This is a genomic window from Pedobacter sp. GW822-FHT03F06, from assembly GCF_058801365.1.
In genome coordinates, this window is the sequence record NZ_JBXANE010000005.1 from 57,672 (window position 1) to 115,342 (window position 57,671).

Annotated in this window: 51 protein-coding genes and 1 riboswitch (1 of these 52 only partly in view); of the genes, 37 read left to right on the plus strand and 14 right to left on the minus strand. The window is 40.9% G+C overall.

The window, feature by feature from the left end; genetic code table 11:
* Positions 1-332 carry the 3' end of a carbamoyl-phosphate synthase large subunit gene (carB, locus tag AC1RJ8_RS10010; RefSeq protein WP_492953680.1) on the plus strand. The gene continues 2,506 nt to the left of window position 1, outside the view, so only the last 332 of its 2,838 coding nucleotides appear in the window; its start codon lies off the left edge, out of view; it ends in the stop codon at positions 330-332.
* A 204-nt stretch (positions 333-536) separates the two neighbouring features.
* Here the strand turns inward: carB and AC1RJ8_RS10015 are convergent, their stop codons facing one another.
* From AC1RJ8_RS10015 to AC1RJ8_RS10025, 3 genes are all read right to left on the minus strand, one after another.
* Positions 537-1,844, minus strand: a complete 1,308-nt coding sequence (locus AC1RJ8_RS10015; RefSeq protein ID WP_492953681.1) for a M20/M25/M40 family metallo-hydrolase — start codon at positions 1,842-1,844, stop codon at positions 537-539.
* Between the two features lie 18 nt (positions 1,845-1,862).
* Positions 1,863-3,695, minus strand: a complete 1,833-nt coding sequence (locus tag AC1RJ8_RS10020; RefSeq protein WP_492953682.1) for a M61 family metallopeptidase — start codon at positions 3,693-3,695, stop codon at positions 1,863-1,865.
* Positions 3,696-3,885: 190 nt separating this feature from the next.
* The gene (locus AC1RJ8_RS10025) at positions 3,886-5,007 is read right to left on the minus strand and encodes a DUF4407 domain-containing protein (protein WP_492953683.1); all 1,122 of its coding nucleotides are present in this window, start codon (positions 5,005-5,007) and stop codon (positions 3,886-3,888) included.
* Positions 5,008-5,135: 128 nt separating this feature from the next.
* Between AC1RJ8_RS10025 and AC1RJ8_RS10030 the strand changes: the two genes are divergently transcribed.
* Together AC1RJ8_RS10030 and AC1RJ8_RS10035 are read left to right on the plus strand one after the other, a co-directional pair.
* Positions 5,136-5,453: a rhodanese-like domain-containing protein gene (locus AC1RJ8_RS10030; RefSeq protein ID WP_029277953.1), complete on the plus strand. Its 318-nt coding sequence runs from the start codon at positions 5,136-5,138 to the stop codon at positions 5,451-5,453.
* Between the two features lie 104 nt (positions 5,454-5,557).
* Positions 5,558-5,755 carry a DUF6358 family protein gene (locus AC1RJ8_RS10035; protein ID WP_029277955.1) on the plus strand — a complete coding sequence of 66 codons (198 nt, stop codon included), beginning with the start codon at positions 5,558-5,560 and terminating at the stop codon, positions 5,753-5,755.
* On the opposite strand, the gene AC1RJ8_RS10040 is transcribed toward AC1RJ8_RS10035, so the two are convergent.
* A complete protein-coding gene (locus tag AC1RJ8_RS10040; protein ID WP_492953684.1) occupies positions 5,733-6,764 on the minus strand; it encodes a dipeptide epimerase in 1,032 nt (343 codons plus the stop codon). The two genes, AC1RJ8_RS10035 and AC1RJ8_RS10040, sit on opposite strands and share 23 nt — an antisense overlap.
* A gap of 78 nt (positions 6,765-6,842) precedes the next feature.
* Here AC1RJ8_RS10040 and AC1RJ8_RS10045 point away from each other — a divergent pair, with 78 nt between their 5' ends.
* Both AC1RJ8_RS10045 and AC1RJ8_RS10050 read left to right on the plus strand, forming a co-directional pair.
* On the plus strand, positions 6,843-7,979 hold the full coding sequence (locus tag AC1RJ8_RS10045; protein ID WP_492953685.1) for a hypothetical protein: 1,137 nt from the start codon (positions 6,843-6,845) through the stop codon (positions 7,977-7,979).
* Between the two features lie 277 nt (positions 7,980-8,256).
* Positions 8,257-9,240, plus strand: coding sequence for a hypothetical protein (locus AC1RJ8_RS10050; protein WP_492953686.1), 984 nt, complete (start codon positions 8,257-8,259; stop codon positions 9,238-9,240).
* A 143-nt stretch (positions 9,241-9,383) separates the two neighbouring features.
* Here the strand turns inward: AC1RJ8_RS10050 and AC1RJ8_RS10055 are convergent, their stop codons facing one another.
* From AC1RJ8_RS10055 to AC1RJ8_RS10065, 3 genes are read right to left on the minus strand one after another with little or no spacing between them, the layout of a single operon-like run.
* Entirely contained in the window at positions 9,384-9,998 is a 615-nt protein-coding gene (locus tag AC1RJ8_RS10055) for a rhomboid family intramembrane serine protease (RefSeq protein ID WP_029277963.1), read from the minus strand.
* 5 nt (positions 9,999-10,003) lie between these two features.
* Positions 10,004-11,743 (minus strand): M14 family metallopeptidase, encoded by a 1,740-nt coding sequence (locus tag AC1RJ8_RS10060; protein WP_492953687.1) that lies wholly within the window; start codon positions 11,741-11,743, stop codon positions 10,004-10,006.
* 30 nt (positions 11,744-11,773) lie between these two features.
* Positions 11,774-12,505 carry a hypothetical protein gene (locus AC1RJ8_RS10065; RefSeq protein WP_492953688.1) on the minus strand — a complete coding sequence of 244 codons (732 nt, stop codon included), beginning with the start codon at positions 12,503-12,505 and terminating at the stop codon, positions 11,774-11,776.
* A gap of 59 nt (positions 12,506-12,564) precedes the next feature.
* On the opposite strand from AC1RJ8_RS10065, the gene pepT reads away from it, so the two are divergent.
* Positions 12,565-13,818, plus strand: coding sequence for a peptidase T (gene pepT, locus AC1RJ8_RS10070; RefSeq protein WP_492953689.1), 1,254 nt, complete (start codon positions 12,565-12,567; stop codon positions 13,816-13,818).
* Between the two features lie 79 nt (positions 13,819-13,897).
* On the opposite strand, the gene AC1RJ8_RS10075 is transcribed toward pepT, so the two are convergent.
* The gene (locus tag AC1RJ8_RS10075; RefSeq protein WP_493008045.1) at positions 13,898-14,299 is read right to left on the minus strand and encodes a hypothetical protein; all 402 of its coding nucleotides are present in this window, start codon (positions 14,297-14,299) and stop codon (positions 13,898-13,900) included.
* A gap of 80 nt (positions 14,300-14,379) precedes the next feature.
* Between AC1RJ8_RS10075 and AC1RJ8_RS10080 the strand changes: the two genes are divergently transcribed.
* The 3 genes from AC1RJ8_RS10080 (at position 14,380) to AC1RJ8_RS10090 (ending at position 16,576) form a co-directional block, all read left to right on the plus strand.
* The gene (locus AC1RJ8_RS10080) at positions 14,380-15,246 is read left to right on the plus strand and encodes an aldose 1-epimerase family protein (RefSeq protein ID WP_492953690.1); all 867 of its coding nucleotides are present in this window, start codon (positions 14,380-14,382) and stop codon (positions 15,244-15,246) included.
* 30 nt (positions 15,247-15,276) lie between these two features.
* Positions 15,277-15,588 carry a DoxX family membrane protein gene (locus AC1RJ8_RS10085; RefSeq protein WP_492953691.1) on the plus strand — a complete coding sequence of 104 codons (312 nt, stop codon included), beginning with the start codon at positions 15,277-15,279 and terminating at the stop codon, positions 15,586-15,588.
* Between the two features lie 562 nt (positions 15,589-16,150).
* Positions 16,151-16,576 (plus strand): VOC family protein, encoded by a 426-nt coding sequence (locus tag AC1RJ8_RS10090; RefSeq protein WP_492953692.1) that lies wholly within the window; start codon positions 16,151-16,153, stop codon positions 16,574-16,576.
* Positions 16,577-16,610: 34 nt separating this feature from the next.
* Here AC1RJ8_RS10090 and AC1RJ8_RS10095 read toward each other — a convergent pair whose 3' ends face one another.
* Entirely contained in the window at positions 16,611-17,177 is a 567-nt protein-coding gene (locus tag AC1RJ8_RS10095) for a Crp/Fnr family transcriptional regulator (RefSeq protein ID WP_057934914.1), read from the minus strand.
* 182 nt (positions 17,178-17,359) lie between these two features.
* Between AC1RJ8_RS10095 and AC1RJ8_RS10100 the strand changes: the two genes are divergently transcribed.
* Positions 17,360-18,022: a DUF1349 domain-containing protein gene (locus tag AC1RJ8_RS10100; protein WP_492953693.1), complete on the plus strand. Its 663-nt coding sequence runs from the start codon at positions 17,360-17,362 to the stop codon at positions 18,020-18,022.
* Positions 18,023-18,170: 148 nt separating this feature from the next.
* Here the strand turns inward: AC1RJ8_RS10100 and AC1RJ8_RS10105 are convergent, their stop codons facing one another.
* The gene (locus tag AC1RJ8_RS10105) at positions 18,171-19,478 is read right to left on the minus strand and encodes a leucine-rich repeat-containing protein kinase family protein (RefSeq protein ID WP_492953694.1); all 1,308 of its coding nucleotides are present in this window, start codon (positions 19,476-19,478) and stop codon (positions 18,171-18,173) included.
* Between the two features lie 51 nt (positions 19,479-19,529).
* Positions 19,530-21,116 carry a ribosomal protection-like ABC-F family protein gene (gene abc-f, locus AC1RJ8_RS10110; RefSeq protein WP_492953695.1) on the minus strand — a complete coding sequence of 529 codons (1,587 nt, stop codon included), beginning with the start codon at positions 21,114-21,116 and terminating at the stop codon, positions 19,530-19,532.
* Positions 21,117-21,671: 555 nt separating this feature from the next.
* Positions 21,672-21,760: riboswitch (TPP riboswitch) on the plus strand.
* 62 nt (positions 21,761-21,822) lie between these two features.
* On the opposite strand from abc-f, the gene thiS reads away from it, so the two are divergent.
* The 13 genes from thiS to AC1RJ8_RS10175 all read left to right on the plus strand — a co-directional run bounded on the left by thiS (position 21,823) and on the right by AC1RJ8_RS10175 (position 38,233).
* On the plus strand, positions 21,823-22,026 hold the full coding sequence (gene thiS / locus AC1RJ8_RS10115; RefSeq protein ID WP_492953696.1) for a sulfur carrier protein ThiS: 204 nt from the start codon (positions 21,823-21,825) through the stop codon (positions 22,024-22,026).
* 94 nt (positions 22,027-22,120) lie between these two features.
* Positions 22,121-24,004: a phosphomethylpyrimidine synthase ThiC gene (thiC, locus tag AC1RJ8_RS10120; protein ID WP_492953697.1), complete on the plus strand. Its 1,884-nt coding sequence runs from the start codon at positions 22,121-22,123 to the stop codon at positions 24,002-24,004.
* 6 nt (positions 24,005-24,010) lie between these two features.
* A complete protein-coding gene (locus tag AC1RJ8_RS10125; RefSeq protein ID WP_492953698.1) occupies positions 24,011-24,613 on the plus strand; it encodes a thiamine phosphate synthase in 603 nt (200 codons plus the stop codon).
* A 9-nt stretch (positions 24,614-24,622) separates the two neighbouring features.
* The gene (locus AC1RJ8_RS10130) at positions 24,623-25,258 is read left to right on the plus strand and encodes a thiamine phosphate synthase (RefSeq protein WP_492953699.1); all 636 of its coding nucleotides are present in this window, start codon (positions 24,623-24,625) and stop codon (positions 25,256-25,258) included.
* A gap of 11 nt (positions 25,259-25,269) precedes the next feature.
* Complete coding sequence (locus tag AC1RJ8_RS10135; protein ID WP_492953700.1) at positions 25,270-26,040, plus strand: thiazole synthase; 771 nt, start codon at positions 25,270-25,272, stop codon at positions 26,038-26,040.
* Positions 26,027-27,151: a 2-iminoacetate synthase ThiH gene (gene thiH, locus AC1RJ8_RS10140; RefSeq protein WP_492953701.1), complete on the plus strand. Its 1,125-nt coding sequence runs from the start codon at positions 26,027-26,029 to the stop codon at positions 27,149-27,151. Before AC1RJ8_RS10135 ends, thiH begins: the two co-directional genes overlap by 14 nt.
* Positions 27,145-28,185 carry a molybdopterin-synthase adenylyltransferase MoeB gene (moeB, locus tag AC1RJ8_RS10145; RefSeq protein WP_492953702.1) on the plus strand — a complete coding sequence of 347 codons (1,041 nt, stop codon included), beginning with the start codon at positions 27,145-27,147 and terminating at the stop codon, positions 28,183-28,185. Before thiH ends, moeB begins: the two co-directional genes overlap by 7 nt.
* A gap of 442 nt (positions 28,186-28,627) precedes the next feature.
* On the plus strand, positions 28,628-30,175 hold the full coding sequence (locus AC1RJ8_RS10150) for an FKBP-type peptidyl-prolyl cis-trans isomerase (protein WP_492953703.1): 1,548 nt from the start codon (positions 28,628-28,630) through the stop codon (positions 30,173-30,175).
* 478 nt (positions 30,176-30,653) lie between these two features.
* Positions 30,654-31,286, plus strand: coding sequence for a hypothetical protein (locus tag AC1RJ8_RS10155; RefSeq protein WP_492953704.1), 633 nt, complete (start codon positions 30,654-30,656; stop codon positions 31,284-31,286).
* Positions 31,283-32,434, plus strand: a complete 1,152-nt coding sequence (locus AC1RJ8_RS10160) for an AAA family ATPase (RefSeq protein WP_492953705.1) — start codon at positions 31,283-31,285, stop codon at positions 32,432-32,434. Before AC1RJ8_RS10155 ends, AC1RJ8_RS10160 begins: the two co-directional genes overlap by 4 nt.
* Positions 32,435-32,436: 2 nt before the next feature.
* A complete protein-coding gene (locus tag AC1RJ8_RS10165) occupies positions 32,437-33,135 on the plus strand; it encodes a hypothetical protein (RefSeq protein WP_492953706.1) in 699 nt (232 codons plus the stop codon).
* A gap of 3 nt (positions 33,136-33,138) precedes the next feature.
* Positions 33,139-35,511, plus strand: coding sequence for a hypothetical protein (locus tag AC1RJ8_RS10170; protein ID WP_492953707.1), 2,373 nt, complete (start codon positions 33,139-33,141; stop codon positions 35,509-35,511).
* Position 35,512: 1 nt separating this feature from the next.
* A complete protein-coding gene (locus AC1RJ8_RS10175; protein ID WP_492953708.1) occupies positions 35,513-38,233 on the plus strand; it encodes a hypothetical protein in 2,721 nt (906 codons plus the stop codon).
* A gap of 536 nt (positions 38,234-38,769) precedes the next feature.
* Here AC1RJ8_RS10175 and AC1RJ8_RS10180 read toward each other — a convergent pair.
* Positions 38,770-39,792, minus strand: coding sequence for a hypothetical protein (locus AC1RJ8_RS10180; protein WP_492953709.1), 1,023 nt, complete (start codon positions 39,790-39,792; stop codon positions 38,770-38,772).
* The gene (locus tag AC1RJ8_RS10185) at positions 39,789-40,148 is read right to left on the minus strand and encodes a hypothetical protein (protein WP_492953710.1); all 360 of its coding nucleotides are present in this window, start codon (positions 40,146-40,148) and stop codon (positions 39,789-39,791) included. The genes AC1RJ8_RS10180 and AC1RJ8_RS10185 overlap by 4 nt, the downstream gene beginning before the upstream one ends.
* A gap of 633 nt (positions 40,149-40,781) precedes the next feature.
* Here AC1RJ8_RS10185 and AC1RJ8_RS10190 point away from each other — a divergent pair.
* Positions 40,782-41,333, plus strand: coding sequence for a hypothetical protein (locus AC1RJ8_RS10190; protein WP_492953711.1), 552 nt, complete (start codon positions 40,782-40,784; stop codon positions 41,331-41,333).
* Positions 41,334-41,417: 84 nt separating this feature from the next.
* On the opposite strand, the gene AC1RJ8_RS10195 is transcribed toward AC1RJ8_RS10190, so the two are convergent.
* Positions 41,418-42,437, minus strand: coding sequence for a hypothetical protein (locus AC1RJ8_RS10195; RefSeq protein ID WP_492953712.1), 1,020 nt, complete (start codon positions 42,435-42,437; stop codon positions 41,418-41,420).
* A gap of 378 nt (positions 42,438-42,815) precedes the next feature.
* Here AC1RJ8_RS10195 and AC1RJ8_RS10200 point away from each other — a divergent pair, with 378 nt between their 5' ends.
* The 13 genes from AC1RJ8_RS10200 (at position 42,816) to AC1RJ8_RS10260 (ending at position 57,530) form a co-directional block, all read left to right on the plus strand.
* The gene (locus AC1RJ8_RS10200; RefSeq protein ID WP_492953713.1) at positions 42,816-43,016 is read left to right on the plus strand and encodes a hypothetical protein; all 201 of its coding nucleotides are present in this window, start codon (positions 42,816-42,818) and stop codon (positions 43,014-43,016) included.
* Between the two features lie 147 nt (positions 43,017-43,163).
* Entirely contained in the window at positions 43,164-44,837 is a 1,674-nt protein-coding gene (locus tag AC1RJ8_RS10205) for a tetratricopeptide repeat-containing sensor histidine kinase (RefSeq protein ID WP_492953714.1), read from the plus strand.
* Between the two features lie 10 nt (positions 44,838-44,847).
* Entirely contained in the window at positions 44,848-45,513 is a 666-nt protein-coding gene (locus AC1RJ8_RS10210) for a DNA-binding response regulator (RefSeq protein WP_131029384.1), read from the plus strand.
* Positions 45,514-45,939: 426 nt separating this feature from the next.
* On the plus strand, positions 45,940-46,272 hold the full coding sequence (locus tag AC1RJ8_RS10215; RefSeq protein ID WP_492953715.1) for a YegP family protein: 333 nt from the start codon (positions 45,940-45,942) through the stop codon (positions 46,270-46,272).
* 11 nt (positions 46,273-46,283) lie between these two features.
* Positions 46,284-47,348, plus strand: coding sequence for a type I restriction endonuclease (locus AC1RJ8_RS10220; protein WP_492953716.1), 1,065 nt, complete (start codon positions 46,284-46,286; stop codon positions 47,346-47,348).
* A gap of 192 nt (positions 47,349-47,540) precedes the next feature.
* On the plus strand, positions 47,541-47,840 hold the full coding sequence (locus tag AC1RJ8_RS10225) for a hypothetical protein (protein WP_492953717.1): 300 nt from the start codon (positions 47,541-47,543) through the stop codon (positions 47,838-47,840).
* 193 nt (positions 47,841-48,033) lie between these two features.
* Complete coding sequence (locus AC1RJ8_RS10230) at positions 48,034-48,639, plus strand: PH domain-containing protein (RefSeq protein ID WP_492953718.1); 606 nt, start codon at positions 48,034-48,036, stop codon at positions 48,637-48,639.
* A complete protein-coding gene (locus AC1RJ8_RS10235) occupies positions 48,639-49,028 on the plus strand; it encodes a DUF6804 family protein (RefSeq protein WP_492953719.1) in 390 nt (129 codons plus the stop codon). Before AC1RJ8_RS10230 ends, AC1RJ8_RS10235 begins: the two co-directional genes overlap by 1 nt.
* Before the next feature lie 36 nt (positions 49,029-49,064).
* The gene (locus AC1RJ8_RS10240; protein WP_492953720.1) at positions 49,065-50,393 is read left to right on the plus strand and encodes a hypothetical protein; all 1,329 of its coding nucleotides are present in this window, start codon (positions 49,065-49,067) and stop codon (positions 50,391-50,393) included.
* 10 nt (positions 50,394-50,403) lie between these two features.
* Positions 50,404-51,249 (plus strand): hypothetical protein, encoded by an 846-nt coding sequence (locus tag AC1RJ8_RS10245; protein WP_492953721.1) that lies wholly within the window; start codon positions 50,404-50,406, stop codon positions 51,247-51,249.
* Positions 51,250-51,529: 280 nt separating this feature from the next.
* Positions 51,530-52,057 carry a thermonuclease family protein gene (locus AC1RJ8_RS10250; RefSeq protein WP_492953722.1) on the plus strand — a complete coding sequence of 176 codons (528 nt, stop codon included), beginning with the start codon at positions 51,530-51,532 and terminating at the stop codon, positions 52,055-52,057.
* A 737-nt stretch (positions 52,058-52,794) separates the two neighbouring features.
* Positions 52,795-55,764 (plus strand): SusC/RagA family TonB-linked outer membrane protein, encoded by a 2,970-nt coding sequence (locus AC1RJ8_RS10255; RefSeq protein WP_492953723.1) that lies wholly within the window; start codon positions 52,795-52,797, stop codon positions 55,762-55,764.
* Positions 55,765-55,766: 2 nt separating this feature from the next.
* Entirely contained in the window at positions 55,767-57,530 is a 1,764-nt protein-coding gene (locus AC1RJ8_RS10260) for a RagB/SusD family nutrient uptake outer membrane protein (protein WP_492953724.1), read from the plus strand.
* Positions 57,531-57,671: the final 141 nt, after the last annotated feature.

Below are 57,671 nucleotides of genomic sequence, written 5' to 3' on the forward strand. Positions count from 1 at the left end.
TTAAGGATGAGAAAGTTTATGTAATCGAGGCAAACCCAAGGGCATCGCGTACGGTTCCTTTCATCGCAAAAGCTTACGATGTTCCATACATCAATATCGCAGCTAAAATTATGCTGGGTGTAGCGAAGCTGAAAGATTTCACGATCGTTCGTAAACTTAAAGGTTATGCCATTAAAGAACCGGTTTTCTCTTACGAAAAATTCCCTGAGGTAGCGAAAGAATTAGGTCCTGAAATGAAATCTACAGGTGAGGCGATCCGTTTCATCAAAGATTTAGAAGATCCTTACTTCCGCAAGCTTTACAAAGACAAATCGATGTACTTGAGTAAGTAATCTACTTACTAAGACTTATAAAATAACAATGGCCAGTGATGATTTTCACTGGCCATTTTTTTGTTCGATTCGTACAAACATCGCGGTTTTAAATATGATCGTCACCCTGAATTTATTTCAGGGTCTTAATAGCATGATAGATGCTGAAATAAATTCAGCATGACGACATGCTACAAAAAACCTATCAGGTTTTTGAATGTTTTATTATTTCTTCAATTTCGGAATCCTCGTTGGGGTATCCGTTCCGTTTACAATGGTAATTGCGCTCTTTGCAATGGCTTTGATGGTAGAAAGAATATTTTCTACATCTAACGAGCTGTATTCATCTTTCACACTATGGTACAATTTATCAATATCAATTTTATCGGTACTGATGGTGTGCGCCGGAACGCCCAAAGCAGCTAAAGTTGCATTATCACTTCTATAGAATAAGTTTTGATCTGGATATGGATCAGGATGGAAAGTAAATTCGGTCCCAGCTAAATTTTTCTGTAAAATCTTCCCAAAATCAGATCTTTCATAACCTGTAATAAATGCAGTATTCTTGCCAAATTTCGAATCCTTACCAATCATCTCAATATTGAACATGGCTACTACATCATCAGGATTTAGTTTTTCTGAGAAATATTTTGCACCAAAACCGCCTATTTCTTCAGCGGTAAAAGCAACAAAGATTAAAGTACGCTCGTTGTTTTTCTGCGCTTTGTAATACTTGGCAAGGGCAATCATAGCCGTCGTACCTGAAGCGTCATCATCTGCACCATTGGCAATACTATCGCCATCAACACTTTTTAAAAAACCTAAATGATCATAATGACCTGAGAAAATCACGATTTCTTTTGCTTTTGATTTACCTGGAATTACCCCTGCAACATTAAACAAAGGCATTTTATCTACCTTACTTTTAAATGTTGCCGAAAAATCTGTTGCGGCATCTTTGCCCAAAACAAAAACCTGCACAGCGCTTGTAGTTGCTTTAACATCTTTCTCATCAACGGTTGCAGGTTTGCTGAAATGATCTTTATAACGGTTAAAAAGATCAGCAAACTTACTGTCGACTAAAACGATCTGGTTTTTATCAGTGTTCAGCATGGTTCTGAACTGTGCTACAAAAGGCTTTTCAGGGTCTAACTTAACAACAGTGGTGTTCGACTTATCTAGCGTAACACTTTCTGTGGTAACGCCCGTAACCATTATGTTTGCAGGTGCAACTTCCTGACCATCTATTTTAACACTCGTACTTTGGTTGGTAACCTGGTATTTGTTAAAAGTTTGACGGAAAGTTTTCTCGCCAGGTAAAGGCTGTAAACCGATCTTTTTAAATTCAGATTCGATAAAAGTAGCCGCTTTATCAATGCCTGGCGTAAAAGTTGCACGCCCCTGCATATCATCGGCACTTAAGGTCTTAATCAGGTGATCTGTGTATTCGCGGGTGATAATTTTATCGATGTTTTGCGCTTTAAGCTGCAAACTTGCCATCCCGACAAGGGTAAAAAAGAATATTTTCTTCATATAATAAGTATTTTTTTGCTATTTAGATTTTACCTGCGATGTTAACCATTTATCTCTAAAAGTCTGCATGGCCGGTGTTAAATTCCCGCCTGTTTTTTCAATGGCAACGATTTCTAAGGCTGGATCTTCTGTCAAGGTTAATTGAGCTGTTTTCTCTTCTCCACGGTAAAGATAAGTAACCTTCAGTACATCGCCGGGTTTGTGGGCATCAGTAATGGCCGTAACCGCAGCAAGATCTTTTAATACCTCACCATCGATGGATAGCAATACATTATCAACGTCTAAACCTGCCTGGTATGCCGGTGTACCCATCAGCGTTTGACCTAAAATCAATTTTCCATCCAATGTATTAATCTTACCAAAGCCAGCAAAAGCTTTACCAGGATTTGCTTTGCGCAAAACAAGGCCTGCATTTAAAAGCAGCTTGGCATAATCGTTCTTTTTGGTGCCGTAAATATAATTTTTAAAAAAATCGGCAGCGAAAGCAGGATCTTTAGTCAGCGTTGCAAGGCTTTTCTCTAAATCAGGAACGGTGTAGGCAATTTCAGGTTTACCGTAGGCTTTCCAAAGTGCACGCATATAATCATCAAGACTAAGCTTAAATTCGGTTCTTAAGCGCAGATCTAAAGCCAGGGCAGTAGTGGCGCCATAAGTATAATACGAAGTAAAAATATTGCCTTTATTGGTCTGATCGATAGCCACTCCGGCATCGGCAAACACCGCATACCTACTGGCCTCTATCGGCGAAAAGTTTTTTGCTCCGGGAGACAGTAAAACAGCATTTACCAAACCATTAAAAGTTTGTATGGCATTGTCGGTAGTTTTTAAACCCGCCCTGGTTAACAGCAAATTGCCGTAATATTGGGTAAAACCTTCAGCCAGCCAAAGTTCATCACTCATATTGGCATGCTCAAAATTGAAGGGCTCCAAAGTTTTTGGCCTTAAACGTTCTACATTCCAGCTGTGGAAATATTCGTGCGAAAAAGTACCCAGGAGGTTAGACTCATAACCTGCAATTTTTGGTGTGCGCTGCACAATCGAAGTAGAGTTTCTATGCTCCATTCCATCACCCGCATTCTCCGGATACACATCATCCAGAAAATAATAATTACCGTAGTCGTATATGGGGAATTCGCCCCAAACGGCAAAATGTTCATCGACCATTTTTTTAAGCATCTCCGCATAGTTATCGATGGTTTTCTGATCGTCGTTAGCATGCGTAATTAAATGGATGGTCTGCACTTTACCATCGGTATTTTTAACCTGCCAGCTTGCCGTTTTATAATTGGCAATTTCGGTAGGACTATCCATAAAATATTGAAGATTTGGCGCGAAATAAGTCCCATCGGCCATTGGCTTAAGCTGTGTAGCTACTTTCCAGCCTGGTTTTTCGGCATAATTGAATTTCACCAGCCGCGGTCTGTTATCCATGCCTACCGGAAAAGCAAAAGTTGCAGGTATATTCATGTGTGCATGGGTTTCGTCGAAACCAGCATAGGTGCCGTCAATCCAGTTTCCAAAAAGTGTATAATTTACTTTTACACTGGTGCCATGATTGGGAATTTCATAAACATCGCCCGCCGTTTGTTTAATGGCCAGCTGTTTACCTGATGCATCGAAAGCTTTCAGGTGATAGACATTTTTTCCAAATTCATGTGTAGCATAACGGCCCGGAGACGACCTGCTCATTCTAACCTTTAATGTACCCGCAGGCACATTAGGGATTAACATGCTGATTTCAGCTTCATGATGGATAACGTTTGGAAAGGCAACCGTATAACTGATCTCATTTTGGGCAAAAGCCTGAAACGATAGTAGACCAAATACCGCAGCACCTAAAAATTTCTTCATAAGAATCGGGATTATAAGGGCAATTTAATAAAAATGGAAGATGTTTGAGGTAAAATGTACGATGGCTAATCGTTGATGGTCTATGTTCACAGTTGATTTTTTTCGGTTTAATAGTTTAGGAGTTTAAGCCATGACCTATGAACCATCTGACCATGAACCATCCGCTCCAACTTTCTTCTTACATTCCCCCTTAGCTGTCCCAATCGTATTTTTCGAGATCGCGGTAAGCTTTTCCTTTTATAATTTCCTTCTTCTTTGACGATTCGGAATCGACCCTTGTTTCGTGAATATTATCGGCCACTTCAAAATGGAAATCCTTGTCTTTTTTAGAATGATAAATCGATACCTCGTCCCCATCCGCTATAGCATAATCATAAGGCCCGCGTGCACTCATCAGTTTTACAAACACCGGCAAACATTCAAAAAAGATAAACAGCAGTCCGATAAAAGTAACCGCAATTGCCGTATTGTTATCCCGTGTGCCATCTACATTAAATTTAAGCTGCCCTAATGCCCAGTTGCGGTCGGCAAAACCCGCAATATCCGATAAACTGTCTAACTGTTTTTTAGTGTACAGCTTTTCGGTAAACAGGCCATCAAATTCTTTGCGTTTATCTACAAAACCTTCCGATTTATTGATGGCAGCTTTTAACGAATCTAATTCGGCCGTACGTTGTGCAATTTCGGCTTCCTTACGTTTGGCATAAGGTCCGTAGCCCATAACCCCTGATGTTTCGGTAGTTTTGTTTCCAAAAATCTCGAAATTAAGTTTTTGTCTATCCGCTTTAATTCCTTTTTCAAGTGAATCTCTCGTAGCTTTCTGTTGATTTAATCTGCCAAATTCTACCTGATATTTTTTCTCGAAAGCTTTGTTCAAGGTATCAATTTTAGAACGCTGCCCGTTTAGGTAACTCACCTTTAGGCGTTCTTTAATTTCTTTATCGAAAATTTTAAGCTCTATTGGTCTCGAAATAACCATACCAATCATAATGGCCAACAGAATACGCGGTGTAGCCTGCAACAACTGTTTATTGGTACTTGCACTTTTATTAATACTCGATACAATATAACGGTCCATATTAAAGATGGCTGCCCCCCATAAAAAGCCGAAAACAACGGCAAAAATTACCGCCAGATCATCCCCCTTAAACACAAAATACATGGCATAACCTCCCGAAAGGGCAGCAAATAAGCCGGTAAAAAAGATGGTGGCGCCAATGCCTGTATATTTATTTTGTTCTGAAGGATACTTTTCCAGTGTCGGGATATGAGCGCCAGAGCAAAACCAAAAGAAACGGTTCAGTTTGTCCATTTGTAACTATTTATAGTTAAACGCCTAAGGGCGAAAGTTGTTACAGTTTTACACAAAATTTTATGGCATTTTTTTGATGGGGAGGGTAAAGTTGATTTTCCTATATTTGCATAAATACATTTAATAAAATGAAAGAAATATCGGTACAAGAACTAAAAGAGAAAATCGATAACAAAGAAGATTTTCAATTAATTGATGTTCGTGAAACATTCGAATACGAGGTTTCCAATCTTGAAGGCGAGAATATCCCTTTGGGTGGAATTTTAATTGAGGCTGATAAGGTTGCGAAAGATAAGCCGGTAATTATTCAGTGCCGCAGTGGAAAAAGAAGCGCAGCAGCAGTAATGCAGTTAGAGCAACAATACGGATTTGACAATCTTTATAACTTAAAAGGCGGTATTTTAGCTTGGCAAGAGGCTTTTGATCCAAGCATGCCGGTATATTAATGATAGCATGAGTGAATTTTGAATGAGTGAAGTTATTATCGCTTATTCAAAATTCATTCTCTCATTCAATCATTCTCTAATTTCGTCATTCAATCATTTCTACCGTGGGTAAAAAATTTGCTTTAAATATCTTCTATAACCTAGCCATTATCCTTTCTATTTTTGGATTGGTTTGGTGTTATAACAATGCTAAATATCTTCCGGCTGGCTTTTTGGTAGGCACTACTGCCTGTTTGTTCTACTTTAAGTATCAACTTACCAAAGACATCAGAAAAAGTTTTAAAGAAAAAGATCAGAAGTAATACCTGTTAAGCCTAAACCGGGTAGCTCTTTTAAGATATACTTACCTTTTTCGAAAGCCGGATCAGTAAAGGGGTTATTCTTGGTCAGCCAGGGCCCATCCAAATCGGCCCAGTTACATAAAGGTGCCAAAGCAGCTGCAGCCAAAGTGGCGCAACTCGTTTCGCTCATACAACCGATCAGCACTTTCATCCCAAAAGAACGGGCTTTCAAAATCATCTGATGCCCTTCGTACATGCCACAGCTTTTCATGAGTTTTACGTTAATGCCATGATAAGCACCTTTCAGTTTGTCCATGTCGGCTAAACGCTGTACGGCTTCATCAGCTAACAGCGGGATCGGACTGCGCTCGGTTAACCATGCGTTCCCATCGAGGTTATTTTTATCCATAGGCTGCTCGATTAACACCACACCCTGGTTATGCAGCCAATAAATTAAATCGATCGCTTTAATTTTATCTGCCCAGCCCTGGTTCGCATCCACATATAAGGGCACATTGGTCATGCTTCTTATTGTTTCGATAATTTCCTGGTCGTTATCTCTCCCCAGTTTAACTTTGATCACTTTAAAAGCTTCGGCATCTTTCAGTTTTTCGCGGATTACTTCAGGCGTATCAATTCCAATGGTGTAGGAAGTTACCGGCATTTTAGCTGGATCTGCGCCGTAAATTTCATAACAGGGTTTATTTAACAGCTTCCCTTGTATATCGTTAAGGGCAATATCAATAGCCGCTTTAATGGCTGGCTGGCCTGGAGCAAGACTATCCAGATAGACAATAATTTCTTCAAAATCGAATGGATATTGGATTTTATCCCAATCTACAAGGCTTAGAAAAGCTGTCGCACTTTCATAACTCTCACCCATATACGGCACCATCGAGGCCTCGCCATAACCTGTTACGCCTTCATATTCTATCTTTAACAGCATTAAGGGGGTGCTGGTACGGGTAAATTTCGAGATCGAAAAAGGATGTTTTAATTCTAATTCAAATTGCCTGCAACTAATCTTCATTATCAATCGTCTTCTAAATAAATAAGGTAATTATCGCCTTACAAATTATCTTTGTTTATTAACGCAACTACCACCGCCATGAAAAACATTTCAAGATTACGGTATTTTATTTATTTATCCTTAATAATTATTGGGGGATGTACCACCGGGAAAAAAGCCTTACAAAAAGGTGATTATGATGCTTCGGTTGCCAAAGCAGTAAGCAGGTTGCAAAACTCGCCAAAAAACAGTGAGGCTATGGAAGTGCTAAAAACAGCATACGACTTAGCACTGCAGGACCATTTGCGAAAAATTGAAGAAGCTAAAATATCCAACGATCTTTTCAGATGGGAATCGGTGATGTACGATTATCAAAAAATCAATCAATTGGCTGATGATATTAACAGTTGCCCAGCTTGCTTGACCATTGTTCCAAGACCTTCAAAATACATCAATGAACTTGCTGATAGTAAATACAATGCTGCTGCCGCAAGATATAATTCGGGTTTAGGGTATTTAAGAGAAAACAACCGCCAGTCGGCAAAAAAAGCTTATTATGAGTTCGAAAAAACACAAAATCTTCAGCCAAATTATAAAGATGCCAAAGCCAAAATGGAGGATGCTTATTGGGCAGCAGTAATTAGGGTTGTGGTACAACCGATTTTTGTAAACAGCGGCATGTACAAATTAAGCGCTGATTATTTTCAGCAACAGATTGATCAGTTTATTGGCAATTACTCAAGAAATAAGTTTGTGATTTTTTATGGCGAAACACAGGCAACAGATCAAAAAATTATTCCCGATCAGGTATTGAGCTTAAACTTTGACGATTTTGTGGTAGGCCAGACCTATGTAAAAGAAAGGGTAGAAAAGTTGAAACGCGACAGTGTGGTAATTGGCGAAACCCGTGAGAAAAAACCAATTTACGGTACAGTTAAAGCCACCTTAAGTATTTTCGAAAAGAATATCTCCTCATCGGGTTTATTGGATATGAGCATTACCGATTGGAGAACAAAAAAGCTGGTACGCCAGCAAAAATTCCCAGGAACCTATGTTTGGAGAGATAGTTGGGCAACCTATAAAGGCGATGACAGGGCACTGAGTAAACAACAATTGGCCATTACCAGAAGGAGGGAGCAATTGCCCCCACAACCAAGTGCTTTGTTTGTAGAATTTACCAAACCCATTTACAACCAGCTGGTTGATGATATCAGTTATTATTATAACAACCTGTAGACCTCACCCTGTTAATGGAAATGGTATAGCGATGTCTTTCGTTGAGGTAGTATCGTAAGGCGACACCTCAGATACCGTCATGTTGTCCAAAGGACTCCTACGGAGAGCTTGTCGAAGCACCTTAAAGTGTATTTAAGCAGGACCTTCGACAAGCTCAGGATGACAAATCTTTATTTACCCCTGCAAGGGTAATAGGTAAAACAAGTCCGCTAACAGGGTGAGGCGGTTGTAATCCCTGCGTTAAAATAAAATATCGGTGCAAAGCCCTAAAAATATAATGGTTAATATTGCGGTGATGAATACCGGTTTATACAATCCTTTCCAAAACTTCGATTTTTTATACAAAATCTGCTTCTTAAGCGGCAAAACTTTTAATTCGCCTGTTGTTCAGGTGCCGTTAATTCCAAAATGGTTGTTAGCACAGGCGGGCTTAAGTGGCGAAGAGCAGATCCAGTTTTTGGATGAGAGTATCCGTTCCTACAACACCCTGGTTATCCCGGTAAACAACGAGGTAAACGAGCAGTTTTTAAACCCGCTTGAAAACAAGATCGAAACAGCCTTTGCAACAGGGTACAATGCCGTTTCTGCACTGCCCGAACTGGATCTTTTTAACTGGATAGGCAAGTTTTTATACGGCTTTGTATATATCGAAATGCACTCGGCCCTACGCAAGGAAATGACTGCCGATGGTTTAAATATGTCGCAATCATTAATGATGAAATTTGCCAATCTGAATTTCATGATGCAGAACCTGTATACCAGTCTGGAGTTTGAAGATTTTTCACCATGGTCTATCACGGTAGTGAAATTAGAAAACAGAGAAACACCATTCAGTTTCCGTGATGAGATAAATACTTTAACCTTCTCGTTAAAAATGAAAGATTTTGGTATCATCGCCTGTTTACAGGATAATGGTACGAATAAACGCTATCATCAGGACATCATCAACGAAATAAAAGGAAAAGCTTTAACTGCCGAACAGTTTGAAGAGTTGAGCGCCCGTTTTTATTATTCGGCCTATCTGTTTAATCGCTTGCCCGAATATACTTTTATGCCAGTAGAAGGTACCACCTATATCGAAGCGATGCCTTTACGGGGCAACATGACCAAGCCGCTTTTTGATGTTTGGCAAAATAAAGTATATGCTCAGGTATTGGAAAACTTCTGGAAACCCTGGGGCTATGTGGTATTCGAGATTATTAAAAACCCTGATGAACCGATGAGTTTCTTCGAGAAGCCTTGTTTACCTACTGCAGGGTAGTTTTTGCAGCAGATTTGCACAGATTAAATTTTTCGATAACCTAAACGAGATCGTCATTTCGAGCGGAGTGCAACGAAGTCGAGAAATCTGTGTTGATAGATCTCTCCATTTCGCTATGCTTCAGTCGAGATGACGAAGTTAAACTATCTCCCTCCTGTTAACATGGTAATAAAGTTCTGCAAAATGCCCGGAACAAAAATGATCGTAAAAATCAGCCCGGTTAATGCACCAAAAAAGTGTGCATCGTGATTGATATGATCTCTTGAATTGCGGGAAGCGTAAGCACAATAAATTAAATACAAAATCCCAAAAACTACAGCAGGAATGCCGATGGGGATAAACATGATGTAAATTTTAGACATTGGATTAAACAAAATATAGCTAAAAAGCACCGCACTAATCGCTCCAGATGCACCAAGACTATTGTAGTTAAAATGATCTTTATGTTTAATAACGGTGGGTAAATCACTCAGCACCAGTCCTAAAAAATAAAGTAATCCAAACTGCCAGCTCCCCATTAATCTTTCCAGTGTAAAAGCAAAAGCGTAAAAGGTAAACATATTAAAAAACAGGTGCATCCAATCTGCATGTACAAGCCCGCTGGTAATCAAAGTATATACATTCTGTCCTTTCGAAACACTATACGGATGCAGCATAAACTTTCCATATAGCGAATGATCATAGAAAGCGTATAAGCTGGTAATAATGGTAAAAACGAAAATTACGGAGGCAACTGGTGCAATATTGAAGTATTCCATTAGGCTTATTTTAAATCAAGTTTTACGTCTGTTAGCAAACGGGCTACCGGATATCTATTGTGTGTTTTTTCGTAATAATCAGAATTTTTATACACAAAATCAAGTTGTGCAGCCGCATTTTTCGCAAAATCGGCATCCAAAGCTTTTTTCGCTTCTAGTTTATGCTTTAGTTCTGGGTTATTGTTAAGCAGTGCTGTTGCCGTATCTTCAAAAACATAGGCCGAATAATGTTCTTTCATATCCAGAATTGAATCGAAAAAGTTCCAGTTGAAATAAGAATCAGTAGCCTGTGGCTCCAGGGTTTCTACAATATACCGGTTACTCCGCTGGTTAACATAAACCACAAAATCGCCTGCATAGTACTGTAAGCTTTGCTTAACTGGGTTTACCTTTACCCCAGCATGCAGATAGTGCCCCTCATAGGGCCTTGTTCCGGTTTTGAAATCGCCGATATAATAACTTTCTACTTCAATTTTCTGATCGGCTTTAAGTTCCTGCAGTTTAACATTATTCAGTTTAAGCAGGGCAATTACACGGTCCCAGGCTTTCGGAATAATGTAGGCAACCGGTTTTTGAACAGACACCGCGGGTTCGAACCTGTTCCATTCTTTAATGGTTTTGGTGTAAGGTTTATTGCGGTCGTAATATAAACGATCAGCGCCGCTTACCGTGCTGGGTTTTTGCCCGGCCTCAAAGCCTTTAAAGCTCAGATCGTTTACCTCGGTTTTATTCAGCTTCCATTCTAAAGGAAATTCCTTTTGTGCAGCCACAATTTCATCGGCCTTCCGCTTATTCTCTCCAATAACCCTGGCATCACGCGTTACAACCTGAATATAGGTCTGCAAAAGCTTATAAGTGGCATCCACACGCAAACCGTACGACTTTAACATATGCGTTTCGGGCATAAAACCTATGGTATTGTGCAGCGTGGTATATCCGGTAGAATAACGTGGAGGATCTATGAATCCGGTTATTCCGCTTTCTGGCGTTTCGCCTATAGAATTTACATAGGGAATCATCGGGTAACCCATCTTTTCCATTCCGGCATATAGATCGGGCACCAACGTTTTAGTTAAATAATCAGAAAGAATTGGGTTCAGCTTATCTTTTTGTGTCGGGATAAGTGTCATTACATATTGATAATCAGCGCCATTACTGGTGTGCGTATCTACAAATATTTCGGGTTGCCAGGTATTAAAAATGAGTTGAAATGCTGCCGAATTTTTTGAATCGGTTTTAATGAAATCACGGTTCAGATCGAGGTTTTTACTATTCCCTCTAAAACCATAGGCAACTGGGCCGTTCTGGTTGGCCCTCGAAGTTCCGCTACGGTTAAAACTGCCATCTATATTGTACAGGGGAATAATGCAGATCACTACATTTTTTGGCAGTTTACCTGCTTTAAGCAAATCGCGGGCAAGCATCATTGATGCATCTATACCCTCTGGTTCGCCAGGGTGAATGCCGTTGTTGATCAATAAAATCCTTTTATCCTGCTTTCTAATCACCGAAGGATCGAAAACCCGATCACGCGATAAAACCAACACATGCAAAGGCTTACCAAAATCTGTACTTCCATAGGTGAATAGCTTAGCCTCCGGATAAGTTTTAGCCAAATTTTCGTAATAAGAAATTGCGGCAGTGTAAGTTGTGGTTTCAATTTTTCCGCTTAACTCGAAAGATGTTTTTTGTGCGGCAGCTTTTAATCTCATCGAAAGCAAACAAAACACAAAGAATTTTCTCATGCCTTAAATCTAAGAAATGAAATGCTGTTATTAAAGTGTTTTACGATAAGATTTAATCGTTCCGAACATGTATTTAAAACCTATGGTGTAGGAGTTATAAACATCAGGTGAGTAGTTTTTAAATTTGCTACTTGGATCGTTATAACCGTCAAGGCCTTCGCCGAAAGTAAAGTTCGATTGTGCATTGATATTGATGATATACCGCATATAACCGTATCCATCGTTGATGTAATAGTTGAAACCAAAGTTTAAAGGCACCAAGAGATTAACGGTTTTGTCTTGACCAGGAAAAGGCCCGTAGCCAGGGTCGTAAGCTGCCCAACTTGGTTTATACCTTACAATATCGGTAATCTTATTGTTAATAGCCCCTATACCCAAGCCCACATACAAACCTCTTAGATTGTATAAAAATTCGCTTTTATTGTAGTCTGCCACCTCGCCAAGCATTAGCTTTATATTGGCCGTAATGGCGGTATATTGATTGATAAACTGACGGTTGTGCGGATCGGTTTCGATGTTTCCTCCTTGAACCCTACCATACTGCCCCTCTAAACCCAGCGTTACAAACGGCGTGATATGATAATCGAATACGCCATAGGCAGTGTAGCCAAAACTTCCTTTGTACACATCAGTATAAGATTTGTTTATACCTCCACCAAAACCATACGACATTTTAAAGTAATTAGATTGGGCAAAAGAAAAACTTCCTATAAAAACAAGCAAAAGGGTTATGTATGTAGCTCTCAGCAATTTAAAAATCATATCGTTTTTTTACAAAAATAATATGTTTATCGAATATCTATAACTTTTACCTTTGAATTATGAGCACATACACCAACTTTAACAAATCTCTGGAGCAGCGGTTTATAAAATATGCGAAAATTGATACCCAATCTGATCCGAATTCTCTAACTTGCCCATCAACCCTAAAACAAAAAAATTTAGGGAAAGAATTGGTTCAGGAACTGTTAGAAATTGGCGTTACTGATGCCGAAATGGATGATAATGGTTATGTATATGGTACCATCCCTTCAAATACAAACAAGCCGTTACCCGTAATTTTCTTCTGCTCGCACATGGATACCTCGCCAGATTGTAGTGGTGAAAATGTTAAACCGATTATTCATGACAATTATCAAGGACAAGACTTAATTCTGCCCGACGATAACAATATTGTGATAAAATTGTCTGAAAACAAAGACTTAAAACACCAAATTGGTAACGATATTATCACAGCAAGCGGGACAACTTTATTAGGTGCCGATAATAAAGCAGGCTTAGCAGAAATTATGGAGGCAGCTACCTTTTTAATGAGCAATCCTGATGTAAAACACGGAACCATAAAGCTACTTTTCACCCCTGATGAAGAAATAGGCCGCGGCGTAGAAAAAGCCGATTTAAAGAAATTAGGTGCCGATTTTGGCTATACCATAGATGGAGAAACACTGGGCTCAATCGAAGATGAAACCTTTTCTGCCGACGGCGCCACCCTTAAAATTTATGGCGTAAGTACTCACCCGGGCTTTGCCAAAGGAAAAATGGAAAGCGCCATTAAGATCCTTGCCGAAATTTTAGATTCGCTGCCAAAAGATACACTCACTCCGGAAGCTACCCATCAAAAAGAAGGATTTATCCACCCGGTAAGCATGAACGGACAGGTAGAAGAGGCGGAGGCACAGTTTATCATCAGAGATTTTACAGATGAAAAACTAGCCGCACATGGCCATTTTTTAGAAGAAACCGTAAAAAAGGTGATGGCTAAATATCCAAAGTCTACCTACAAAATTGATATTAAAGCGCAGTACCGCAACATGAAACAGGTTTTAGATCAGCATCCTAAAATTGTGCAATATGGAATTGAAGCCATTGAACGGGCAGGCGTAGTGGCAAAACAACAAAGTATCCGTGGTGGAACCGATGGCTCGCGGCTTTCTTATATGGGCTTACCTTGCCCCAATATTTTTGCCGGAGAACACGCTTTTCATAGTAAACAAGAATGGGTAAGTGTACAGGACATGGAAAAAGCTGTACAAACCATTATTAACATCGCCTGTATTTGGGAAGAGAAGGGATAAGTACAAAGTCTTGAGTTAGTAGTCTTGAGTCCTTATCAATCGATGATTAGACTCAAGACTTTGGACTCAGGACTAAAGACTAATAAGAAGCCTGCCCAATATCCAACCTCGCTATTTTTCCTTCTTTGTTTACCTTAAATTTAAAGCAGGTTTTAAAATCGCCCCATTGGTCGGAGTGGAAATGGCCATACACCTCCAATCCGTTGTTTTCAACCTTATCTATACTGGTAAAACGCTCATGTCCCAGCGCTTTCTTAAAAAAGTTATTAAATTTCATCTGGTTTCCGTCGTCGTAAAAGGCAACATCGATGGCAAATAAAGGAAACCATGTTTTTTCATCGCCTTTTTGCAATGCGGTAATAGCGGCCTTTACTTTTGCATTTGATAATTTTGTTAAATCTATCGCCATGGGTTTCTGATTATATTTTAAGCGAAAGTAAATGCGCGGGTAATAAAATAAATAGCGCTTTAAGCTTTTCATTTGCTTAAGCTTTAAGTACTGATCAAAATTAATAAAAAAGATATTTTTAAAATACATCTTTTTGTTAATTTAGACTGCAAATGATAACTCTCGAGAACGACTATATAAAAGTTAGCCTGGCGGCTAAAGGCGCAGAACTTCAAGGCATATTTAGTAAAGAAACAAAGCTGGAATATTTGTGGAATGCCAATCCTGAATATTGGGCAAAACACAGTCCGGTTTTATTTCCTATTGTTGGCTCATTAAAAAACAACAGTTTTACTTATCAAGGTAAAAGCTATACGCTGCCACGCCACGGTTTTGCCCGCGATCATGTTTTTAATATCGAAAAAATAAGTGAAACCGAGGCCGTTTTTAGTTTAACCCAAAATGAAGATACCTTAAAAGCATATCCTTTTTATTTCGAGCTGAAACTGAGGTACCGGCTAATCGACAGGAAACTGAATTTAACTTACGAGGTAATAAACACAGGTACTGCCGAGCTTTTATTCTCAATTGGTGCACACCCGGCTTTTGCTGTACCGAACACACCCAATACCGTTTATGAAGATTATTACCTGGCCTTTAATGCCGATGAGAAATTAACTTTCTGGAAACTCGAAGATGGTTTAGTGGCCGATGAAACAGCACTCATTGAACTGGGTGGCCACAGGTTAAACCTTAAACATGAGCTGTTTTATAACGATGCGCTGGTTTTTAAGACCCTGCAGAGCAACTGCATCAGCTTGCTCAATACCAAAAACGATTATGGCCTGCATTTCCATTTCGAAGACTTCCCTTTCTTCGGCATTTGGGCTGCTACCGATGCCCCTTTTATCTGCTTAGAGCCCTGGTGCGGAGTGGCCGATGGTGTTAACCACGATCAGGAATTAACAGGCAAAGAGGGGATAGTAAAGCTGGATATAGGCGAAAACTGGTCGCGGTTTTGGGAAGTAGAGTGTTTCTAGGCAGGTTACCATACGCAAGGAAAAGCTAGCTTGGGCAATTGGTCGGTATTTTTAGATTATACCAATACGCTAATGCCCTTTTTAGTAAGGCCTGTAGCCAATGTAATGGCTATTATTGCCACCACTGGCGAGCTGGTGTTTGCGGTAATGCTTATCGTAGGATACAAAATTAAGTTGGCGGCTATAGGCAGTTTTTTACTAACACTTGCTTTTGCCCGCTGTATGTTCGCCTTTGCAAATTACAGGGGCCCTTTTAATTATTCTGTTTTCGTAGTAAGTACCTCCAGCTTGTTGTTGGCAACGTTACCCGCTTATAAAAGGAGTATTGAAGCGAGCAAATAATTTTCCACATTAAAATATCCGTATCGCGGTGTAGTGAAAACCACTACCCATAAAGGGGTATTTTTACCTTTTAATTTGATGTTAACATGTTGATAACTATATTTATATTGTTAAAATTAAATCAACGGGACGATTTAGATTAAACACGAAACCTTTCAGCAATGAAAGGTTTTTTTTTGCAAAAAAAAACACGCCCTCAAAAAGAGGACGTGTTTACTCAAATCTAAAATTATTTTGGGACGATCGAGAATTGTTTCAATAAATGTTTAATACCCTGATACAAATATGAAAAAAGATAATGGATTTATTTCTGTTCAGTTTTATTCATCTGTAAAACAATAACTTATACAAAATCCACAATAAAATGAATAAAACATTTTAGTCTATTTAAAAACAGTGTTTTCTCAAGCTCAGCATCCGGGTTAAGGTCATCGCAACAAGATGGAACCATATAAATTTATTAATTTTCAAATGTCGAAAACGCCCTTACATTTGTCTCAAGTACACCCATTTTATCATTAAAAGGTGCAGTAACTTAGTTGTAAACAAAAGAAATAAGATTATGGCAACCATGCACCCTTACTTAAACTTCGACGGCAAGGCCGAAGAAGCTTTTAATTTTTATAAATCGGTTTTCGGAGGAGAATTTACCTTCTTTGCAAAAATGGGCGATGCACCCGAATCGGATAAATTAACCCAGGAGGAAAAAAACCGTGTAATGCACGTAGCCCTACCCATTAATGAGCATACAGTTTTAATGGCGTCTGACTGTGTACCTTCTGCAGGGCATGTACTTAAAGAAGGCAACAACATGTACATTAACCTCAATACAGAGAGCCGCGAAGATGCCGATCGCTTCTTTAATGGCCTTTCAGCAGGTGGCACCATCGAAATGCCAATGGACGATATGTTCTGGGGCGATTACTTCGGCAGCTTTAAAGACAGGTTCGGTATCCAATGGATGGTTAATTATAGCAGCCACAAATAAAACAAAGCCTTTATTGTTTTTCCCCTTACCATACCTAGAGCGATAAACGGCTTAGAGTTTCCCTGGTAACACCCAAATAAGATGCAATAAGGGTTTTCGAAATCCTCTTTTGTAAAGATGGGTATTGATTGCGCCATTGTTTGTAACGCTCGCCCGCATTATTACTCAATAGCGCCAATACCCGTTTTTGCAAAGCCATGTTTCCTGTGGTGTACTTTTTCCTAAAAAAGTATTCCATTTTCCGGGAAGAAGCACAAAGTTTTTCCTTGTTCTCAAAAGAGATAGAAAGGGTTTCGGTATCTTCAATACAATCTACATTTAAGGTTGCCGGCATTCCGGTGTTAAAAGCGTTCGGGTCTGAGAACCACCACTCTTCCATGGCAAGCTGTAAAATGTATTCTTTGCCTTCATGGTCGGTATAAGAAGACTTCACAATTCCTTTCAGTACAAAATGTTCGCAACTGGCTGCATCACCTGCCTGAATAATATATTGATGTTTTTTATATTTCCGCTTGGTAAAAAAAGATTCGGCATATTGAAATTCTTCATCTGTTAAACAAACAATCTGATCAATATGCGCCCTTAAAAAATTTGTTTCCATGTTTCTGATACAACAGCACAAATGTACTGTTTATTGAAGATTTATAAACCTGAGACAATTGCCCTTATCCGATGTACGTGATAATAATCACATTAAAATAGTGATCTATGTCCTTTCCAAAAGTTGATGCTTGCTTTAAGTTTGCAATACACAAACACACAAAACCAACCGCTAACACACAAATGAAACTTAAATTACTAACCGCCATGGCCTTACTTGCCGTATTAAACACACAAAAGTCAGCTGCCCAGAGCCTTGCTAAAATGAACTGGTTTAACGAACCTGAAAAGTGGGAAATCAAGGATAAAAACACATTTAGCTTATTTGTTCCTGCCAAAACAGATTACTGGCGGATCTCGCATTATGACTTTACCGTGGATGATGCCCCTTTTTATTATGCCACTTATGGTGGTGAATTTGAGGTAAAAGTAAAAATTACCGGCAATTATGTAACCACCTTCGATCAGATGGGTATTATGCTCCGAATTAATGAAGAAGAATGGATTAAGGCGGGAGTAGAATTTGTGAATGGCAAACAAAATGTAAGTGCGGTAGTTACGCATAAAACAAGTGACTGGAGCGTAGTAGAATTAGCTCAGGCACCAGCATCTATCTGGATGAAAGCCGTTAGAAAACTTGATGCAGTAGAGATTTTTTACTCGCTGGATGATAAAAAATACACCATGATCCGTACGTGTTATTTTAAGGATAATGCTCCTGTAATGGTGGGCCTTGTGGCTGCCTGTCCTGATGGCAAGGGCTTTAACGCCACATTTGAAAATTTCAAGGTTACACCCACGCCAGATCAGCGCAGGTTAGATTGGGCAAAAAAACAGCAGAATTAATATTTTTTTTATAAAGTGGTCGTCATTTCGACCGTAGCGGAGAAATCTATGATTAAGTGTAGCTCACGGAACTCTCCATTTCGCTTTGCTCGATCCGATAGCTATCGGATCGAGATGACGATTTTTCTAGGGACTCAGATTAACAACTTTATAATGAAATCTTCGCTAAAGCATCAACCAAATCCTGAAAACCAAGTCTCTTTAATGGCGATGCAACTAAACAGGCATCTCTTAAGGCACCCAGAGCATTCGAGCACGTTTCGCTTACCGCTCCGTTTTTTAAAGAAAGTAAATCATCGAGCAGGTAACCATAAGCACTAACTTCTATCCGCTCCAGCGCAAAAGCGAGCGGAGCATCAGCCTGATCATAAAAACTTGCGGCACCAAAATCGCCGAACAACGTACTGCCCTCATCATCAATTAAGATATTGTGTGCATATAAATCGCCATGCATAATTCCGGCCCCGTGCAATTGTGCAGCTAAGGAGGCAATGGTTTTGGCAATACTCAGCAGCTGTGTTTCTGACAGCTGCGTACCTTCAGGAAAAACATCCCTGGTGCAGCTTTCTAAACTCGGCGGATTACCCAGGTTATAAAAATGATGCGGAATGAGGTCCATCACCAGTCCTTTTTTATCTTCTGGGTGCAGGGCAATCTGTCCGATTAAATTAACCAAACCAGGGTGGTAACCCGCAGCAATATAGGCCGTCATTTCATCTTCTGGCAAGCCATCGCTGGTTACATTGCCCTTAAATATTTTAACGGCTACCTCCTGGGTTTCATCACCAATAGTCCGGTTTGCTTTTGAGATGATGCCCGAAGCCCCTTCACCCAATAAATGGTTAATCTCTAAGTCGTGCCAGTTAATTAACGAAAGTGTTTCTACAGCAGGTGTTTTGCTAAAGTTGTTCCCGGAAAATGCAATCCACGAAAGTTTAGGCATATTGGCAATCCATTGTGGCAGCTCATGCAGTTTATTAGCAGCAATCCGCAGTAGGGCTAAATTCTGGCAATTACTTAATTCGTCGGGCAATTGTGTTAAACGGTTACCCGATAACATCAGCTTTTGCATCCGCGTACACTGCCCAATCTCTTTTGGTAATTCGGCAATGTTGTTGTTGGTTAAAATCAGCCAGCGAAGATTAGGGTTCAGCGATTTTGCAGGCACCGTTTTAATCTGGTTAGATTTAAAACCTACAATATCCAGCAAAGGGCAGTCGGCCAATTGCTCAGGCAGAACCGTGAAAAGGTTTTCTGAACAGAAGAAAATCTTCAGTTTCTTTAAACGGCCAAAATCTGCCGGTAATGCACTTAATTTATTAAAAGATAAATCCAGCACTTCCAAAGTATCGGCTAACTCGAATATTTCGTTTGGGAACCCGGTTAGGTTTTCAGAAAGTTTTAACGATACTGCTCCTTTAAGTTCGCCGCTTTGTAGTGCTAACAGGTTTTGCATAGGTATACTGGTTTTAATAATTTAGAACGAAGATAAGGCTATATATTTATTTTAAAGATCAATGCTATGTTCCACACAGATTTGCTTAAGAAAATATGCATCATGCGATATAACTAAAAGCGTTCCCTGATATTCGTTAATGGCTGCCGTTAAAATTTCTATGTTCTGGATATCGAGGTTATTGGTAGGCTCATCCAGTATCATCAGCTCGGGCGATTGGTTGCCGATGGTTAACGAACAAAGCATCAACCGCATTTTCTCACCGCCACTTAAGGCCGAACAAGGTTTGTCCCAATCGGTTTTGCCAAACAAAAACCGGTTTAAACGGATTTTTACTTCATGCTCCTGCAGTGCACCCGAGTTGTATTGCTGGGCCTGTTCGTAAACCGTAAGTTGATTATCGATCAACGAATAATCCTGGTCGATATATATGGAGCTAACGCCTGCTTTGTTTAAACTTCCCGTTGAGGGCTGGAGCTGCCCCAAAATAAGCTTGATCAAGGTGCTTTTGCCAGATCCATTCCGGCCCTTTATCAGGTAACGCTCCCCGCTAAAAATCTGAAAACTAAGCGGCTCCCTCCAAAGTAACTGATCGTGAAAAGCAAAATTAACCTCCTTGGCGTCAATAATACTTTTCCCTTTGTGCAGTCTGGCTTGATTGAAACCGATCTTCATTTTGTCTGCATCGGGCAGTGCAGACCTGAGCTGGCTTAATTCAGCAGAAATATGGTCGAGCTTTTCGGCATGCACAGTCTTCAATTTTGCCGTACTTTTTTCTGCATTATTTTTTAACGTATTCATCGAAATGGTCGGCAATCCGGCTTTTTCCTGTTTTTTCTTCCCTTTGGCATCAAGCTTCTGTTGCCGTTCTATCGATTCCCTTTCTACTTCTTTAGCCTTGCGCAGCGCTTTTTCTTTTGCTCGTAAATCATTGTTCAAAGCATTATTTTCAATTTTCTTTTGTGCAGCATAGAAATCGTAATTTCCGCCATATACGGTTATTCCCCGCTCACTTAACGCGCAAACTTTCTCAATTTGGTTCAACAAAGTACGGTCGTGACTCACCACCACCAAAGTATTTCTGGTCAATCGGATATAATCGTACAACCTGTTTCTGCCTTCCAGATCCAAATGATTGGTCGGCTCGTCCATCAAAACAATATCCGGGCGGTGTATCGCCATGCCAGCCAAAAATACACTGGTTTTTTGTCCGCCGCTTAAACTTTCCATTTTTTGGTTTAAGTCTAAACCTGCCAATCGCCAAAAACGCAAAGCTTCCGTGCAACGTTCCTCAATGGTCCAGTCATCGTTAAGTATGGCCAAATTTTCGTCGGTTACTTCCCCGCCGAGGATTTCGTTCAGCGCTTTTAGTTTATCTTCAATCCCGAGGGCCTGCGCAACGGTAAAATCATTAAACTGACCAAAAAGCTGTGGCACATAATAAGGCACCGATTCCGTTTTAACATATCCGGCAGTTGGTTTGAGTTTACCTGACAAAATTTTTAAAAGTGTCGATTTCCCAGCCCCATTATGGCCAATGAGTGCAGTTTTTTCGTATTTATTGATGGTAAGATTTAAGTCTGAAAACAGTAAATCTCCATTGGGGTGGATATAATTAGCCCCTTGTAGAATAAGCATAAATTTCTTTTTTTTTGTAAATAATTGCAGGAACGGAACCGTTCTGCTTGTTATCTATTTTCTGAAAAGAAATGAATCTTACATGTATGGGTTGATTTGGTGATGCTGCAAAGGTAAGGAATTTTTGCGTTTTGCGAAAGGCGGTTGGCGCAAATTGGTTGCTTTGTCTGAAGTGGGGAGTCTGGGGAGCGGGAGGAGCAATTGTCATCCTGAGGGGTTACTTTTTATCCAAAAATACTGGGGTAAAGATGACGGGTTGTGAAGTATCGTCATCTCGACCGCAGTGGAGAGATCTTTTAACATAGTTCAAAGATTTCTCTCCCGAAGGTTCGGGACTGCGCTTCAGTCGAAATGACACCCAATTTTTGAAATCTGTAATTGGTAGTTCAACGAAGGATCTTTATCCTTCATTAAGTCATCTCTCAAATATTTACTTCGCAAAGCCTCAAGGTTCTTCACTGCAATCAAAATGATAACAATACGGTTAGCGATAAAGTATAGATTTTATCTATGTCAATTTTTATTTGCATTAGAAATTTAATCGCATATATTTACAAAAAACTTTAGGGGTGCCTACGTGCTGAGAAATACCCTTTGAACCTGATGCAGTTAGTACTGCCGAAGGGAAAAGTGAAAGCAATCACATTGCTGTCTTTTCGATCTCCATTTTGGGGCAATCTCTATAGTTTTTCCAATTTTTTAGCATATGGAAGTAACTATAAACAATCAAAACTATCTGCTCAACGAGGCCTGTTCCATCGAACAGATGCTTGCTGCTGTTATTTCAACAGAAACAAATGGCCTTGCCATAGCCATAAACCAAACCATTATTCCCAAATCAGACTGGGCAACCCATGTATTAAATCCAGCTGATCAGGTTATACTCATCAAAGCCACGCAGGGAGGGTAATGGGAGATACTTTACATTCAAAATTTACCCAATCACTCATTCCTTCATTTTCTCCTTCACTCAATCACTCATTCTCTCCTTCAAACATTTCAACATGAAACAAGAAAAAACACCGAACCAAGAGGTGATCAGCCGCAGTCCTTTTCCGGCCTCACGCAAAATCTTTGTACCTGGAAAAATCCACAATATCCAGGTGGCCATGCGCGAAATCAGTTTATCGGAAACCAAAATCCATAACGGATTTGGCTTAACCGAGCCCAATCCGCCCGTAACCGTTTACGATACCAGCGGACCCTATACCGACCCCAATGCTGTTATTGATGTAAAAAAAGGCTTACCGCGGATCAGGGAGCAATGGATAAAAGACAGGCTTGATGTGGTAGAACTTCCTGAACTATCTTCTGCTTACGGGCAGCAGCGCCTGGCCGATGAGAAGCTTGATGCCTTACGCTTTAATTTCATCAACAAACCTTACAAAGCGCAAGCCGACGCCAATGTATCTCAAATGCATTATGCCAAAAAAGGCATCATAACGGCCGAAATGGAATATATCGCCATTAGGGAAAACCAGCAGATCGAACTGTTAAATGCGCAGTTGGGCGATCAGCACGAGGTAATGAACCACCAGCACCAGGGCAATAGCTTTGGCGCAAATACCCCAAAAGGTTACATCACACCCGAATTTGTAAGGGCAGAGGTAGCCGCCGGCAGGGCGGTAATTCCCTGCAATATCAACCACCCCGAACTCGAACCCATGATTATTGGCCGAAACTTTCTGGTAAAAATTAACGCCAATATCGGTAACTCGGCCGTAACCTCTACCATTGAAGAAGAAGTAGAAAAAGCCGTTTGGGCCTGCCGTTGGGGAGCCGATACCATTATGGATTTATCAACAGGAAAAAATATCCACGAAACCCGCGAATGGATTATCCGCAATTCGCCTGTGCCCATTGGTACCGTTCCTATTTATCAGGCCTTAGAAAAAGTAAATGGAAAAGCCGAAGACCTCACCTGGGAAATCTTTCGCGATACGTTGATTGAGCAGGCCGAACAGGGCGTAGATTATTTTACCATCCATGCCGGTGTACTGCTCCGTTATGTGCCTTTAACCGCTAAAAGGATTACCGGTATTGTTTCGCGTGGCGGATCCATTATGGCCAAATGGTGCCTGGCCCATCACAAAGAAAACTTCCTGTATACCCATTTTGAGGAAATATGCGAAATTATGAAGGCTTATGATGTAGCCTTTTCATTAGGCGATGGCTTAAGGCCTGGCTGTATTGCCGATGCCAACGATGCCGCACAGTTTTCGGAGCTCGAAACGCTTGGCGAACTTACTAAAATAGCCTGGAAACACGATGTACAAACGATTATAGAGGGGCCTGGCCATGTACCCATGCACCTGATTAAAGCCAATATGGAAAAACAGCTCGACCATTGTGGCGAAGCGCCATTTTATACTTTAGGCCCATTAACGATCGATATTGCACCTGGTTACGACCACATTACTTCGGCCATTGGCGCAGCCATGATCGGCTGGTTTGGCACAGCGATGCTCTGTTATGTAACCCCGAAAGAACACCTGGGCCTGCCAAATAAAAAAGATGTTAAAGATGGGGTAATTACCTATAAAATTGCCGCCCATGCAGCCGATTTAGCCAAAGGCCATCCAGGTGCGCAATACCGTGATAATGCTTTAAGCAAGGCCAGGTTCGAATTTAGATGGGAAGATCAGTTTAACCTCTCACTCGATCCTGATACCGCCAAAGAGTTTCATGATGAAACCTTACCTGCAGAGGGTGCCAAGATTGCACACTTCTGTTCCATGTGCGGACCGAATTTCTGCTCCATGAAAATTACGCAGGATGTGAGAGAATATGCTGCAAAACTAGGTGTGGAAGCAGAAGCGGCTTTAGCGCAGGGCATGCAGGAAAAATCGAAAGAGTTTACCCAAAAAGGAAGCGAAATTTATTCTTAAGCCGCCATGGAACTGATTGTAATTGCCAAGCCTACTATTTTTAAGGAAGAATGTCTTCTTGTAAATCAGCTTTTCGAAGCCGGTTTACAGGTTTTTCATTTACGAAAAGAAAATGCAGATGAGGCCGGTTACCGCAAAATTGTGGAAGGGATTTTACCGGAATATCATCCACGCATCGCTTTACACTATTTCCATACACTGGCCAACGATTATAACATCAATAGAATCCACCATACAGAAAGCTTTAGAAAAAGTATTACACCCAATGCCCAGCCGCAAAAGCATATATGGAGCACATCTATTCATCAGTTATCAGATATAGATTGCATTAGGCCATACCGTTACAGCTTTTATGGCCCCGTATTCAACAGCCTTTCCAAACCTGGTTATATGGGGGTTATTCCTGCAGGTTTTCATTTAAACAAGCCTAACAGCAAGACAAAACTGATTGCGCTGGGCGGCATCGGTTTAAACCAGATCGATCAGGTAAAAGAAATGAATTTCGATGGTATTGCACTACTGGGCAGTATCTGGAACGACCCCAGTAAAGCTTTAACCAATTTTAAAAAAGCACAGCAACATTGCCTCGCTTACCATCAACCGTTTTAAAATATCAATATGATTCAGCACTTACAATATATCTCGCAAGCAGCTAAAACAGGTACCCATTTGGATGCCATTGAGCAGGTGCTCCAAGCTGGCGGAAAATGGATCCAGCTGCGGATTAAACACCAGGCCGAAAGCGAAGTGTTGCCTTTTGCAAAAGCCGCGCAGGCCTTATGCGAAAAATATGGCGCCAAACTTATCGTAAACGATTTTCCGCACCTCGCTAAAGCCGTAAATAGTTATGGGGTACACCTGGGCCTGCAGGATATGCCCATTTCCGAAGCCAGGAAAATTATCGGCAAATACCAGATCATCGGCGGCACAGCCAATACTTTCGAACACATTTTGCAAAGGGTTGCGGAGGGTGCCGATTACATTGGCCTTGGCCCCTTTAGGTTTACCCGGACCAAAGAAAACCTGAGCCCGGTTGTGGGTTTGGCAGGTTACCACAAACTAATGGAAAAAGTGCGTAAAGCTGGAATCAGCACCCCCATTATTGCCATTGGCGGCATTGAAGCAGCAGATATTCCGGCTATACTCGAAACCGGAATTTACGGAATTGCCATCTCGGCAGCACTCACCAACCAAACACAAACGGCTGCGGTTCTTGAAGAAATCAACAGCAAGTTCAGTATTCATTCGATTTAAAAATTACAGATATGTTAACCATAGCAGATCAAACCTTCAGCTCTCGCCTCTTTACCGGTACCGGAAAATTCAGTTCTGCCAAAGAGATGGAAAGTGCCTTAATTGCCTCGGCCTCCGAACTGGTTACCGTAGCGCTCAAACGTGTAGATTTAAAGGGCAAGGACGACGATATCCTTCATCACCTTAAATATCCGCACATCAATTTATTGCCCAATACTTCTGGTGTGCGCAATGCAAAAGAAGCTGTTTTTGCCGCTCAACTGGCACGTGAAGCCTTAGAAACCAACTGGATCAAACTGGAAATCCACCCAGATCCGAAATACCTCATGCCAGATCCGATCGAAACCTTAAAAGCCACCGAAGAACTGGTTAAACTCGGTTTTGTGGTTTTGCCTTATATCCATGCCGACCCGGTTTTATGTAAACGTTTGGAAGATGTGGGCACGGCAGCGGTAATGCCGCTGGGCTCCCCGATTGGCAGTAACAAGGGATTAAGAACCATCGATTTTTTAGAGATTATCATCAGCCAGAGCAGGGTTCCGGTCATTATCGATGCCGGTATAGGCGCACCGTCTGATGCGGCAAAAGCCATGGAAATTGGTGCTGATGCTGTTTTGGTGAACACCGCCATTGCCATAGCCGAAAATCCAACCCACATGGCCATTGCCTTTAAAATGGCTGTAGAAGCCGGCCGAATGGCTTTCGAGTCTAAATTAGGCGCCCAAACACACTATGCTGCAGCGAGCAGCCCACTAACCGCATTTTTAGATGAAGAGTTTTAACGAAGTATTCGAAGCTTACAACTGGGACGATACCAAGGCCAGCATTTACGATAAAACGGCTGCAGATGTAGAACGGGCATTGCGCAATAAGCAACGGGATCTGGAAGATTTTAAAGCGCTTATTTCTCCCGCAGCGTTACCTTATCTCGAAGATATGGCGCAGATTAGCCAGCGATTAACTTTAGACCGTTTCGGCCGGGTAATCCAAATGTATATACCGCTTTACCTCTCCAACGAATGTAATAATATCTGTACCTACTGTGGTTTCAGTTATGACAATAAGGTAAGGCGCAGAACGCTCAACCCAATGGAAATTATGCAGGAAGTGGCCGTAATTAAGGGTATGGGATACGACCATGTGTTGCTGGTAACCGGCGAGGCCAACCAAAGTGTACACACCGATTATTTTAAAAAAGTACTAGACCTCATCAGTCCACATTTTGCCCATATATCCATGGAGGTACAGCCTTTGGATGTAGCCGATTATGAAACCCTTATTCCGCACGGGTTAAATACCGTACTGGTTTACCAGGAAACCTATCACCAGGATGATTACCGGAAACACCATCCAAAGGGCAAAAAATCTAACTTTTTATATCGCTTAGAAACGCCTGACCGTTTGGGGCAGGCCGGAATCCATAAAATGGGGCTTGGTGTATTAATTGGGCTGGAAGACTGGCGTACAGATTCGTTTTTTACGGCCCTGCATCTCTCTTACCTCGAAAAACAATACTGGCAAAGTAAATTCAGTATTTCTTTCCCCAGGCTGCGGCCTTTTAGCGGTGGTTTAGAACCTAAAGTCGTAATGAACGATAAGGAATTGGTGCAACTGATCTGTGCTTACCGTTTATTCAACAGCGAAGTAGAGCTGTCTATTTCTACCCGCGAAACCGTAGCTTTCCGCAACCAGGTGATTAAGCTGGGCATTACCGCCATTAGTGCGGGTTCTAAAACCAATCCCGGTGGTTACCAGGTAGAACCTCAATCGCTGGAGCAGTTCGAAATATCTGATGAACGCTCGGCACAGGAAATTGCAGCCATGATCAGAAAACAGGGTTACGAGCCCATTTGGAAAGATTGGGATATGAGTTTGATCCAAAAATCATGTTAGTAAAAGAAGAATTTAGCCGCTATAACCGCCAAATCATCCTGCCCGAGCTGGGCTTGGCGGGGCAAGAAAAGCTAAAAGCCGCCAAAGTATTGGTCATCGGCGCAGGTGGTTTGGGCTGCCCGGTATTACAGTATCTGGCCGCAGCGGGTACAGGAACTATCGGAATTGCAGATGATGACGTGGTAGAATTGAGCAACCTGCACCGGCAGATTTTATATAACCATACTGATATTGGGCAACCTAAAGCAAAAATTGCCGCGGCAAAACTTCAATTGCTTAATCCGCACGTGGGTTTCAATGCCTATCACGAACGTTTTAGGGCTGATAATGCGATAAACATTTGCCAGGATTATGATCTGGTGATCGATTGTTCAGATAATTTTACCACCCGTTACCTGGTGAACGATACCTGTGTGGCTTTAGGCAAAACACTTATTTTCGGTTCTATTTTACAGTTCGAAGGCCAGGTTGCGGTGTTTAACCACCAGGGCGGTGCAAACTATAGAGACCTTTATCCGGCGCCGCCAACTGAAAATATTAACTGTATAGAGGGAGGGGTGATCGGCATTTTACCTGGCCTAATAGGCCTGTACATGGCCAATGAAGCCCTAAAATTAATCTGCGGCATTTGCGAAACACTTGCGGGCAAACTGATGACTGTTAATGCGCTGAACAATACCGTAATGGTATTTAAAATCGCCGCAAAAAAAACAGCTGATACCGCAAAGCCAGCGCCGGCCAAAACCGATAAAGCCGTACAAGAAATCGATAGCACAACATTAGATCGCTGGCTGGAAATCCATGCGGATGAAGTTTTTTTAATTGATGTACGCGAGGGTTACGAACATGAAGAAAATAATATTGGAGGCATCAACCTTCCGCTGTACGGGTTAACGGCATCACATACAGCTATCCCAAAGCACAAAAAAGTAGTGTGTTATTGCCAAACCGGGCAAAGAAGCAAAATGGCCGTGCAGGTGTTGGCGGGGCTTTACGAAGGAGAAGTATATAGTTTAAAAAATGGAGTGGCTTAGTTTATTGGTCATTGATTCATTCGGTTTGTAGGCCGGCTAAGAACTGGTTTAATCGTTAATTACCAAGGATGCTTAATTGTTTAATCGGCAACAATATCCAAACTGGCTTTGCGTGTGCGTTATGTTTTCCTTCCTGAATGACAAAGCAAGTGTGGCAAAAATCTCCCGCAGATTACACTGATCAGCGCAGACTTAGTCTAAGCCTTAAAAATTAACCCTGTATAACCGCTAAACGACACCTCCCTTAGTAAATAAGGGAATAATAACTAACAATTGTAAATTTGTTCCAATACCCAATAATGCTTATATTTAAGTACGACGTAATGTTACTTAAGGCCTATGGTCAAAAAGCATTACTAAACAAGGCCAAACCATAACACCAAACAACATTATTTAGCTATACCTGCTTATAACCTTATTAATTGTGTAAAAAATTAAAGTGATGATTAAGTTAAGCGTATTAAACTTAGGACTCGGAATAGTTCTGTTTGGCCTGGGTAGTTTTATATCTTTTAATGTACAGGCACAGAATAAAGGCATTAAATCTGCTAATAAAACAAATGTGCCTCAAAAAGAAGTTGACGTGTACATTGCCGGGGCTTCCTATAATCCAACCACACTTAAGCATGTAGCCAAATATTGGAAAAATGGGGTGCCAGTACAACTTACCGACGGGCAAAATGATGCCACTGCCACCGCCATCGCCATTGATGGCAATGATGTACATGTAGCAGGCTTTGATAATGGCGTGGTGGCGTATTGGAAAAACGGGGAGAGGATTCCGCTTACCAGTGGGGGCGGGCGCTGGTCGCGTGCCTATTCTATTGCAGTTTTTAAAGGAGATGTGTATATAGCAGGATATGAGCGAGTTTACGATCACGGTCAGAATTCTAACTGGACTGACTGGGCTAAATATTGGAAGAACGGGCAACCCGTATCACTTAGCGACGGCCGCTCGCATGCTGGTGCCAGTTCGATAGCCATACACCAAAGCGGAGATGTATTGGTAGCGGGTTCATATAACGGAAAAGTTGCCTACTGGAGAAATGGACAACTGGTTGATGCCATTAACAGTACATTATATACGGCATCAGCCATAACTACAGTGAACAATGACGTATACATTGCCGGCATCACTTCCATACCAGGTAAGGAGGGCAAACAAGCTGCGTACTGGAAAGGCAATGAAGGTACCACTATACTCACAAATGTTGAAAATGATGCTGTAGCCAGTTCGATTGCTGTAGACAAGAATGGCAATGTTTATGTAGCAGGGCACATTAATTACAAACCTACCTATTGGAAAAACGGCATACCGACTACTTTGGAAGGACTGTCGTCGGGCTTTCCTGATCCATACTCCATAGCATTTGAAGGTTCGGATGTCTATATCGCGGGACTTGGAAAAGCAGGTGGACAGTATTGGAAAAACGGCGAAACGGTCTTAATCCCTAGAGATAAAGATGGCACACCAGCAGCCAATGCCATCACAGTTATTAAGCGAAACAGCAATGGCGCTAAAACAGCAAAAACTGGCGTTATTGTAAAAACAAACGCGGTACCCGCCTCCTCACCACCCGCACCCATTTCTCCTATTGTAAAAGATGCTAACGCCATCGCCGAAGAAGAAGCCATCAGGTTCTTTGCCGATAACAAGAAAAAGCCGGGTATTATTACCACAGCCAGCGGCTTACAATACCAGGTGATTAGCATGGGGGCAGGGCCTCGACCAACAGCTACCGATAATGTGAAAATTCAGCATAAGCGAACACTTTTAGAAGGCAATAAGGTAATTGATGCAAACGCGAATGGCCAACCTCCGGCCATGTTGGTTAAGAATTTACTTCCTGGCATGGCTGAAGGCATACAGTTAATGAATGTTGGGAGTAAATTTAAACTTTTTATTCCTCCTGGGTTGGCTTACGGTAACAGGGGAAAATCAAGTTACATTCTAATTTTTGAATTGGAACTACTGGAAATTATAAAATAAAATCATTCTTAAGCGCTTTCTTCTTCATGTTTTATGGTTCAATAAAATATCCGAGAATGACACGCTAACCGCTCCCCGCCAAACGCTGAGCTATTTCCCATCCACCATCTATGTTTTAACCACAAAGGGCGCAGAGAGAAAAGCGCAAAGATCGCAGCGCTGGGCGTAAATTAAGGTTTTAACCATATAAGGCATGTAAGAAAATATAAGACACTTGAGCTTATATGAATCTATATGGTTCGAATCAAAAAACCTTCCAGGAGATAAAATCCATGCAGGTTAGATTTCTCGACTGCGTTACACTCCCGCTCGAAATGACGACACTCCGAACCTCAGGATGGTGCTGTACCAGAAATAATGCGTTGACTTACTCCAGACTGCCCACTCCAGATTAAAAATTCTACGTTTCTTAGCAAAGCCAAAAATTGTCTCGGTAATTTGTATCTTGCTTTTCTAAATTAACCAATACTCGAGGGTGATGCTTGACCTTTTTTTAATAGATCTTATCCAAACCGGACAGGTAACCGTGCCTAACCAAATTGTAGATTTTGATGCTTATACCTCAGATCGAGCAATTATCTTATTGGAGGAATATTACTGGACAGATGCCTTAGCTATGCCATATACTGCCCCAGGCTTTGACCCTGAAGCAGCGTTATGGGCAGCGAAATATATTTTCAGCACCATACAATTGGTTCTGCTCAGAGATATCGGCGAAGAAAAACTAAACCAATTACTAGTCGATTACAATGGCCAATATACATCCGAAGCGGTGTATTCAGCAGATTTGATGCTGCGTTTCCTGCCCGATATTTTCAGGTTCGCAAGCGGCCTGTCGCCAGAAGATCCATTAATTTACAAATTAAAAGCTTTAGCCCGGTTTTGGCCCTTTTCAAGCATAGGGATAGCTGACATAAACGTAACTATAGGAGACAAAATACTCGATCATCCTTCACTTAGGGTGACTTATATTGATCGGCTCATATTGAAAAAGGATATAGGAAGGATCAATAGCAAACATGAATTAAAATTAGTGAAAGAAGCCTTGGGCGCATACCAGGCAAAACTATGGCCTGGTTTAAACCTGATCCTTAACGAAGAAACAACATGAACGAAACCCAGTTAGCCACACATTTAACCATCGATAAGCTGAAGCAGGTACTACAGCATTTAAAAAAGGTTTTTGTTGGCAAAGATGAAATTATCGACCTTATGGGCATTTGCCTGGTGGGCAGAGAGAACCTTTTCATTTTAGGGCCTCCGGGAACCGCAAAAAGTGCAACCGTACGCGAACTTTCCAAATTGATAGATGGACAGACGTTTGAGTACCTGCTTACCCGTTTTACAGAGCCAAACGAACTTTTCGGCCCTTTTGATATCCGCAAGCTTAGAGAAGGAGATCTGGTAACCAACACAGCGGGTATGCTTCCGGAAGCATCGCTCATCTTTCTAGATGAACTTTTAAATGCAAACAGTGCCATTTTAAATAGTTTGTTAATGGTGCTGAACGAGCGGATTTTCAGGCGTGGAAGAGAAACCCGTAAGCTACCTGCACTGATGGTAATTGGCGCCAGTAATCACCTGCCCGAAGATGAAGCCCTGCAAGCGCTTTTCGACCGCTTTCTCATCCGTGTAAAATCAGATAATGTTGATCCGCAAGAACTTGATGCAGTATTAAATGCAGGCTGGGTGCTCGAACAGCACAATGGAAGTGATAAACCTGCTATCTCGGTAGCCGAAATTGCCAGTTTACAGGAGCTTACCGCAACAGTAGACCTTCAGGAGGTCAGACCTGCCTATATCGAACTGATCCATAAAATGCGTAATGCCGGACTACAGGTTTCCGATCGCCGGGCTGTAAAATTGCAACGGATGATTGCCGCAAGCGCATTGATCTGCAAACGAAATAAAGCCATCCCTTCTGATCTTTGGATATTAAAGCACATTTGGGATACAGAAGAGCAGCGCGAAATTATCGCCAATATTGTTAATGTTATCATCACTACCGATATTTCTGAAAACCAGCACCCCAGGGTAAAAGAAAATACCAAACCTGATGCAGAAGAAATTTATAAAGAGGTACAGCATTTAACCGAGCAATGGGCATTGCCCGAAATTGCGATGGCAGAAAGATCATCAATTAAAGACCGATTGGTACACCTGAACAACCGCTGCGAGTGGATTGGAAACGAAGCGCAGCGTAAATATGTACAGGAGCCGATAGATCTGCTTTGGAAACAGATTATGCAGTCTGCATGAACATGAGGGCACTGGTTTTAGAACGCAAATACCAAGATCAGATTGGTAATATCAGGGGGGTTGAGGGCTGGAGTGCCTGCAGGCAGGATGAGCTGATCTGGCTGAAGGGACCTTTGGATAATAAACACAACCAGGTATTGATCGATTCTCTCCCTATTTTGGCCAGCTATAAACTCGATGGGCAAAACCGTCTTTTCCCTGATGGAAAGTTAACCCCCGTTGCCCTGCTCGATGTTATGGAATGGAAAACATTGCCTGAATTTATGCCTTTAGAAATGCCTGTATCGGCAATTCCGGCACAACAGGCACAACTAATGCCTGTAAACCTGCTGCGCAGCCAAAATCCTTACCCCGCATATGCCTTGCAAACCAATTTTACGGCATGGAAAAAGTATGTAGATGGCGCTCCGCAGGTCCGTTTGCAGAAGCTAAAATTTGTGGTATCAGCAGCGCAAGAAGTACTTATTATTGGCGATCCACTTCCGCCAATACCTGGCAAAACTTTTTGGTTAAACGGAAATCTGCTTGTCCCGGCCGGATACAATTTTGACCCACCATTTTTAGGCAATCTGCTTAACCAAAAGCTTAAACCAATTATACCTTCATATATTCTTTTTAACGAAAGCGGCAGGCAAAACACCATCGCAATTGATCTTTTTAAACCCGCTGATCGAGCGGTGGTAAGGCAGGTTTCATTTTAACATATGGCTTATTCCTCACAAAATACCGTCGACTATTTTAGGGCCTATCAAAATTATTTTTGGAGGTGGGCAGAGCGCGGGCAGGTAATCGAATTTGCCAACCAAAAAACCATCTGCTACCGCGAAGACTTATCCAATATTTTAAAAGACCTTCCTAAAACGACCTCGCTTTCTTTAGGCACTATTCTTTTGGTTTTGTGTGCTTGTAAAGATGATTGGGAAACCCTCTATAATGCCAAACAAACGTTGTTCGATATCCGCTACAGCAATACGGATGCCAGTAGCGGCATTGAGGATCCAGACCAGGGACTAAAAACACAGGCCTACCAGTTTCTATCCATCGTTAACCAATTGCCACATCAGTACCGTTCTGAAATGAATAGAGTACTACTGCTTCAATCTATTTTTGATGCATTAAGCGTTAAAGGATACCACATGGGCCTCTTGCCTATATTAAAGGAATTTAACAGTGGCGAAATGGACGAGGATATTTTTGGCGAACAGGCAGTGCTTAAACAGACAAATTTGGTTCAGGATTTCGCACCATTGGCAGCGGCACTCGCTATTTTTGAAGATGTAGAAAGCTTAGTGCTTAAACAGCGTACCGGCCTTATAGCGTTGCCCAGGCCCATTCATATTCCTCAGCCTGAACCTGTTGAGAAAGACCTTTTAGCCGAACTGGAAAACGATAAAAAAACGAATACGGTTAGCCAGCTGGCCAGAAGGATTATGGCTGCCTTAAGTATCCCGATGTACCTGAACAGCAATAACGAGCAAAGTTTGGGCGGGATTTCTGATATCGCCAACAAAGGCACTTACGATAAACTATTACTGAGCGAACTCGCTCAAGACGATCTTCTGCTCACCGCCCGGCTGGCCAATAATGAAGCCCTTTTTCTAAAACGCGAAACAGCACCTAACCATCAGGTGCAGCAGTTGGGCATAATTATCGATTCTACCTTAAAAATGTGGGGATCTGCACGGGTATTCGCTGTTGCAGCCGCTTTGGCTTTTAGAGAAAGTAAAGAAAAAAACCAACAGTTAAAAGTATGGCTGTTGGGCGGAAAAGACCTCAGTATAACAGTGCTCGAAACCAAAAAAGATACGGAGGCCTTACTCGAAAAAATGGATCCGGCACTGCACTGCGGCGAACCGCTGGTTAAGGCTTTCGCAACACATGCCGAAAAAAATGGCAGGTATATATTCATCACCTCTTCCCATTTTTTAAAAGATGCAGCTGTTGCACCTTATTTTTTAAAAATCAGAAATCAGTTAAATTACCTGATCACCATATCTGCCAGCGGACACCTGCAGATGTTCCAAATCAGTAAAAATCAATCTAAACTGATCAGAGAGGCACATATCGATTTGTCCGATCTTGTAAGCCACGGCTATCAGAAAAAGGTTAAACGTATTAACCAGGCTGATCTGCCTGCTGCACTGTACGAACCTGAATTTCCACTTTATTACCCTACTTCAAAGATCAGGATGAGCGAAAATGATCTTTATGTGTTAAAAAACGATGGCATAATTGCTGTTACAATTGATTTACGTTTGCTTTATTGGCCAAAAAAAGCTTTTGGTGCTAAAGAACTGGCCGGGCAGTTAACCCGTGGAAAATATTGTTTTGGCGAGATGGAAGCTACCCTTTTTATGCTCCTTTTGCCTGATAACAGCAAAGAACTACAGCTATACAAGATCAATACAGCAGCATATGATTATAGCTTAACTGAAATATCCATTTCGCATAAAGGCATAAACGATATTCAGTTTATCGCTCCCTATTTTTATCTTAAGCACAAATATAAACTCATCATGGTAGACCCCCGAAACGGAAACATTATCCCTTCCAACGAGAACGATAGTGAAAGGGTAAAAAGCCGTGGTAGTGACTCCCGGATTTTTCAGTTCCGGATAAAAAAGCACCTGAATAATGGATATAGCACCATTAATACTGTAAAAAAGATTTACATCCATACCTTAGGGCGGATTATTGCTGATAAGAAAGAATTTTTGCTCATCAACAATGAGTTCCATTGGAAAGATAAAGCGGCGGATGCGGAGTGGCTAAACGCCAAATCACAGCAAATTTTAAAAGTAGAACATTTATCAAACATTAGGTTTACCAAATTTAGCTGGTCAAACGGAAGTTCGGCCATTATGGATTCGAGGGGAACATTACACCTTAAAAGCAGTAAGCCTAATATTCCGGAGATTTGCATCATTATGGTGGTTGGCAAGCCAACGGCTTGCTGGAGTGCCGACGGGTACTTAAGTGGTGCATTCTATTTCACAAAAGTTCGGGGCAGCCAATACCTGGAACCGCATGTATTTTATAAAAAATATATTCAGGCTTTTATAGATGGGCTAAAATAATATGAAACTTCAACTCCGCTATCAGGCAAAATCTACTCATGCCACCTGGGGCGCTTATTTACAAGGCAGCCCCGCCGATTGGTTTGCAGAAATGGCCAACTGGTCAGTAGATTTTTTATCCATCAAGGCCTATCTCGTGCCCGAAAGTGTGGCACAGAACAACTGTATCGGGTTGTTTGTGGTTTTTGGAGCCGCTATTCCCAAAAGCGATGAGATCCGATATCCTTACACACAGGTAACCGAGGGCTTTTTCATTCCTGTAAATGCCAAACTTTTTCCCCAACTGCTCAATAACGAACTAAGTACAGTAAAACTATGGGATGTACAGTTTTTTCATCCCAATATAGGCCTGGTTGGATTTGAACAACAGGATAGTTACCAATTGGCAGATCTGATTGAAACACCAGAAACAGTAGCAATGCACTGGCTCCACAATTTGCCTTTGACATCCGTTCTTCCTCAGCTCCGCTCGGCAATGATCGAACCACTGCACACTACCGATGCCATTGATGATTTAAAAGCGTGGATTAATACACAGCCGCTATCCGATATCCCTAAAACAGAAGAAGATAAACAGGATACCAATAGGTGGAGCAGCATTTTAAAACCTTTAAGCAACATGGGGCTTTGGCTATTGTTAGGCTTTGCTTTTATCGGTAAATTTCTGCTCCAAATCATTGCCTTTCTATTTCCTAAACAGGCCGCTTCCATGGCCAATATACAAACCCCCAGCTTTCTACAACAATTAGATGCCTGGATCAATCAAAAAATGGCCTCCATCGAAAAACAAAGGGATAGCGAACTCAATAGATTGGTAAAATTATTCGATAAAGATAAAGATGCCGCTTTACAGTATGCCATCCCATTAAATAGTGCCTACCTAAACCGTGGCACCGCAGCCCCATCTGGCAAATTAAGCAGGCAAAGTTTAAACCTGAATTTTAAGAACTTTGGCAATGGACTAGCTGCCGATGTATGGGATCTGGGCAGTTATAGATGGGAACTTCAGCAACGTTACGAAAAAACGGCTACACAGGCCGTAATAGATGGCGATTTTAAAAAGGCAGCCTATGTTTATGCCCACCTGCTGGGCGATCTTGACAGGGCAGCAAGAACCTTGCGTGAAGGCAAACATTATCGCGAAGCTGCGGCAATTTATAAAGACCACCTTAACAATAAAAATCTGGCAGCCGACTGTTTAGAAAAGGGTGGACTTTTAAACGAAGCCATAAATTTATATGTAGACCTGGCCAATTACGAGAAAGTTGGCGATCTGTATGTTCAAATGGGACAACAGCAGCAGGCACTAAAATATTATGAAGATGTAGTGCTGCAATCGCTGGGTGCCAGAGATCATTTAAAGGCTGCAAGCATTATCGAACTCAAAATTAGCGACCCTAAAAGAAGTGAAGAAGTGTTACTTAACGGCTGGCACAACAACAACCAGGCAGAACAATGTTTAAAACGTTATTTCGAAATTACAGTACAAAACGGAATACCTTTAAATAAAACAGTTAACACCTTTTATACAGAACAGCTAAGCAAGGGCAAAAGCACGGGTTTTTTAAGGGTACTTGCCAATGTTGCCGAAAACAGTGAAGATGAAAGTTTTCGGGAAACAGCCTTAAACATCTGTTACGAAATTGTAAGCCAACAAACTATGGCGGGCGATTTTAGCGCTTTAAAAATGATGGATCGGTTCATGCACCAAGATCCAATGATCGTTCAGGATATAAACCGTTATGCCATTAGCCATTATAAAGAGATTAAACAGCAGCAGGCTGATCGTTATATTCAACTGGACCGTGAAATAAAGTGGGTTGATTTCTGTAGTTTCCACGATCAGCTGATCGGCATTGGTATCAAAAATGAAACCATGCAGTTGCTCCGCATGAAGTGGGAAGACTGTATGGATTATTTATACCTGTTTAAAGCCAATATTGACGATTACTATGCTTTAACAGCAGATTCGGGTATATCGAGCCACATTTTGATCAGCGGGAATACCGTTGAAAACAAGTACAGCAAATTGCCAAAAACCGACGATTTTGAACGGGAAATTGATCTTCATCAAATCAGCTGGTTAGGTCAGAACATGAATAGCGCCATCGAGCCTACAGACCAAAAAACGTTTTCTGTTCTTTTAACACATGGTGAAGACATTCGGTTAAATCGCTATCCGGTATTTGGCGAGCCCTTAACTTCTGTTGTTTGTACCTGGGATAAATCATCGATTGATGCCTATCAGATTTTTTCGAACAAGAACAAAATGTACTGGCGAAAAGACCACCTGTACTTTACCGGCAGCGATATGTTGGTGCGTACAGCTGATACCGGAATGCTCGAAATGTTATTTGTCGAATCGCCCATTATCAACTTTTCGGTAAGTAGTGTGCATACCACACTAAAAATAGCCGTATTAACAACCGATGGCTGCCTGGTTGTTAGTCCTACGCTAAAAGAAATGCCCATCAGTATCCCGCTTTTCGCGGCAGACTTAAGTGCGCATTGTATACAGATACTTCCAGACAATCACCTTGTTGTAGCCAACAGCGAAAAAGCACGGGTATACGATATCAGCGGAAAAAAAGCACAGCTACTTTTTGAGGTCATAACCGATCATGATATTATACGCATTTTTAATGTTCCTAAACGGCATCATTTTGGTTTACTCGAGGCCGATAACCGGATTTCGGTACATATTATCGATAAAGAAGAATAATTGAATGAGGTTAACTCCAATAGAAAGATCATCATCTCCGGAGCAATGCAGAATGGAGAGATCTTTGAACTATTTTACCGAAAGTTACCCGTTTCCGATTCATTACTTCCGGATTATTTTTTTAACCGCAGAGGGCACAAAGAGCAGGCACAAAGGCCACGGAGCTGGGTGTGAAAATCGTGCCATTGCGTTTATATGGCCTTCTATGTCTTATGTGGTTAATCAAAAGGATGCTTTACTTCAACTACCCTTAGTACAAGCGCTACCACTGACAGATACTAAAAAGGCTCGTCATCCGATAGCTATCGGATGCGGGGAGGAATCCCGAATGTTCGGGAGAGCAATCTTACAGCTATGGTTATAGCGACCGCATTAAGATTGCTTCATCCAATGAAAAATTGGCTTCGCAATGACGATTCCTCATCGTTTATCATACTTAAAAAGCCCCGTCGTTCATATTGATTTTTATGAGATAAATTAACCCACAAAAGCGCAAACCGACATCATTTAGAGCGTTGCTTATTTTAGGTATTTCACTAAAAATCGATAGAGAAACCACCGCCAAGAACAAAACCTTTATCAAAATTTGGTGGCAGTTCGCCAGCGGTATATTTTACGGCCACCTTGGTTTTGGTGCCCGGACCTAAATTAATTTTAAGCAGCTTTTCTATCCTGATCATGTAAAAGTAATTCCAGTCTTTACCTGCATTTTTCAACAATAAATTACGGTCGAGGTCGTAATACGAATCGAATAAAAAAGCAATCCGCTCATTTCCGGAAAGTATGCCCGTTTCCCATTCAGCTTTAAGGTTTAACCTGTTCATAAATTTCGAGTCTGCAAGCAAAGGGGCAAGGCTGGTTTTATTGGCGCCGGTCACATAATCATAACCGACAGATAAATCCAGCTGCCTGGGATTGTTGTTTTTTGCGGCCCTTAACAAACCAAACGGAAAATCGAGGATCGAACTCAGGTAAGAAGTAGAAACAGAAAGCTGCGGGCCAAAGGCAAAATCGTAATTCCTGAAATCCTGGGTGGTTTCATGTTTCGCATGTAGGTTAAATGATAACCATAAGGGCGACGCTACCTGTGCGGCCAAATTGCGTGCCTCTTCTACAAGGGGGTCTTTTCCCGGAGGTAGCTCCGGGCCGTCATCCGCCAGCGGATTTATAGTACTGCGGGGCCCAAGGTCTTTGCCTTTTACGTGAAAGAGGGGCTGCCCTTCCAATTTAATTTCCGAAATCAGGCTGCTGTTTTTGTTTTTATCCTCAGCAACGGTTACAAAACCCCTGCTGCCTAATGATAGGTTAAGTTTATTAATTTTAGCCAGGTCATTGCCCAACAGTTTTTTATCCAGTTGAAACTGATAATCGATCCCGAACGATCCTTTTTCCGGATCGATAAATTTAAGGTCGACCTTTAGCCCGTATTTATCGAACACTTTAAACGAAGCCGACGCTTCTACCATGCTTTTTTTTGCCGTGGTATCGGCACTACCCGTTTGTGCAGCTGCCAGGCTTCCATAACCCAAACAGGAGATCAATAATAACGCCCCTTTCATTTGTCTATCGCTTTAGTGGCAGTCTTATCACTTGGAAAAATAGCCTTATCAGCCCAGGTATTTATCATCGCTCCGTTGGTCTGCGTATCCTTATCCAGGTCTACCAGGATATCTTCAAGCGCCAGCGAAACATTATAATGCGCTAAAATCTGGTTAAAATTATAGGCAAACCTGATTTTTGATCTTTTAATGGCACCAGGATCTATCCCCCAATTCATATCCTTTACCTTGGCCGCTAAAAATTCATCCCAGGCATCAAATGGATTTACATCATCAAGCGGATTGTCTGATACACCGAAATAAGTACGCTTAATAAAACGTCTTTTCTTTTCCGTTAACTCTGATTCTTTCATCATGGGTCTTTTGGTTTTAACTCAATAACAAGAATATTGGCGTAAGCTAAAGCAGGCTAAAAAATAAAATTAAATCTACACATTAAGTAGCTCACTATCAACACCTCATGTTGGGTATATTATGGTTGGTTCATTCGGAAATGGTTTATTTGGTTAACTGTAAACCAAACCGAGTATCCCATCCCATACTATTTGACCATATAGGCTTCAGCATTTTTTAATCAGCGCTAATCGCTCCCCGCCAAACACCTGACTGTTTCCACAATCCATCTTACATTTTCCATAATTTTAACCGCAAAGCGCACAGAGAGAAGGCACAAAGGCCACAGCGTTGGGGCGTAAAGTTTTTTACCACATAAGGAATTTAAGAAATATAAGGCAATCGGGCTTATGTGAACCTTATAGGTCTTATTTGGTGAATTAAAAGATTCTTCAGTTTCATTCCGCTCAGCACAAGCTCGCTCAAAGACCCCGTGCATTCCATGTTTCCGTGGCAAAAAAAGCTCACCGATTTCGTTAATTCATGATAATACGTTGATCGACTCACGACTCCGGACTCACGACTTTAGGCTAAAAAAACGGCTCAATCTTTGCTCCTCCCCAGAATAAATTTAATAAGGAAACCCATTTTAGCTCATGAACAAATTACCAGCACTATCCCCAAAACCATTATTCTCCCTTTTAATCCTGTTTAGCCTTTTCCTCTCGGCCTGTTCTGAAACCCCTGAACGTTTCTTCGACATCGCCATCCTGAACACCAACATGATCAACGATTTTGCCAGTGCCGACCTGGCCCGCCACATTAACGACGAAACCAAAGAATACCCCGATATCCCATCCAGCAAAAAGAAAGGCAACGAAGCAGCCACCAACCTCAACAACAAAATTTTATACCTCGAGCAATCGCTCGAAAAGGTAAAAAAGCTTTCCGCTTCGGGCGATGAAGAAAAGGAGATTAAAGCCCTTTCGCAGCAATTGTACGAACTCGTAATACCCGTTTATAAAAACGAGTACCTGGCTTACGCAAAACTGTGCGACAGTAAAGGCAGCCAAAGTGCCAAAGATGAAATTATTAACAGCATCGACCAGAAATATGGCGCCCGCTTTGAACAAAACTTTAATGCTTTAATGGAAAAAGGCAAAGCCTACGCTCAGAAACACAACATCCAGGTAAACTGGGGACAGTAAAATAAATAATGTTTAACTCAGGTGTGATGCATTTGGGTTAAACCATTATTAAGAACCAAAACCCCAGACTAACTCCCGCAAACGCTACGCACGAGTAGCCCGCAGCTCATTGTTGTGATACGCTGTTGTTTCTTCTTTCTCAGTTTTTGTTTCTTCCTCAGTGCGCTTAACTTCTTTCTCTAGCTTACTCACAGCAAAACCGAAAAGACTTATAAAAAAAGCGGCACATATAAACCATACTAAACGTGTAAGTAAATATCTATCGTAAGAAGAATATTTTAATATTTCAGTTGAAAGGGGCTTCAGTCTTCTGCTAGTGTCTGGAGGGTAGATTCCACTATCGGTAAAATACTCATGCCCCTTACCATAACCTTTATACCATACCTTGCCTAACGAGTATTTCGTCAATGTATCAGGTAAAGTAATTTTCCTTTGCTCTTTCAGCGTTTTAAGGTTTAATGGGATAATGGTAACTCCAGGCTCTTGTTCCCCATCTTTCACGGGTTCGTAATGATCTCCATCCCAATACATAGAATTCTCGCCTGATTTAGGAGTTCTAACTGTTGCAGGAATACGCTCCCAAACTATAAACGAAGTACTGCAAATAAATAGTAAAAGAATACATGAAATGACAATATAATTGTTCGGAACTAGTCTTGTTGTAGATTTATCGTCTCCGCCAATTATTTTAGTTCGGTTTCTTTTCTTTTTTCTGGTTGCAACCTCAAAGACACTTTTTTTTTCCTCATCGCTAAGATTCATCCATTCATAGGATGTTGGAAAATCTATTAACCAGGCAAGAAGGTCAGTATTCTCTTCTTTTGTTTTCCCTGTCTCTCCTTTGATATAATTGTATAGGGCTTTATAATCATCAGGCACTGAATCATATATCACTTTCCGAAAATCATCACATTCCATCCTATCTTTTTTAAAGAACATGGAAAGTATGTCGGCATCTTTCGAAGTATATCTACCGTCATAAACCCTTAAACAAGCCTCTCTTAATCTAGTGGTAGTTTCTCCAGTTAAAATTGCGGTCAGCTTCCCATTATCTTTCATCTTTTTATAGGCAGCCAATACTATGTTTTGATAATCTTCAGGCATTTTTCAAAAATTTAAGCGTAAAAATAGAAATGGAATTTTTGGAATCCTTACGGCTTTCCGGAATTCCTTGGAATTTAAAAAGAATTCTTTAGAATCTTTGGAATTATCTGAAAACTAGAGATTTGAAGCTTGGATATTTGTCTCAACAATTAATTCAAGCAATGATTCAAACTATAATCCAAGCAAAGAACTAAATGTTAAAAACGAGTAGAAATCGCGGTAGTTATTAGCCGGCCTGGGAAGCAGTTACTAGCTCCCGCGACAGACACTCAACACTTCCCAAAAATTTCAGAAGGCCTTCTGATTTACAAATCCGTAGCAACGCCGCGTACGATTCGCGGTGGCCTACCATGTATTTCACTTTTAAATTTTTGAGTTATGTTTATACCTCTTTTTATTGCCATATTGTTAGGCTTAGTAAGCCCATCGAATACCAACCATTCTGCGTCTTGTGGCGGAACAACAACTGTAAGTACTGCTGATGCTGATCCGGGTGATACTGATCCTACCGATCCAGGCGACACCCCTCCAGGCGACGATACTGGTGGTGAAGGTGGCCAGATCAAAATACCAAAATAATAACAGCACAATAAGGCGGCAATGTGCCGCCTTATTTTTTATTTGAATATGCTAACATATCAGCCAATCGGCGCTTAATAATTTTAAAAATAGCGCAATAGGTGCTTTCCAAAGTAAATTTCTTTAATTTAGATTAAAATCTAAAAAGTGAAGCGCCTCAATATTACCATCATCTCCATCCTGCTCCTATTCTCTTGCGCTGAGAAAAGCCCTAAGGTGAAAGTCGAAACAAAAGAAAATAACCCGATTTACGATAAGGCATTTCAATACGCAGAAGAGCAGAAAACCGATAGTGCCTTCTTCTATTTCGATAAAGCGAAAGACCTCTTTCTTCAGCAGAAAGATAGCTTGGGTGTTGCCAAATGCCTTTTAAATATGGCCATGATCTCAACCAATAATGGCGATTATTTTGGTGGACAAGAACTATCAGTCAATGCCTCCCCATATTTTGATAAAAGGATACCAAAGCAGCACATCTTTATCAAGGCGAACCTCAATAACCTTGGTCTTGCGTACGAAAATTTAAAAGACTATAACCAGGCCATTGTATTTTATACGGAAGCTTTAAATTACACTACAGGTGTTAATGCAGAAGCCGTCCTCAAAAATAATATCGCCAATATCTTCAGAAAAAGAAAAGCTTATCAAAAAGCAATAGTAATCTATCAAGGTATTTTAAATCAATCAATCGATAGTGAAACCTTTGCAAGGGTACTATCCAACCTTGCCCTAAGCAAATGGCTTCAAAATTCAGTTTACAATGCTGCCCCCGAATTATTAAAAGCATTGTCCATAAGAAAGAAAAATAATCTCCTATTAGAACTTAATGCCAGTTATGCCCACCTTGCCGATTATTATACGAATAGCAAACCCGATTCTGCATTATTCTATGCAAATAAGAGATATCAGGTTGCTCGGGTGATCAACCGGGTTGACGACCGATTAGAGGGTTTGCAAAAACTGATCCGGATTAGTCCACCTTCTGCAACCAAACAATATTTTCAAACCTATCAAAATCTTAGCGACAGCATACAAACAGTACGTAGTGCAGCCAAAAATCAATTTGCTCTAATCCGCTACGAAACAGAAAAAAACAAAGCCGATTTTCTGAAGGCCAAAGCAGAGAACATTGAAAAACAAAAAGACATATTGCTCAGAAATATAGGGATTGGTACCTTGATCCTGTGTTTGCTATTGGGCTATTTTTTATACCATAGACGGAAAAAAAGCCTGCAACAGGAAAAGGAGATAGAAGTTAAAAAAACAGAGCTCAAATACGTGAAAAAAATTCACGACCGTGTGGCCAATAGGGTATATCAGGTAATGTCGGAAGTAGAAAATACAAGCGAAATAGACAAAAATGACCTGGCCGATAAACTCGATGTGATCTATAAAATATCGAGAGACCTTTCTTATGACAGCAAAGACATTAACAACGAAGAAAGCTTTTCAATTGAACTGTCGAAAATGTTATATGCTTACGCCTCGGCGAAAACCAACATCGTGTTAGAAGGTGGCGGCGAAAAACTTTGGGAAGACATTAAGGGCGATACCAAAGCCGAAGTATTTTGCATTTTACAGGAACTGATGACCAATATGAAAAAACATAGTGGGGCAGATACGGTTACCATAAATTTTAAGCGCGAAAATGACCGTATAACGGTTTTATATGTAGATAATGGAAAAGGAATGGAGGTTTTAACCCCTAAAAATGGATTAAGAAATACGGAAACCCGTATAGAAAGTATTTCGGGCCATATTACTTTTGATACCAAGCCTGATGGAGGGCTTCGTGTTGAATTTTCATTTCCAACCTTATAAAAATATAAATATGTTCAAAAACGTACTCATCGCCGAAGATCATGAAATTGTTAGTAAATCGCTCCGTAGCGCCCTTACAGATCTTGGCATCACTATAGCCGATAAAGATTATGTATTTTATTGTGATGATGCATTTACACGGGTACAAAAAGCACTGCGCGATGGCGACCCTTATGAACTGATCATTACCGACCTTTCTTTTGATGAAGACTACCCGAAACAAAAAATAGCAGGAGGCAGAGAACTGATCAAAGCTTTAAAAGAAATACAGCCAGATTTAAAAGTGCTGGTATTTTCTATCGAAAACAGGGCCTTAATTGCCAATACACTATTTAAAGAATTAAATATCGATGCTTACGTGCCTAAAGCCCGCCATGATGCAAAAGACCTTAAACTGGCTTTAGAAAGCATTTATAAAAACAAAAAATACCATTCGCCCAACCTGAGGCAAAAAGAAGAATACCTGCACGATTTTACCCCTTATGATAAAACAATTGTTTCGCTCATTTTAGATGGAAAAACCCAAAAAGAAATGTCGGGCATTTTGAAACAAAAAAAGATGGAACCATCCGGCTTGAGCAGCATCGAAAAACGGATAAATTATATCAAAACCGCGTTAAATATTTCAAATAATGGTCAGTTAATTGCTTATTGCATCGCAAATAAGGTGATTTAGCCGAGGTTAGTCTTCAATCCATGTCGGGAGTCGATCGGTTTCGTTTAGTCACTCCCGCAATTGTCCTTATTCGTGGTTGTCATCCTGAGCGTAGTCGAAGGATCTTCAACGATGAAAAGAATTTTACTGCTTTTAACAACCTCAGCGTGCTCTGCGACATGCATCTGTGAATCTGTGTAGTTAAAAAAAGAGCTAATGTTTGGTGTTTAACATGGATAATCGCTAGGCTATCCAACCATGAACTATTAAACCATCACCCAATTAACCTATCCTAAAAGATTGCTTCGGCTCCCTCAATCCGGTCTCGCAACGAAAACGGCTATAGACTATCAACCAATGAACTATTGACGAATGAACCGACCTACGGTTTCCCGTAAGGATGCGTCATATTCCGCCTATACTTTTGAGCAGCAAAAAAAAATAACGATGGGAAAATTTATCATTACCAAAAGAACAAACGGCGAATACCAGTTTAATCTTGAAGCAGCAAATGGCAGGGTTATCCTTAACAGCGAGGGCTACGCCGCAAAAGCAGGCTGCAACAAAGGTATCGAATCGGTAAAAACCAATGCACCAACCGATGCCAGGTACGACAGAAAAATTGCCAAAAACGGAAACTACTATTTCAATTTAAAAGCTGCCAATGGCGAAATTATCGGTACCAGCCAAATGTATACCACCGCTGATGCCAGAGATAACGGTATCGAATCGGTTAAAGAAAATGCGCCGAATGCATCAGTAAAAGATGAAACCATTTAATGCAAAAAGTTATGGACCTTAAACTAAAGTTAGAACAACTTCATCAGCGCGTAGTGGGCTTAAAAGACCAGATCAATACCGAAGAAGCTACAAAAAATGCATTTGTAATGCCCTTTATTCAAATCCTCGGTTACGATATTTTTAACCCTACAGAAGTTATACCCGAACACATCTACGATATCGGCACCAAAAAAGGCGAAAAGGTAGATTATGTGATCCGTAAAAACAACGAACCTATCCTCATTTTCGAATGTAAACACTGGAAAGAAAGTGCCGATGCGCATAATTCGCAGTTGCACCGCTATTACCATGTTTCGAAAGCACGCTTTGGCGTATTAACCAACGGTACGGTTTACAACTTTTACGCCGATCTGGAAAAACCGAATATTATGGACGAGAAACCATTCTTAACCATCGATATCGAAGACCTGAAAGATAATGCGATAAAAATCCTTGAAAGTTTTACCAAAAACGAATATAATTTAGAAACGATCCTCGATTCGGCAGAAGGTTTAAAATACATCAAAGCCATCAGAAAGGAATTTGAAAAAGAAATAGACAGTCCTTCTGACGAGATGGTGAAGTTATTGGTTAACCGTTTTTTCGATAAACCCTTAACCGCAAACCGGATGATTGCTTTTAAAGATTATACCAAAAAAGCCCTTACCATCTCCATCAACGAATCCATCAGCGATCGCTTAAAATCGGCATTGAATATTAACGAGAAAATAGAGAAAAAGGAGGAGGGCAAAGTAATGCCCGTTAATGAAGATCCCGATACTTCTAAAATCGTAACTACTGAAGAGGAATTAGAAGCCTTCCAGATTGTAAAGGCCATTTTGCGCGAGAAGATTCCATCTGCCAGGATCGCTGCACGGGATACCCAATCTTACTTTGGCGTATTGCTGGATGACAATAACCGTAAACCAATTTGCAGGTTCCATTTTAATACCGTTAACAAGTACATCGAAACTTTCGAGAAAGGGAAAGATGCCGGCGAGAAAAAGCAGTTATTCAACCTTGATGAACTTTACGATTATAGAAGCCAGTTGCATCAAACCTTAGAGAATTATTAATTATCCGCTCATCTCTCAAAAAATGTAGAGGTTGCTTCCGTGTCTGTTTTCGATCCAGGCAGAGCAACCGCTCATTTTGGTATAAACAACCTCCTATCATTCCCTTACTGTTAGCCGTAAGGAATATATTTTTTGCCCAAATACCTTAGTGGCATGAAACATCTCGTTACACTACTATTATTAACATTCATAATGGATAACGCCAAGGCACAAAAACAGAAGGTGATTACCTATCAGTTAATGGAGCCGGGTTTTAACACCAAAGTAATTAAAGGAAGCATTAGTGAGGTATATACGACAAAACGTTATGGCAAAACTTTCTGGTGGGTCGTAATCGGTACCGATACCATTATCCATGTATGGCGCAGACACCTCGATACGGCAACCATGAAACCTGGCGTAAACCGCGCTTTCTATTCCATTAAACGCCTCGATAATAGCTGGTGGAAGAAAGAAAAATCGGAAGATTATGTGAAGCCGAAAACCAACTGACAAAGGAAGATCTGCCAATTTCCACAACATTAAATCAGATTTACAAATAGCTGTAAATGAATTGATTAATCTAAAATCACACCAATAAAATCATTGTTAAAATAGTTGTTGGCTTTACGGTTTCCCGTAAGAAAAGCAGTAAGTACCTTCATACTTTTGATATGAAAACTAAATACACACTAGACAAAAAATTATGATAAATGATTTAAAAAAGTTCTTAAATGAAGAGCAAGATCCAAAAGCCGTGGAAAAAATTTTAGAGCGGATTAATAGCCTGCTTACTTCTAACGAACAGGTAGAATATATTGCAGTACAAAAGAAACCTGCAATAAACTTCTCACCAGATTGTATTGCCTTAACGAATAGGCGAATAATATTTTGTAAACCAAAGAACTTTGGTTTGTCGATGGATTTTCAGGATTACAGTTGGAAAGATGTTGTGGATTGCCACATTAAAGAGGGCATATTAGGCGCAACATTTACAATGAAGACTGTAAGAAACTTCAATAACATGATGGATTATCTTCCAAAAAATCAGGCTAGGAAACTTTATCAATATGCTCAAGAGAAAGAGGAAGAAATGCGCGAATACAGAAGACAAAAGGAACTGGAAGATAAAAGAGCAGCGGCCGGTGGCGGTATTGTTGTAAATAATACTCCGGTTACACCAAATGAAAACATTGTCCAGCAAGAAGACCCTTTTGCCGTTTTGCAAAAATTAAAAGCCCTATTAGAAAATGGAATTCTGTCTGCGGAAGAATTTGAAAATAAGAAAAATGAAATTCTATCGCGTGTGTAATGAAAGTTATAAAGTATATACTCATTGCGTGTTCGATCTGCTGTTTCGCCGCCATATTAAAATTGCCTATAGCTTATTATACCTTTCTTAGAGCTGTTGTATCACTCGGGGCCCTACTGCTGATCTACATCTGGATAAAACAAAAACACATCCCGTGGGCAATCATTTTTATAATCGTACTTATCCTTTTTAACCCACTCTTCCCCATTTACCTACACCGAAAAAGTATCTGGATTCCGCTTGATGTAATCACCGGCTTACTCTTTTTACTTATCGCCTTTTATAACAAAAAACAACCCGTAAAAAAAGAAGAAAAAGCCATAGAAGTTTTACCTGTTCAAAAAACATACGCCAGAGACCGGATTGTTTCTGCGAAGCGAGAAATATAATCATGAATTAATAAATCAAACTCAAAACTTAACGTTATGATTGCCCAAATAGAAGAATTTTTTAACCCAAAAACAGCTGAAGCACCTCAAGATGAAAATGTGGAGATCAAAGAACCCGTTACAGAAGAAGCAGAGGAAGTAAGAAAAAGAACTTACCACGAAGCAGGTTTTAGAGATGGATCGCGAAACAGCGGCAGCCCTTTGGCACTTTCGATATGCCTGAACGCCATTTATGCCAAGTTCCAAAACGAAGAAAAAGAACTGGTAGAAAAACAGCAATTGGCTAAAGAGCCCTATATCAACGAGCAGAAAACAAAGGAAACGGAAATCAAAACCCTTGCCATCAGTGAAGAAAGCAAAAAACAGCAGATCACCCACGTTGAAACCAATATCAGAAAGGTAAAAGACAATATCGAAGAGTTAAAATTCGAAATTAATGAGTTGGCCAGGGACCCCGAAAAATACCACATCAGTGCTTCAAAAGGTGCCTCAACAAAATTCTGGATCGGTCTGATCATCCTGATACCTTTAAGCTTGTATTTATTTACCTTTTATATCTCAACCTCTTATTCCGCCTTTTTTAAGCCTTTTGACGCAACAAGCACGATTATCATGAATGTGCTCGATTCAAAGGCTTTTTCAAAGGCCTGGCAAGATGGATCGTTAGAAGGTGCTTTCGTAACTTTTATTCCCTTTGTGTTTTTAGGCCTAGGCTATTTAATCCATATGTTTGGAGAAGTTAAAAGCATGGTAAACTACATTAAAATCGGCCTTCTTTTACTTACCACCTTCGTATTCGATGCTATTCTGGCCTATCAGATAGAAGAAAAGATTTATGAACTAACCAAAACCTTCGACACTCCTGCATTTAATCTCCCTATTGCCTTCGGTAAAATCCAGTTCTGGGGAATCATCTTTGCAGGTTTTGTGGTGTATCTAATCTGGGGCGTGGTATTTGATTTTATCATGAAAGAGCACCGTGAAAAAGACAAAATCAAACATGAGCAGCTCCGCAGAAAAAAGGACATCCAAATTCATCAGGATAGGATAACAGATATCGAAACGCAAAAAGAAAAGCTGATCGCAGAACTCAGCGATATAAAAAAACTTTCCCTTGAAGCGCAAGGGCGAATCGTTACCCTGCAAAGAATCATCGATGCCGTAATTATTCCTACAAAAGAATATGTGCTGTATGCCTCCGAGTACATGCAGGGCTGGATTACATTTGTAAACGAAAAACTCCGCATTTCACAGCACGAAAAATTTGACCTTCAAAATGAATGTAGGGCCTGTTATGATGAAAACCTTAAAAATGTAGGTGCCAGTGAAGATTCTCAAAATTCTGTTTATGTATCTACTTTATAAAGCCAGCACCATGAAATCGAAATTATTAACCTTATTACTAATCCCTTTAATTGTTGGCGTTTTTGTAAAAGAAAGTAAAGCCCAAGCGCAGAACCTGAACATCAGCTTTTTGCTCGACTTATCTGATCGGATAGCTCCAAAAAAGAACCCCGATTTCTATCAGAGAGATCTCGGATACATAAAATCAGTAGAAAGAGCTTTTGTCAATCATGTAAAAGGAAAAAAGATAATGCTTTTAAACGATCAGATGCAGGTTTTTTTTGATCCGATTCCTAAAATTCCAAATATCAATGAGCTAAGTCAACAATTGAAAATAAGTTTCAATCCAAAAACAGATAAAAAAGCTATTCTACGTATTGATAACATTTACACGCAAGTTTCTTCAAAAATCTATACACATACCATTAAAGACAATCATTATGTTGGTTCCGATATCTGGAAGTTCTTCAAAAATAATGTTCAGAATTATTGTATTAAAGATAAACAGCGAAATATATTGGTGATATTAACCGATGGTTACATGTATCATGAAGACAGTAAGTTTTTAGATAAAGGTAAAAGCTCTTACATCACCCCAGCATTTATCCAGTCAAAAAAGCTCATCTCTTCCGATTATAGGGCAATCATGAAAAAGAATAAGTTGGGTTTTATTTCTTTTCCTTATAATTTAAAAGACCTAGAAATTATTGTTTTAGGCATTAATCCATCAAAACAAAAACCATACGAAGAAGATGTGATTAAGCAATATTGGACTGATTGGTTTACTGCTATGAACGTGAAAAAATTCCACTTAATCACAACCGATCTGTCTGCCAATTTAGCACCTGTACTTCAAAAAATTATTTCAGGAAAATAAGATGATATATTCACTAATTTAAAACTAGCAATAATCTTCTATAAAACAGCTTGTTAATTAACCATTTTCAACAATACCATCCCTCAATCATGAAAACGCTCTCCTTACTCCTTTTTTTCTTTATTAACATTACTTGTAAAGAAAATACAAGCGTGTACATTTGCAACAGTCCTGGCGCTAAAAAATACCACTATACCTCCAGTTGCCGCGGTTTAAGCAATTGCACGTATAAAATTATAAAGGTGGATATAGAAAAAGCCAAAAAAGACGGAAAAACAATATGCGGTTGGGAAAAGTAAGTTTATTGGTTTTATTGTTAACGCTCCAGGCTTGTTTCATCCCGCCAGGCGAGAGCAAGCCGCTAATAAACTACAATCACCTTGTTTTTACTGCCAAAGTGATCCGCATTATGGATGGCGATACCATGGAGGTATTATACCAAAACCAGCCCATTAAAATCCGCTTGGCACATATCGATTGTCCCGAAAAAAGAGGCTCGCAACCTTTTGGCAATCAGGCTAAAAAAGCACTCTCCGATTTGTGTTTTGGGCAAATAGTGAGTGTGCGAGGCCAGAAATACGACCGCTATAAAAGATTAATTGCTGTAGTAATTAACCACAACAAACAGGTAGTGAACCAGGAAATGATTAAACAGGGCATGGCCTGGCATTATAAAAAATACTCTAGCGATTTACTTTATGCACAACTGGAAATAGCTGCCAGGAAAAATAAAGTAGGCTTGTGGCAAGAGAAAGATGCTGTAGCGCCCTGGGCATGGCGGGAAACAAAGCATAGCTTGTCGAAGTAGCAATTGGAATAATACTCATGATGTTTACTGGCAGTTTTTTTATCAAAAGTTATTAGATTTAACCCGAATTACTGCAGGATCATAGGTCTGAAACCAAGAGCATATTTTTGATGCTAAGCAATTACCTTGAGTCTTTAACATCAATTCGGTACGACTAAAAAACAGATGAAAATATTAACAATAATATTGCAGCTTTTCATATCAATTTCTATTACCAGCGCTCAGCACAATCTCAGGAAAGCGATGTAAAATCAACATACCTGGGCGAGCAAAAAGCTTTTACAGCAAAAATTGATTCTGCATCTGCTGGCTTTTACCAGTTGCTTAATGCTATAAAGCAACTGGTAATCATTTAATATTTTTCTTGATTAACTGTTCGATAGCATTTAATCCCCTCCGCATGCCTTACCTGTAATGCATCAGTACAAATGAGATCGATTTCTGAAGGTAACATGCTGCATTATATGATTCTAATTTAGAGCAGTTCCATCTCCTTTTACCTTAATCTGAAAGCTTTAAAGATTTGGTTATACGGCGTTTTCATTTTTGATTGGAGATTATAATTTAACAATTTAATAATCTAGCTGGTTGTTGCTGCTTATATCAAAAAGACATCTTTGTGCGATTTTTTAGTTCACAGAAATCCTAAACCAAACAATTTATTATTATCAATTATGCTCATGAAAGGAATGTATACGCTTAATTTTCGATTGTCGCCCCCTTTGTTCCTGAAAATCATGTTTTCAGCGATACTCATGGTGGTGTCGATGGCTGTATTTGCACAGCAACCGGGGAGGACAATCTCCGGAAAGATCACCGACGAAACTGATCTGCCACTGATCGGTGCTACGGTAAAGGAACAGGGTACTTCGAATGCCGTTTCTACCGGTAGCAAGGGCGAATTTAGAATCAGCGCCGTTAAAGGTAAAATACTTGAGGTATCTTTTATCGGTTACAAAACAAAAATAATAACTACTGATGCCGATGTACTGAACATTAAACTGGAACCAGATGCCTCTACCATGGAGGAGGTTTTGGTTGTAGGTTATGGTAAACAGACCAAAAAAGACGTTACGGGTGCTGTTACACAGCTTGATGAGAAAAACTTCAGGCAGGGGGTTGTTACTTCGGCCGATAATTTACTCCAGGGTAAAATTGCCGGTGTACGCGTGGTAGCCAGCAGTGGCGAACCCGGAGGAGGTGTTGATGTAACCATCCGTGGGGTGGGTTCCATTCGTAGCGGAAGCACACCGTTGTTCGTTGTGGATGGGGTACCCCTAACCAACGATGATGTGAGCCCTACGGGTTCGAATGTTGGTTTTGGCTCGTCAAAAGCAAAAAATCCGTTAAACTTTTTAAACACCAGTGATATCGAATCCATTTCGGTATTGAAAGATGCTTCTGCGGCAGCCATTTATGGTGCGCGCGGATCAAATGGTGTGGTAATCGTAACCACTAAGAAGGGTAAAACGGGAGCGGGAAGCTTCACTTACGATTCGTATCTAGGCCTTTCGAATGTTGCCCATAAGCTCGATCTTTTAACTGCCGATGAATACCGCACGGCAATCAAGGACAAATCTTTTGATCATGGCGGCAATACCGACTGGCAGGATGTAATCTACCGACAGGCGAAAACATTGAACAATTCAGTATCCTTCTCAAAGGCCACCGCTACCGGCAACTATTATGTTTCTGCAGCACAGATGGATCAGGAAGGCATTGTGAAAAACAGTGAATTCAGACGCACCTCAGCAAGGATCAACGCTTCTGAATCCTTTCTGGATGATAAAAGACTGAAAATTGGCATTAACCTAACAGGAAGTGAAACCCGCGATGATGGTGTGCCAACCAGTGATGACGGTGGTTCGAACGGACAGTTGATCATTCAGGCCTTAATGTCGAACCCAACACGTTCGGTATTCGATCAGAATGGAAACTTCACCAATTTCAAGGCAAACGCGCACTATAACCCGGCCTACCTTTTGGATATCTACCGCGACCGTACACGTACCTTGAGGGTGCTGGGTAACCTGGATTTATCTTTCAGAATTGTAAAAGGACTTGAATACAAGTTTAACTTGGGGTTAGACCGCTCTGTAGGCGAAAGGAATACCACTATTTTCCCGAACACAACAGATTTAAATCCAACAGGCAAGTATATCCAGGCAAACTTAGATTCGAAAAGTACACTGATGGAACATTACCTCAACTACAGTCTGCTTACCGGAAAACATAAACTGGAGGCTATCGGTGGTTTCTCTTATCAGAAATTCGAAAGGGGCAGCAGTAGCTTTAACCTTGATGGAATAGCGGCAAAGAGCAGTGGGATTTTACCGGAAAACAATCCGGGCTACGCCGGAAAACAAACAGGCGTATTTGGTTTTGCACAGGTTAATGAGCTTCAATCTTTCTTTTCGAGGGTAAATTATGCTTTCGATAACAAATACCTCCTCACGGCATCGGTACGTGCCGATGGTTCTACGCGTTTTGGTGCGAACAACAAATATGGTTATTTCCCTTCGTTTGCATTGGGCTGGAACATGGCACAAGAAGATTTTTTCAAAAAGATCCCAGTTCTGAGCGAGCTTAAGTTAAGGGCAAGCTGGGGCCAAACGGGTAACCAGGAAGTACAGAACAAGCTTACACAGGCCAGTTATGCACTTTCTGCAGGCGATGGTTATTATTTATATAACGACCTGGCCCTGGTTAACGGTATTTCGGTAACCAGAACACCTAATCCCGATTTGAAATGGGAGGTGGTTACCCAATACAACATAGGACTCGATTTCGAACTCTTTAAGGGCAAGTTTTATGGAACGTTAGATTATTTTAACAAAACCACAACCGATGCGATCCTGAACATTCCTTCGCAGGTATTAAGTCCAACCAGTACAGTATGGGTAAATATCGATGGCAAGATTGTAAATAAAGGATTTGAAATGATGTTGGGCTCGAGAGTGATCAATACCGGAAAATTCAACTGGTCGGTTGATGTGAACGGCGCAACCTTAAACAATAAAATTAAAGACCTTCCGGTTTCTGAAATCCTGTCTGGTACCATTTCAGGTCCGGGACTTTCCGGTGTAACCGCCAATATCTACAGAAGCGGTTATGCAGCAGGTTCGTTTTACCTGCTGGAACATATGGGCTTTGACAGTAAAGGCGCAAATATTTTTAGAGATGTAAACAGTGATGGCGTGATCGACAATAAAGACCGTGTAATTTTCCAGGGAGCCATTCCAACTTTTACCTATGGTTTAAATAGCCAGATGACTTATCAGAACTTCGACTTCTCGTTTTCGTTCATCGGGCAAACAGGTGGTTATCTGGTAAACAATACGGGTTTAAACGCATTAAACATTAACAACCTTTCTTCAGACAGGAATGTGGCCAGACGGTATTTCGAATCAGGGGCTAATCCTGCCAACCCGCCACAGTTGTCTTCCCTATACCTGGAGAAATCTGATTTCATCAGGCTTAATTCTGTGCGTTTGGGTTATAACATCAAGCTTAAAAAACTAACCTGGCTGCAGGGACTTGGAGTATATGTTACCGGACAGAATTTATTTACCATAACAAATTACAGTGGTTACGATCCATTGATCAACAGCCCGAAAGCAACCGGAGGAAACCAGTCGCTGGGTATCGATTATACCAGTTATCCAACGGCAAGGACATTTATTTTTGGCGCCACCTTAAAACTATAACAATGAAAACATATCAATTATTTAAAATAAAAAATATCATATTCCTGGTTACAGCCCTGGTTTTGGCCAGCTGTACCAAACTGGATGAAAAGGTGTTGGATGAAGTACTGGGCGGTAACGCACAAAACCCGGCAGGGGCTTTAGCGGCAGCTTACGACCGTTTAGGTGATGGTACCTTTGTTGATCATGGTGCTGTATTCTCCCTACAGGAGTATACCACCGATGAAGCAATATTGGCTACACGCGGAAGCGATTGGGGCGATGGAGGTAAATGGCGTTCGATGCACGAATTTACCTGGGCATCAGACAATCCGATTGTAACCGATAACTGGAATATGCTTACCAACGGGATCACCAGATCATTAACAGCAATTAAACAGGTTACTGAAAGCAGCATCCCGCAGAGAACACTCTTTTTGGCAGAAGCCAAAGGTTTACTGGCCTTTTATACCTATACCACGCTCGATCTTTTCGGACAGGCACCATACAGAGATCCGATGGATGAAAAAGCGCCTTTAGAGATGAAACAGGCTGCAACTGAAATTGATAATCTCATCCTTCAGGTTGAAGCACTCATCCCTGATCTGGCTACCTTGGGTCAACAGTCTACACACAACGGAAGGTTTACCAAAGAGGCCGCTTATGGCCTTCTTGCCAATATGTACCTTAACCGTGCGGTATTTAAAAACCGTTATGCGGCTTCATTTAACTTTAACGAGAAATCGGTAAACACCAGTGAAACCGATATGGACAAGGTAATCAGTTATACTTCGCTGTTGATCAATTCGAGCAAGTTTAGCTTGTTGAGCAACTACTTCGATAATTTTGCGATCAAAAACTCCGGAGGTGCTGAACTGATTTTTGTAGTAACACAGAAAATTGACTATATCCATAATGGCTCCAATTCTTTCGCCTATGTTTGTGTAGAACGTAACCAAAAACCTTCACCATTAAACAGGGGCACTAATGCTGCATGTATCAGCCCTGAGTTTTATGCAAGCTGGGAGGGTAACCATGATGACCCCAGGTTTGAAAGGAAGTACCAGTATGCCGATGGTACCTGGTTTATGAATAACGGCCCGGGTAGCGTTCCGGCAACAGATCTTGTTCCCAATAGCAGTCCTGCCGTACCCTGGTTCCATTTTAACAGGGGAATTATGGTAGGCCAGCAATACGGGCCGAAATTAACCACCGGAGGGGGGTTCGAAATGACCTCAGACGGAAGAATCAAGGTATCTGAACTGGTAATGGAGAAAAGTACATCCACTAAAATGGACTTCACCCCGGCACTTAATTTTACAAACCCGGCACAGGCTGTTTTTGCCCAAAACGAAATCAACCGTGGTGCCCGCTGTTTCAAATACGAATTCGACCCCGAGGAAGGTAACGGAACCAGCAATGTGGATATCCCTTTAATCCGTTTGGGCGCAATATATACCATGCGTGCCGAAGCTTATTTCCGCAAGGGGCTAACTACAGAGGCACTGGCCGATATTAACAAACTGCGTACTTCGAGAACCAGGGAATCGCTTTACGGGAATGCACCTGGTGTTGCCATCCCATCGCTTAATGAGGCTACCCTTTATAAAGAAATCGCCTTTGAAACCTATTGGGAACTGTTAAGACGCCCGCAAATGATCCGTTTTGGTAAATTTGAGCAACCTTTTAGTGCAAAACCGATTACGCAGCCGTTTAGAAGAATCTTTCCAATTCCACAGACTACACTTGATGTAACAAAATCGATTAAACAAAACCAGGGATATTAAATTTAGCATGAAAAGTATTTTGCCCCCATTTAAGACCTATAGGATTGAGCGGTGGTGATTGTTGGCGGGAGGCTGGCTATTAATCAATAAAAAAATGCTGTAGCGCCAAACCTGAAAAAATGCCCTTAAACTTAAGGGCAT

Excerpts from the sequence above, each read along its gene's own strand:
- AC1RJ8_RS10175 (WP_492953708.1), top strand. The coding sequence starts at position 35,513 with ATGAAACTTCAACTCCGCTATCAGGCAAAATCTACTCATGCCACCTGG.
- AC1RJ8_RS10235 (WP_492953719.1), top strand. The coding sequence starts at position 48,639 with ATGAAAGTTATAAAGTATATACTCATTGCGTGTTCGATCTGCTGTTTC.
- thiC (WP_492953697.1), top strand. The coding sequence starts at position 22,121 with ATGAAACAAGAAAAAACACCGAACCAAGAGGTGATCAGCCGCAGTCCT.
- AC1RJ8_RS10245 (WP_492953721.1), top strand. The coding sequence starts at position 50,404 with ATGAAATCGAAATTATTAACCTTATTACTAATCCCTTTAATTGTTGGC.
- AC1RJ8_RS10165 (WP_492953706.1), top strand. The coding sequence starts at position 32,437 with ATGAGGGCACTGGTTTTAGAACGCAAATACCAAGATCAGATTGGTAAT.
- AC1RJ8_RS10080 (WP_492953690.1), top strand. The coding sequence starts at position 14,380 with ATGATAACTCTCGAGAACGACTATATAAAAGTTAGCCTGGCGGCTAAA.
- pepT (WP_492953689.1), top strand. The coding sequence starts at position 12,565 with ATGAGCACATACACCAACTTTAACAAATCTCTGGAGCAGCGGTTTATA.
- AC1RJ8_RS10215 (WP_492953715.1), top strand. The coding sequence starts at position 45,940 with ATGGGAAAATTTATCATTACCAAAAGAACAAACGGCGAATACCAGTTT.
- AC1RJ8_RS10100 (WP_492953693.1), top strand. The coding sequence starts at position 17,360 with ATGAAACTTAAATTACTAACCGCCATGGCCTTACTTGCCGTATTAAAC.
- AC1RJ8_RS10040 (WP_492953684.1), bottom strand. The coding sequence starts at position 6,764 with ATGAAGATTAGTTGCAGGCAATTTGAATTAGAATTAAAACATCCTTTT.
- AC1RJ8_RS10065 (WP_492953688.1), bottom strand. The coding sequence starts at position 12,505 with ATGATTTTTAAATTGCTGAGAGCTACATACATAACCCTTTTGCTTGTT.
- thiS (WP_492953696.1), top strand. The coding sequence starts at position 21,823 with ATGGAAGTAACTATAAACAATCAAAACTATCTGCTCAACGAGGCCTGT.
- AC1RJ8_RS10050 (WP_492953686.1), top strand. The coding sequence starts at position 8,257 with ATGGTTAATATTGCGGTGATGAATACCGGTTTATACAATCCTTTCCAA.
- abc-f (WP_492953695.1), bottom strand. The coding sequence starts at position 21,116 with ATGCTTATTCTACAAGGGGCTAATTATATCCACCCCAATGGAGATTTA.
- AC1RJ8_RS10155 (WP_492953704.1), top strand. The coding sequence starts at position 30,654 with ATGCTTGACCTTTTTTTAATAGATCTTATCCAAACCGGACAGGTAACC.
- AC1RJ8_RS10195 (WP_492953712.1), bottom strand. The coding sequence starts at position 42,437 with ATGCCTGAAGATTATCAAAACATAGTATTGGCTGCCTATAAAAAGATG.
- AC1RJ8_RS10180 (WP_492953709.1), bottom strand. The coding sequence starts at position 39,792 with ATGAAAGGGGCGTTATTATTGATCTCCTGTTTGGGTTATGGAAGCCTG.
- AC1RJ8_RS10020 (WP_492953682.1), bottom strand. The coding sequence starts at position 3,695 with ATGAAGAAATTTTTAGGTGCTGCGGTATTTGGTCTACTATCGTTTCAG.
- thiH (WP_492953701.1), top strand. The coding sequence starts at position 26,027 with ATGAAGAGTTTTAACGAAGTATTCGAAGCTTACAACTGGGACGATACC.
- AC1RJ8_RS10055 (WP_029277963.1), bottom strand. The coding sequence starts at position 9,998 with ATGGAATACTTCAATATTGCACCAGTTGCCTCCGTAATTTTCGTTTTT.
- AC1RJ8_RS10075 (WP_493008045.1), bottom strand. The coding sequence starts at position 14,299 with ATGAAAAGCTTAAAGCGCTATTTATTTTATTACCCGCGCATTTACTTT.
- AC1RJ8_RS10135 (WP_492953700.1), top strand. The coding sequence starts at position 25,270 with ATGTTAACCATAGCAGATCAAACCTTCAGCTCTCGCCTCTTTACCGGT.
- AC1RJ8_RS10200 (WP_492953713.1), top strand. The coding sequence starts at position 42,816 with ATGTTTATACCTCTTTTTATTGCCATATTGTTAGGCTTAGTAAGCCCA.
- AC1RJ8_RS10150 (WP_492953703.1), top strand. The coding sequence starts at position 28,628 with ATGATTAAGTTAAGCGTATTAAACTTAGGACTCGGAATAGTTCTGTTT.
- AC1RJ8_RS10255 (WP_492953723.1), top strand. The coding sequence starts at position 52,795 with ATGTTTTCAGCGATACTCATGGTGGTGTCGATGGCTGTATTTGCACAG.
- AC1RJ8_RS10185 (WP_492953710.1), bottom strand. The coding sequence starts at position 40,148 with ATGATGAAAGAATCAGAGTTAACGGAAAAGAAAAGACGTTTTATTAAG.
- AC1RJ8_RS10210 (WP_131029384.1), top strand. The coding sequence starts at position 44,848 with ATGTTCAAAAACGTACTCATCGCCGAAGATCATGAAATTGTTAGTAAA.
- AC1RJ8_RS10060 (WP_492953687.1), bottom strand. The coding sequence starts at position 11,743 with ATGAGAAAATTCTTTGTGTTTTGTTTGCTTTCGATGAGATTAAAAGCT.
- AC1RJ8_RS10240 (WP_492953720.1), top strand. The coding sequence starts at position 49,065 with ATGATTGCCCAAATAGAAGAATTTTTTAACCCAAAAACAGCTGAAGCA.
- AC1RJ8_RS10015 (WP_492953681.1), bottom strand. The coding sequence starts at position 1,844 with ATGAAGAAAATATTCTTTTTTACCCTTGTCGGGATGGCAAGTTTGCAG.
- moeB (WP_492953702.1), top strand. The coding sequence starts at position 27,145 with ATGTTAGTAAAAGAAGAATTTAGCCGCTATAACCGCCAAATCATCCTG.
- AC1RJ8_RS10190 (WP_492953711.1), top strand. The coding sequence starts at position 40,782 with ATGAACAAATTACCAGCACTATCCCCAAAACCATTATTCTCCCTTTTA.
- AC1RJ8_RS10230 (WP_492953718.1), top strand. The coding sequence starts at position 48,034 with ATGATAAATGATTTAAAAAAGTTCTTAAATGAAGAGCAAGATCCAAAA.
- AC1RJ8_RS10260 (WP_492953724.1), top strand. The coding sequence starts at position 55,767 with ATGAAAACATATCAATTATTTAAAATAAAAAATATCATATTCCTGGTT.
- AC1RJ8_RS10250 (WP_492953722.1), top strand. The coding sequence starts at position 51,530 with ATGCGGTTGGGAAAAGTAAGTTTATTGGTTTTATTGTTAACGCTCCAG.
- AC1RJ8_RS10160 (WP_492953705.1), top strand. The coding sequence starts at position 31,283 with ATGAACGAAACCCAGTTAGCCACACATTTAACCATCGATAAGCTGAAG.
- AC1RJ8_RS10105 (WP_492953694.1), bottom strand. The coding sequence starts at position 19,478 with ATGCAAAACCTGTTAGCACTACAAAGCGGCGAACTTAAAGGAGCAGTA.
- AC1RJ8_RS10095 (WP_057934914.1), bottom strand. The coding sequence starts at position 17,177 with ATGGAAACAAATTTTTTAAGGGCGCATATTGATCAGATTGTTTGTTTA.
- AC1RJ8_RS10220 (WP_492953716.1), top strand. The coding sequence starts at position 46,284 with ATGGACCTTAAACTAAAGTTAGAACAACTTCATCAGCGCGTAGTGGGC.
- AC1RJ8_RS10045 (WP_492953685.1), top strand. The coding sequence starts at position 6,843 with ATGAAAAACATTTCAAGATTACGGTATTTTATTTATTTATCCTTAATA.
- AC1RJ8_RS10025 (WP_492953683.1), bottom strand. The coding sequence starts at position 5,007 with ATGGACAAACTGAACCGTTTCTTTTGGTTTTGCTCTGGCGCTCATATC.
- AC1RJ8_RS10125 (WP_492953698.1), top strand. The coding sequence starts at position 24,011 with ATGGAACTGATTGTAATTGCCAAGCCTACTATTTTTAAGGAAGAATGT.
- AC1RJ8_RS10090 (WP_492953692.1), top strand. The coding sequence starts at position 16,151 with ATGGCAACCATGCACCCTTACTTAAACTTCGACGGCAAGGCCGAAGAA.
- AC1RJ8_RS10225 (WP_492953717.1), top strand. The coding sequence starts at position 47,541 with ATGGATAACGCCAAGGCACAAAAACAGAAGGTGATTACCTATCAGTTA.
- AC1RJ8_RS10030 (WP_029277953.1), top strand. The coding sequence starts at position 5,136 with ATGAAAGAAATATCGGTACAAGAACTAAAAGAGAAAATCGATAACAAA.
- AC1RJ8_RS10170 (WP_492953707.1), top strand. The coding sequence starts at position 33,139 with ATGGCTTATTCCTCACAAAATACCGTCGACTATTTTAGGGCCTATCAA.
- AC1RJ8_RS10130 (WP_492953699.1), top strand. The coding sequence starts at position 24,623 with ATGATTCAGCACTTACAATATATCTCGCAAGCAGCTAAAACAGGTACC.